We start from the raw sequence: 57,671 nt of genomic DNA, 5'->3' as shown, positions 1-57,671 counted from the left end.
GAGAAGTTTATTGAAAGGATGAACAACTTGCGCTGAAAGAACATGAGTGTTTTTTGAATCTGACCATCAATAGAATGAATATCGGAGAAAACACCTCAGTATGAAGATCTTCTAAAAGCTGATGGCAAAGGAATGAGGCGGTCCCTATTTATTCCTAAAATTGATCTATAAAATCTTCTAATCTAACAGGGCTATGTTACAGAGCTGTATGCAGGAATAGCTCATAATTATCAGACGATTTTTTCGATTGAAGGAAAAAAGAGTCAGAATGAATACCAATCACTTTGGATAAAGTAAAGATTCGTAGTCAAGATTTTATCTTCTTGAATCGTGAATTTATGCTTTCTTTACCGGATAATAGATTTATGAAGAGCGATTGATTTTTATAAATGTGACACAAATATTTTTTGTTGCATCAAAACTGTCACTTCATTGATCGATTTATGGGCAATAATAAATAGGTGAAAAAATATGGATGAAGTTTGCTTTGCAGAATTCGAAAAATGATCCCGTATCATCATTAAATTGGATGACGAATCAGAGTATTGTTCATAAGTCCAAGCTTGAAACGTGATTGTGCAATAAAACAGCTTTATCCAACCATATGGAGGACAGAGGATGACATCACTGGAAAAGAGAATGCAATTTATTGTGGAGGCAGATAAGCTTAAATCAATCCTTCGCCAATCAACGCTCATTTGCAATCGGGAACAACGAGAAAACGATGCGGAACACACGTGGCACTTAACGTTATGCGCGATCCTACTTTCAGAATATGTTTCAAGTAAAGAACCTGTGGATGTATTACGTGTGCTAAAAATGTTGATTATCCATGATATGGTGGAGATAGAAGCGGGAGATACTTATTGTTATGATGAAGTTGGCTATCAAGATAAAGAACAACGAGAAAGAGAAGCAGCTACAAATTTATTTTCAACGTTACCGAAAGAGCAGTACGATGAGTTTATGACTTTATGGGAAGAATTTGAAGAAATGGATACAGTGGAGGCCAAATATGCTTCAGCGATAGACAGATTACAACCAGTCTTACAAATATACTACTGTGACGGCAACACGTGGTTAGAAAACGGCATTGATATTGAGCGTGAATTAAAAAGAAACGAAGTAATAAAAGAAATTGTGCCGGAAGTTTGGGAATATGTTGAGACGCTTGTAGAAGATGCCACAAACAAAGGCTGGCTAAAGCGTTAGTAAAAGAATTTTTAAGTTTAATTTTAACAGCTTACTATGCGTTTAGCCATCAATCAGACAATCCATTAGGGTGAAGATTTATTTGAACAAATCTTCAAGATGGTCAGAAACGTAATCGTTACCTTTATTTTGTTTCTCGATAACAATGTTTTTGGAGAATCAAGTAACAGGTCAACTAATAGTAGATGTCATATATTAGTGAATAGAAGTGTCCAAAAAACATGATTTTCTGGACACTTTTTATAAAGATACCTATTTTGGGCTAGACTGGTTACTTCGTTTATCCAATGTTTTCTGGACTTCGGAATTACTGCGGCATGCTTAAATGAATGTATAAGGTATAAACTTGTTTATCATTTGAATAAGTTCTTCTGGTTTTTCTTTTTGACCCGTATTTATCCACTCTTGGAGGATGCCTAAAAAAGCATTACTAAAAAAGATGACTAAATAATGTTTTTCAATTTCATTCTTCAAGGTTAGATTGATATGTGGAAGAACATTTTTTGTTGCGTTCTGTTGGAGTACTTTTTTTACTTGATCTTGTATTTCCACAGATCCTTTATTTGAAATGAGTAGTCCTAGCAGTTGACCTTCATTTAAAAAAAAGTAAAGTAATTTCACCATTGTTTCTTCCATTGAAAGTTTTTCTTTTACATTTTCCTCTATCAAATGATTGACTTGTTTCATTAGCTCCAGTTGATATTTTTCTACTAAATCGTATTTATCCATATAATGAAGATAGAAACCGCTGCGACTGATTTCTGCTTTCTCACATATATCTTTGACTGTCACATGATCAAAATGTTTGCTTTTTAGCAACTCAATCATCGCGTTTAGAATCCGCTCTTTTGTTCGATAGAAACGAATATCTTTCTTTTTCATGTGTCCACCTCATAAATGATCATTTCTTATTATCTGTCTATTAACTCTGGTTTTGCTTGCTGATTTGCAAAAATAAATTATACTACAAAGAGTAAAAGATAATAAACACCATGTCTACTAAAAAGGAGAAGTTGATGATGGGCAAAGTGATTGCAACAATGTCGAGTGCAACAAAATCTTTTGATAAACAAAAGGTATTAGATAATATAAATCTTGAACTACAAGCTGGAAAAATCGTTGGAATAATAGGTCCAAGTGGAGCTGGGAAATCAACGGCGATAAAATGTTTAATGGGGATGGAGAAGTTAGATCAAGGATCTGCTGATATATTTGATACGAAGATGCCAAATCGAAAAATTTTAAAGAGAATTGGCTACATGGGCCAAAATGATGCGCTCTATGGCGATCTATCTGGAAAAGAAAATTTAGTCTTTTTTGGCAGTTTGATGGGGTTAACTGGCACTGCTCTTGATCGTGCTATTGAGAAGAATATGCAACTAGTTGATTTATTGGATTTTCTAAATAAGCCAGTGAAAACTTATTCTGGAGGTATGAAAAGACGACTTTCTTTAGCGATTACTTTACTCTCTAATCCGGATCTGCTTGTATTAGATGAGCCGACAGTAGGTATTGATCCTAGCTTACGCGTAGCTATTTGGGAGCAATTAAGAGAGCTCGCAAATAATAATAAAGGAATTATCGTGACAACCCATGTCATGGATGAAGCGGAAAAGTGTGACTATGTTGGTCTTATCATTGAAGGAAAACTATTTGCTTTCGGCTCACCAAAAGAGTTAGAAGAGCAATTTAAAGTAACAAGTATTGAAGAAGTCTTTTTGAAAGCTGAGGTGAATGCAAAATGATTCGATTTCAAGCGATAGTGATACGTGTGATCAAAGAATTGATTCGAGATAAACGTACGTTAGCATTAATGCTGATTGCACCGATCATTGTTTTAAGCTTAATGAATATTGTCTTTGATTCAAATTCTGAGACCCATGTGAAAATTGGTTTTGATCAGACGGTTCCTTCGACACTCGTTGATCAGTTCTCCTCAGATGAAGTGAAAGTTGAACATTACACTACAAATCGGAACTATAAAGAGAAAATATTGAATGAGAATTTAGATGCATTCGTAACATTGGATCAGTCTACTTTTCACATAATTTATGCAAATGATGAACCAACCAATACAGCCAAAGTAAAAAGTCTAGTTCAGAATGTGCTGACAGCAAATAAGGTCAAAGAACTCAGTATGAATGTCCAAAAATTAGCAGCAGAAACAGGGCAAAAAGTAACCATAGAAGATTTTTCAGTGAAAAATTCTTATATTTATGGTGGAGCAAACAATTCCTTTTTTGACCAAATATTTCCTATTTTGATTGGCTTTTTTGTTTTCTTTTTTGTATTTTTAGTTTCTGGTATTGCCTTGCTGAGAGAACGTACCAGTGGGACTTTGGAAAGATTGCTAGCTACACCGGTCAAGCGTAGTGAAATTGTTATGGGATACTTAGTAGGGTATGGTATTTTTGCAATCATTCAGACCTTGATTATTGTTTTTTTCTCCATTTATGTCCTAGATCTTCAGATTGTTGGCAGTTTGTGGTGGGTCATTGGAACAAATATTCTGATTGCATTGACGGCACTAGTCATTGGGATCTTTGTTTCAACATTTGCTAGTTCAGAATTTCAAATGGTCCAATTTATTCCATTAGTTGTCATTCCGCAAGTATTCTTTTCCGGGTTAATCGCCTTAGATAGTATGGCTAGCTGGGTAAGATATATATCATATATATTTCCATTGAGCTATGCGGGGAATGCATTGACTACTATCATGATCAAAGGGCAAGGCTGGAAAGAAATCTCCTTTGACTTAGGTATATTAATTCTGTTTATTCTTGTGTTTACATTTTTGAATATTATCGGATTAAAGAGGTATAGAAAAGTTTAAACAACTTGCTTGTCTCCGCAGCCCTTTATCGATTTATGCAAAAACGACTCAGTACTATTGAGTCGTTTTTGTTTGGCTATTAATTGATTAAATTCCGAAAATTTCCACAGGTCAAATTTATCTGCGTAAACTCGTTCTTCCCAAAAATACATACAGAAAAAATATGACTGCTTAGTAATATTCCTGTAATCGCTGCTTGTAAATGGTATGGCTGTTAAAATCATACCTAAAAGCAATAAGATTAAAAAAGCTAAAATAGACCGACAATCGTTCTTATACAGTTAGCGCAAAGGATAAGAATTGATTTTTTTCAATGGTAAGATAAAAATATCCGCTATAATATCCACAAAAATAAAGATAAAAAGACAATATCTTTGTTATTAAACGAAGTCGGGTTTTCTCCTATAGTTAGGGAATATAAGGTGATTTGTGATGTAAAGGGTAGTGAAACAGCAACTAGTAATTACATAAAGGGAACTAGATATAAACTTTTTACTCACTAATAAAAACCTCTCTATTCATAAAATCCTTTTTTGAAAGAATCTAATAGTGGCGGGATAGGTGTAAATAGTCAGAGTATCTCAAAAAAAATAACATACGATAATTAGTGATGCTCGATGCTAAAAGTATCTTAAAAGGGACAAAAAACTGTTAAGTTTTTGACCCTTCTTTCGTCATATTTAGGAAAACTATTCTATAGTTACTCTTTCATTGTACGCTCATCTGGTACGATATTTTCTTTGAGTAGCCATTTATGGAAGAACCATTCTGCTAAACCGATCAAAACAGCAGGAATCAGGACCATCATCCATAAGTCAGTTGTATAATTCATTGAAGTCAGATATAGCCAGAGAATAAGCGCTGACGCACCAGCATCTGCGATTGTTGCCGCAATATTGCCGATTTTTCTTAAGATAACTAAATCCCCTAGGACGTAGATCATGACTACAATTATTACTCCAACGATCGTAGAGTCCATAAAACTGACATCATAGATTCCCGTTAAAGTAATCCACAAAATAGCCCAAATAAATAGTGCTTTTACAACCAAAGCCTTTAGATGTTTCATTTCATACACTCCTTTTTTGTTTTTATTTCAATAGCAAGACTATCGTGTTAGGACAACCCTCTAATTCAAGGCTACCATTAGTAGATAGAGGCGTCAAAATTAATGCACCGACGACTTTATCTAGTAGAAGTCAAAAATGAGAGAAGCAATGAGCTGGTGTTTTAGGTGAAGTTCAGGTAAGGTTGTTTTTAGTAATGACACTCCGGGATAAACCTTTTGAGTACGGAAAAAGGTAGTCCCATTGACAGAGTCGAGAGGAAGATAATGGTGAAAAAAATTTATTTTCTATGTACTGGCAATTCTTGTCGCAGCCAAATGGCTGAAGGGTATGGACATAAATTTCTGTCTAAGTCAGATTTTGAAATTCGTAGTGCTGGGATTGAAACCCATGGATTAAATCCGAAAGCTGTACAAGTAATGGCAGAAGATGGCATTGATATCTCTAACCAGACGTCTGATTTGATTGATAAAGAATATTTTGAGAATGCAGACTTGATTATTACCCTTTGTGGAGACGCAAAAGATAAATGTCCTGCTATTCCTAAAGAAGCTGCTCATATTCACTGGGACTTGGAAGATCCTGCGCAAGTGACTGGATCGGAAGAAGAGAGAATGGCAGCATTCAGAAAAGCTAGAAACTTGATCAAAGAAAACATCTCTAAAATAAAATAATTTATCTCTTTTTGTATTGCCCGTATAAGTGCCTGGTGAGTGTCTGGAAATGACTGATTTCTGGAGGCTCTATTTGTTTTGAGAACATCCATATATATAACTGGTTTAAAATAAAACATTAGATAAAAAAGATAGATAGCAACCATCTACTTTTTTGACACAACTTGATTAACACAAGCTTACATTACAAGCCTCATAGCGGAGACATAACTTCATGTATTACTAGGAAGAGATCTTCTATTCCAGAGATATTTTTTACATCGTTTTTGTTAATTAATATGGATTTAAACGTGTCCCATTTACGGGACACTTTAGGATATTTAGGCAAAAGCATGTAACAATGAGTAAATATAGAGTGAGGTTTAATGATGGAGGGAAATATGAGTAAACATGCAGTAGTGTATTGTGTTACAGGCAAGCATATTCAACTAACAGCAGTATCAGTGACATCAGTGATCAACAACTATAAAGGAGCACATCTAGATATACTGATTATCGTGCAAGACGTTACGGAAAAAGATATGGTCACAATAAAACAAATTCCTGTTGCTTTACAAAAAGAGAATGTAATTATCCATTTTTGGAATCCCCCTGAAGAAATAAAAGAAATCAAAAATTATCAAAATAACAGATTTCCAGAAGTGACTCTTTGGCGGCTTTTCGTGCCAGCTTATTTTTCTTCATATAAGAAAATTTTGTACTTAGATAACGATACGATTGTTTATGAGGATGTTGAAAAGTTATTTCCCTTAGTTCCACAAGAAAAATCAATCGCTGCAATTAGAGATTTCTACTTTTCCGCAATTAGCGATGATCAAGATTATGGAAAACAGTTCGGCGTAGCGACAATGAAAAATTACGTTAATTCAGGCGTTATCCTTTTTAACGTTGAAACATATAACAATCTGATCACCACGAATAAAATTTTAGAAATGATCAATGAGAATAAATACCAATATTTGGACCAAACGATTCTAAATATCTTGTGTGAAGAGAATATGACATTCTTGCCTTATGAATACAATTATCAAAAGGATGATCATTGGTTATTTGATTGGGCGCAGCACAAGAATGAACGGGTCGCGAATCTGATAATAGCGGCTAGAGAAAACGTGAAAATCAGGCATTTTGTTGAATTCGAAAAACATTCAATGCCTTGGGAACATGTAACGGTTCAGGATCAATGGGAAAAAGACTTTTGGGAATACTTGTATATGGTAAAAAAATCAATGCGTCTCTAAAATAAAAATGATTAAGAATAGAAGCTACCAAGTAATTTACCTTTAAAAATTTTTTGATGTTATTGAAGTTTTGAACGAGTTAGGTAAAAAACAATCATTGTCAATGTTCGTTTTAATAAAGATAAAGCTACGAGGTAACCTAAATACAAAACCCGATCCTAATTAGATTAGAATCGAGTGCTTTGATACTTTACTAAATTTGAGAACTTAGTCGAAGAGGCGGGAATCCGTCCATGCTACTAAGTGTTATAGTTGCCAAACTTCTATCTCCTGAAAAGATAACTAAGCTAATTCTTTACAAAAATTGTCTTCCCAGAATAGCAACTAATAAAAGGGAGACAGCAAAAGTAAGATAATAGACACCTAATTTTTTCTCATTCTCATATGCTGATACATATAATTCTAAAGGAAAGAAGTAAAACTTCAATGGATTATCTGGATGCTCTTCTAGATAGTCATTCCAAAACCGTTTTCGCTCTTCCAAACTAGGTTGCGTCAAGATAAACACAGAAATTAAACCAAAAGTAAAAGATGCTAGCAAAAACACTAGGAGTGTATTTTTCGAGAGTAATGTGACAATCAGCATCGCTGTCACTCCTATGAGTGTACCGACTAAAGAAGTCATTTGAAGAGTATGCTTGAAGGTACTATTAAGGTATAACTGTTGATAGTTATATATTTTTATTTGTCGATATTTTAAATCTTTCTTTGTTAACTCTGGAAATTTTTCCTTTATTATTTTTTTTCGCTTAAAGTTCAACTTGTGTTGCACGACAGCAAATTTCATTATCATAATCAAACTAATAATCGTAATAATTAGTACAATCATAGGGAAAATATCTATCATGAACTGAATTTGATTACCTCTATATTCATATAGATGTTAAATGTAACAAATGTTAATTAAATAAACATCAGTCTATAATAAGTTCTTGTTTTGTTAGCTCTAATTATTGTTCAATTAAAAATATAATCAGTGGATTTTGAAATAGAAGAGGTCAAAAATCAAATATTTTCTTTTTTTATTCCGTTTATTTCTGCTTTCACAACTCATTTGAATGTGTTCGCTGAGATAGTAGTGGGAGACCAATGGAGTATATGCTGCTGAATATAAATGGAATTAAAAATAATTCATTCTCCCCGTTATGGATATTGATAAGATATCAAATAATCAGTGTTCTCATTAATAGAGACCTATCTAGGGCGATTAGATCAATTATCACTTGCTTTATTTTGGATAGGACGAAAGATAAATAATACATAACGACACCTCTTCTCATATTTATAAGTATGAGAGGGGTGTCGTTATTGTTATAAGCAGAAAAGCTGTTCAAATTCCGCCTAAATTTAGGGCGTTCAGAATTGTTTTTTTGATAACTGTAGTATTTCCGGAAACCATATCTTTAAAAGAAACAGCAATGCCTTGTTTTTTTATTTCTTCGCTTAGATAGTTTGAATCCATATCATTAAAAATAAGTAAATCTGCAGCAGGAATATCATTACTTGAAATATCATAACTAATAAATTGAGTCTCAATTTCTGCTGGTAAGAGTGACTTGATTTTTTCTTGAAATAATTTTGCTTGTCTAAAGTTCATTGTTGTGCTGTAACCGAATGGTGCCATACCCCGAACATTGATAGAAAAAATCCAACAGATTTTTTTCATTGTTAAAGCTCCTTTTTAAAAAGTGTATCATCTAATAAAGGGTAACTCAATAAATTTTCAAATTCATCCTTTTATTTTTAGATTTGACGAGTGAGTTTTCTTGGGTGTCTGATCTATCAAATGAGAAACGTGTTCTATTTCTTTAGCAGATAATCAATTAGTAGTAGCTATTATGTCCTTTCAAGCTATCTCAAAAGCAAAAAGGATAGCGTACTAAAAAGACGACATTATTTATATCAAAGGGATCAGAAGATGTCGTTTTCCAGCGAGTTGAGAATGGTATACTAGTTTTCGCCATCAATCGAATAATGATGGCCAAATGTTAGTAGTCTAAAAACATAATGTTTGCACAATAGAACTACCTATTCCGATACGATTTCTAAAAGAATTTCTTTCATAGAGAATCATAAAAAACAGGAACAACTTGACACTATCGAAAATCTATCATTTTTCTAGCATATTTGATAGTAAGTTGATGAGAACTATTGAAATAGAATTTATAGTTTAGATAGAGGAACAGAAGGCAAAAACTCTTATTTATACTGGTAAAAGCAATTGGATAACGAGTTATACAATGAGAAATATAGTCCATCTGTTCGTGTATACGGAAAGAATCAGGATAGCTACTTTTTTACGTAATTGTTTACGTGATCGCTAGAGTAGCTATTTTTTTATAGTAACTAGGAGTAAAATTTTTTTAGGTAGTTGATATTGCTTTAGCAAAAATTTATTAATGAAAAGTAATTTATTGAAAAAGAGTTATCTAGGAGGAAAGATAATGAAGAAAAAAGGCTTATTAAAAGGATCCAAATGGTTAGCTTTAGGCATCTTGGTTTTGGGAGCGCTGCAGATAGGGATCAATAATAGTTTTGCAGCTGAGTCTGAAGCTAAGGTTATTACAGAGCACGTCCTGCTTGATTCCTTATCGACATCAGAGCAAGAGGGTCTTATTGCTGAGGAACCAAGTGTTACGATAGTGCATGATGAAGAAACCTTTAAGTTGGTTTACAAAGAAAAAGAAGAAACAGCGACTACCGAATCAACTGCAGATTCGACAACAGATACGCATGCTAAGGAAGATAAAGTGCCACTTGCTTCAAGTTCTGAATCAACCGCTACATCAGATTCGACGTTGTTGAGCACAAATCAAGAAAATATTGCAGGAATGAAGGAGAATCAAAAACTTCCAAAAACCGGAGAAAAGAGCCAAAATAAAGGATTTATCATTTTAGGTATTGTCTTTCTTTTAGCAGGAGGAGTGCTGCTGATCTGGAAACGAAAACAAAGGAAACAACTATTGCTGTTGATTGTTATTGGTGGTGCAGGAATTTCTATCGTATCCCAAGCAGCAACTTTGGGCTTGCCAGAATCAAAAATTGAGACAGTAGCGAAAGGAAGTAACTATCAACCCAGGACGGAAGTTAATGGGTATGAATATGTTGGCTATGTTCATTCTACAGAAAATAGCGATGTTCCACCCATTCCAGAAGGAAAAGAAGGTTCAGTTATTGTCCATTATGTCGACGAAGCACAAGAAAAAGTTCATGAAGATTTGTTATTGACTGGCAAGATAGGTGATTCTTACAGCGTAGATGCAATTCAAATTCCGGGAATGTCTGTTAAAGAGGTAATAGGAAATCCATCAGGAGTTTTTGAAGAACAAAAAAAGGAAGTTACTTTCATTTACGAGAATGAAAAACAAATAGGTCATGTAACAATTGACTTCACCAATATAACTAGCCAGCTCGGAAGGTATTATTATGTGTATTCTGATGAGAATGATCTTTCTTCAGAAATTCATGTAAAGGCAGAAGGTTTCCTGTTCTTGGATACTGGATATCGTATCCCCAAGGACGGAAAACTTGAATTAACAGGGGAAGTTGGTGCACCAATTAGTGTTCCCGCAGGATTAGAATTGGACGGTACGTCTCATCCTTTGGCACTTATTTATCATGACTCAGAAGGTCAAGAGAAAACAGCTGTCATTCGGTATACGAGTGCCTATATAAATGGTGTTGCTCCGTCCAAATTTACGGCAGAGAATCAAACAATCACTTTCAATATGAGCGTTCCAAACTAAAGATAACACAACGAAACACATTGAGAAAATGCTTTCTAGTTTAAGGCTCGCAAGAAAAGGGGTTTGAAGCTTAGGGGAGATCTCTAAGCTTTTTTGTATTGTCATGAAAAAGATTATTCAAAAAAAGGCAGTCTCCTCCTATAAAGGATGAGTATCTAACTTTTGGCTGAGGATAGCGAACTGTCCGATTCACCTTCTGAAAAGAAAAATCTTTTTTGAAGAAGGTGATGTGAGCGGTGGGTATGCTTCTGTTTTCAAAAGACAGCAACAAACTGAAAAAAGTATTTGACTTTTTTTCAGTTTGCGTATAAAGTAATAAACAACTTAATGAAACAGACATCGAAAAGAAGAGTAGCAAGGTTTCTTCGTTTTAAGAGAGTCTCTGGCTGGTGAGAAGAGACAACAAGGACTTGTGAACCACATCTTGGAGTCGTTTTTCTGAATCGAGTAGGAAAGACCGGGAGTGCCCGTTATAGCAGCAGTCATTGTTTGATGACTTTCTGAGATCAGTTGTTGTGAAGCACTGATAAACAAAGGTGGAACCGCGTTGATAACGTCCTTTAGCTGTAATGGCTAAAGGACTTTTTTTATTTAATGGCGGTATCAGCAAATCCATCAACTGACTGCATGAGGTTTTTTCTGTGAAGGAAAAACAAATTGAGGTGGAACCACGTATTAAACGTCCTCTGGCATTAGGCCGGAGGACGTTTTTTGTTGGGCGCCTTTCATTTTAATGATTTTAATCAAGTGGAAACACGGCAAGATGGTGCTTAGTCATTTTAAACCAAGCAAGCTGTCATTGCCGCAAAATCAAGGAGGAAAAAAGAAATGATCGATTATTTAGTAAGTGTGATGCCACAACTGCTTTCCGGGGCAGGGATCACAATCAAATTGTTTGGATTAACGTTAATAGGATCGATTCCATTAGGGATCATCTTGGCTTTTATTCTTGCTAGTCGACTACGGATCTTGAAAGCAATCGTGCAAGTGTATGTCTGGCTGATGCGAGGAACGCCTTTACTGTTACAACTGATCTTTGTGTTTTATGGTCTGCCGATTCTGAACATAGTCTTTGATCGGTTTGAAGCAGCACTGATTGCCTTTATTATCAATTATGCCGCTTATTTTGCCGAGATTTTTCGGGGCGGGATCCAATCAATCCCTGCAGGGCAATACGAAGCAGCAAAAGTTCTGCGCCTAGCCCCTTTACAGACGATTCGCAAGATTATCATTCCGCAAGTAGTCAAGATCACGCTTCCTTCAGTAGGGAACGAAGTGATCAATTTAGTAAAAGATACGTCGCTTGTCTATATTTTAGGTTTGTCGGATGTTATGCGTATCGGTAAAATCGCAATGGAACGAGATAGCACGTTGGTACCATTACTGGGCGTTGCGCTGATTTACTTAATGATGACTGGTATTTTTACACTGATTTTGAAACAGTTAGAAACAAAACTCGATTATTACCGTTAGGAGGCGTAGGAACATGTTAGAACTGAAACAAGTATCAAAAGCATTTGGCGACAAGCAGGTCATCGATCGCTTAGACCTGACAATTGAAGAAGGTAGCATCCTAGCGGTAGTCGGACCTTCTGGCGGCGGGAAAACAACCCTGCTGCGTACCCTGGCTGGGCTGGAGACCATCGATTCAGGAATTTTTTTACTAGATGGACAACCATTTGATCCTACGGATACGAAAGAACAAGAACAAGTAGTCGGTGTCGTTTTTCAAGACTTTCAGCTATTTCCGCATTTGTCGGTATTCGATAACATCGCACTGGCACCAAAAATGGTATTGAAACAAGACAAAGCTAGCTATACCGAAAAAGCTGTTGCTCTGGCTAAACAGTTGGGATTATCTGAACTTTTAACGCAATATCCTTACCAACTTTCAGGAGGGCAACGCCAACGGGTAGCGATTGCGCGGGCGATGGCGATGGATCCGAAAGTATTGGCGTATGATGAACCTACGAGTGCATTAGATCCAGGTCTGCGCCAGCAAGTCGAAAAACTGATCTTAGATTTGAAAAAAGAGGGCGTTACTCAGATCGTGGTTACCCATGATCTGGTTTTTGCAAAAAATATTGCCGATCAATTATTAGAAGTTGAAGGGAACTAAGGAGGAAGAAAAATGAAAAAAATTAGATTAACGTTGTTAGCCGGAGCCAGCTTATTGCTTTTTGCCGCATGTGGCAACAGTAGCGAGAAAGCAGAAAGTGCTGCAGACAAAGAGGAAGTCATCGTTGGGTTGGACGATACCTTTGTACCGATGGGCTTTCAAGATGACCAAGGGGACATCGTTGGTTTCGATGTTGACCTAGCAAAAGCCGTTTTTGATTTAACAGGAACCAAAGTCAAATTCCAAGCAATCGACTGGTCGATGAAAGAAACAGAATTAGATAATGGTACCATCGATATGATTTGGAATGGCTACACAAAAACAGAAGCCCGGGAAAAGAAAGTATTATTCAGCGATACTTATATGGAAAACAAGCAGGTTCTAGTAACTGCCAAAGACAGCAACATCACTTCATTTGATGCCATGAAAGACAAAGTGCTAGGGGCGCAAGAAGGATCCTCTGGTTATGATACCTTCAACAATCAACCAGAAGTATTGAAAGACATTGTCGCCGATAATGAAGCAACTTTATATGCTAGTTTCAACGAAGCGTTTATCGATTTGGAAAATGGTCGGATCGATGGTCTTTTGATCGATCGGGTCTATGCGGAGTACTATTTGACTCAGACGAAAAAAGCGGACGACTACAATGTTATTGAAAGTCCCTTCAAAGCCGAAAACTTTGCAGTAGGAGTACGAAAAGACGATCAAGCATTGGCGGATAAAATCAATGAGGGATTAAAGAAACTGCAAGAAAATGGCACATTTGCTGAGATTTCCGAAAAATGGTTTGGAGAAGATGTTTCTCCTGAATAAATGAAAAACGATTGACGGCGACATAAGCCACAACAAAAACGATCACAGAAGCTACCTGGCATGAAGCTATGAATGAATAGGTGCAAGGTAGCTTTACTGTAGTCTTACTAAAGAGATTTTTAAGAAGCATTTCTTGTCTTTTCTCCTTTAGATCGTCTTTGTTTGATGGATTTATGGAGCGGTCTTTTTTTCATTAGTGGGATCTTTTATTTCTAGTAGTAAACTTTCTGACAGGAAAACTTTTGTTCGCCTTCTTTTTTCGTTATAATAGGTAGAGACGAAAAGAGGGATAAGAATGGCGCAAAAAAAACGCGCGAAGAAACGCAAAACAAAAAAACAACAAAAACAACAAGAGAAACTGATTCTAGTCGGCATCGGCTTGCTTTTCATCTTGTTTTCGATCTTTGGTTTTTTCCACTTAGGCTTTTTAGGAACGCTGATCGCTAACGGCTTTCGTATCATTGGAGGCAATACGTATCAAGTGCTTTGTCTCGCATTGGCCGTTTACGGAGGTTGGTTGGCAATCAAGACCACAGAAGCTCGTTTTACGAGTTTACGTCGAGTGATTGGCTGTGTGCTGATCTATTTGGGGATCTTGGTGATCCTGCATGCGCATTTATTCAACAATGTCATGAATGAATCGCCGAATGTCTTGCAGACGACTTGGTCGACATTGCTGGATGATATTCGCCGCAGTCAAGTTTCACAAAATGTGGGAGGAGGCATGGTCGGCGCATTCTTCTATCGCGGAACCTATTTCCTTGTATCCCAGATCGGCAGTTACATTCTAGCTGTCTTAATGATCATGATCGGTGGCTTTTTGTTCAGTAAGATGAGCAGTCACGAGTTGTTGGAGCATCTGCAGCATGCTGGTGAAAAGGTTCAGCAATGGTTGGAAGGATCACCTGAAAAACAAGCAGCTCGCGAAGAACGAAAAGCGCAAAAAGCTGCTGAAAAAGCAGCGAAAAAAGAGGCAGAGCGTTCTGCTGTTTTGGCTGAGATCAAAGAAAAGAATCAAGTCCGTCCCTTCACGGAAGAAGAGCGAGCAGCCCAAACAGAACCAGATTTGTCGGAAATCGAACCAGAGCAGTTAAGTTTTGTGCCAATCGATCATTTTCAAGAATTGCCAAAAACACCGCCAGCTGCATCATCCTCTCCGGCTTCGGCACAGGAGAAAAAAGAAAGTGTTGAAGAAATGGAAGATGATGGCGAAGTATTGGAATTTGAAATTTCCGAAGAAGCAGAAAATCGCGACTATGAGTTGCCGTCCGCTGAATTGTTGGACTCGATCCCTGCAACCGATCAAAGCAGCGAGTACAAAAAAATCGAACAAAACATTGGTGTTTTAGAAAAGACTTTCCAAAGCTTTGGCGTCGATGCCAAGGTGGTAAAAGCTAGTTTAGGACCAGCAGTAACTAAATTTGAAGTACAGCCAGCAGTCGGAGTCAAAGTCAGCAAAATCGTTGGCTTAACAGATGACATCGCACTGGCGCTAGCTGCTAAAGATGTACGGATGGAAGCACCGATTCCTGGGAAATCACTGATTGGGATCGAGGTGCCTAACAGTGCTGTCAGCATGGTTTCCTTCCGAGAGGTGATTGAAGCACAGCCGGATCATCCCGATAAGTTGTTAGAAGTCCCTTTGGGTAGAGATATTTCTGGCCGTGTCCAAACGGCCGATCTAACGAAAATGCCTCATTTACTGATTGCAGGATCTACTGGTAGTGGGAAATCCGTTGCAATCAACGGTATCATCACAAGTATTTTGATGCGGGCAAAACCCCACGAAGTCAAATTGATGATGATCGATCCGAAAATGGTTGAATTGAATGTCTATAATGGCATTCCTCATCTATTGACTCCGGTAGTGACGAACCCCCGGAAAGCAGCGCAAGCGTTGCAAAAAGTGGTTAAAGAGATGGAAGAACGGTATGAGAAGTTCGCTGCGACAGGTGTTAGAAATATCACAGGGTACAATGAACTAGTGATCAATAAAAATTTAGAAGATGGTGAAAACCGGCCAATCTTGCCATTCATCGTCGTCATTGTTGATGAATTGGCTGACTTGATGATGGTCGCAAGTAATGAAGTAGAAGATGCGATCATTCGTCTAGCTCAAATGGCGCGGGCTGCAGGGATCCATATGATCCTAGCGACACAACGTCCTAGTGTGGATGTCATCACAGGGATCATCAAAGCCAACGTACCTTCAAGAATGGCGTTCGCCGTTTCCAGTGGGGTCGATTCCCGGACTATCATTGACAGCAACGGTGCGGAAAAGCTTCTTGGACGAGGCGATATGTTGTATTTGCCTATGGGTGAGAATAAACCAATCCGGGTGCAAGGAGCCTTTATCTCAGACCACGAAGTAGAACGGGTCGTGTCGTTTGTTACCGAGCAGCAGGGAGCGAATTACGAAGAGAAAATGATGGTTACCGAAGAAGATACGGTAAGTACCAGTAGTGGCCAACCACAGGATGAACTATTTGATGATGCCAAAGCATTGGTGATCGAAATGCAGACGGCAAGTGTCTCTTTATTACAACGCCGCTTTCGGATTGGCTACAATCGGGCAGCCCGTCTTGTTGACGAATTGGAAGACCAAGGTGTCGTGGGTCCTTCAGAAGGCAGTAAGCCTCGGAAGGTGCTGATCGAAGCAGCAGCCGAAGAAGTGCCGGGTTTTGACGAGTAACGTGCAAGTCCTCTTTTTGAGAGAGAATCAATGACTGGAAAGGCGAGGAAAGAAATGAAGCGTAAACATATTTTATATCGTGATGTGGCAGATAAAATCAAAGAAGACATCATGTCCGGACACTATCCTGTTGGTTCTTTTCTACCGACAGAAACCGAATTAGAAGCAGCCTTCAATGTGAGTAAAATCACGGTACGCAAAGCAATCGAGCTATTAGCAGCAGATGAATATGTCGAAAAGCGCAGTGGACGCGGGACCACGGTTTTAAGTAATCGACCTTATAACAAGTTGTCTAAAGGGACAACTTTCAGCCAGTTATTAGAAAAAACCGGCAAAGAATATACCAAGAAAAATCTTGATTTTAACCTAGTTGAGCTCGCAGAAGATCATCCAGCTTCTGCTTTGATGGGCAGAGAAGTCATGCGTTTGCGGCGCATGTACTACTTTGACCATCAACCATTTATTTATTATGAATATCATTTGCCCAAATTGTTAAAAGGCCTTGCCATGGAAGAATTGGAAGAAAAATCACTGTACCGTATTTTAGATGAACATCGGATGGTGATCGATACCTTTGAAGATTCGTTTGCAGGACTGACGTTGAATGAAGAACAACAAAAATTTCTGATCACACCAGAGATTTCCGCTTTAAAGCGCGTCCGTCGCTCTTATGATCTGCATGGAGAAGTGGTAGAATATACAGAGGGCATCTATAATACAGCATTGCATCCTTATGTGATCGAGTTTGAAGCCTAATCCCTTGATTAGGCTTTTTTTACAAGAAACAGCGAACATAGGATCATACATGTTAGAAGGAGTGAGTGTTATGAAAACCATCGCCTTTATCGGGGCCGGAAATATGGCGAAAGCAATTATCAAAAGATTGATCCAATCGGAACTATATCAACCAAAGGAAATTTTAGTCTACAATCATCGGTATGAACCGACACTTAAACAGTTGGAACAAGACTTAGGAATCACCCCTACATTAGAACTTTCTGAAGCCGCGGCGGCTTCAATTTTGATTTTAGCTGTCAAACCGTTTGTGTTTCCTAAATTATTGAAGGATCTAAAAGAGCAATTAAATGAACAACAGTTAGTTGTATCGATCGCAGCAGGCGTTACGATTGCGCAGATGGAAGAAGTCTTGGGTCAGCGCAAGATCGTACGGGTGATGACGAATACTCCAGCATTAGTCGGGGAAGGAATGACGTCGATCAGTAACAATCCGCATGTGACCGTAGAGGAAGCTGGAGAAATCCAACAATTATTTGAAAGCATGGGAAAAGCAGCCCAAGTGCCTGAATCCATGATCGATGCTGTGATTGGGGTCAGCGGTTCTTCCCCAGCATATACCTATCTATTCATTGAAGCATTGGCCGATGGCGCAGTCGCCGAAGGAATGCCCCGCCAAATGGCCTATGAATTTGCTGCTCAGGCAGTTTTAGGCGCTGCGAAGATGGTGCTGGAGACCAAAGAACATCCTGGTGTATTGAAAGACAATGTCAGTTCTCCTGGTGGTACGACCATTCAAGCCGTAAAAACACTGGAAGAAAATGGCTTTCGTGCTGCGGTGATGAAGGCTGTTCATGCTGCTGCCGAAAAGAATCGTCAAATGTCTTGATTAAAATACTTATATTGAAACTGCTTGAGTATGAAGGAGAGAAGGAGTAAAGAGTCTATGAAAGAATTATTGATTTTTGATTTGGACGGATTGCTACTGGATACGGAAAGAGTTTATCATGAAGGCTGGTTGGCACTTTTTGAAAAGTACCATCTACCAATCACATCGGCAGATATCGTTTCTTGGCGTGGGCAAAGCTGGCAACAGACAGCAACCTTACTAGCGAAAAAAGTTGGTGGTCTTCAACGTGTGGAGGAACTTCGGCAAGAACGAGAAGGGTACATTGAAGACCAATTGCTCAATGGAAACTTGCAGCCAAAACCATTTGCTCATGAGACATTGGCACTGGCACGAGAAAAAGGGTTGAAGACAGCATTAGCCACTTCTTCGATGGCCTTTCGAGGTGAAAAATTACTGGATTATTTTGAATTGCAGAATGCATTTGATTTCAAGACGTTTGGTGACGATGTCCCAGCACACAAACCAGATCCGGCTCCCTATTTGCTGACATTGAAAAAAGCAGCACGTACCTCTGAATCAGCTTTAGTAATGGAAGACTCATTGCCAGGAGCTACCGCAGCAACTCGGGCAGGAATTCAAGTGGTGTTGATACCGGATCAAAGTTTCAATCATCATTTTTCAGCTGATGAAAAAGCCGGTTTGAACCTTTATGCCGAAACGACTTCTCTTGAGTACGTTTATCAACTATTGGCCACTGAGCAGTTGACAAACTAGAACAGGCACCATCGATCGTATCAAGTATAACGGTCAATGGTGCTTTTTTATGATTGCTTTTAGCAAACAAATTGTTCGTCTGCTAAAAGCAGTCGTGTTAAAGTTAAAGAAAAGATTAACAATAAGGGAAACTACGCGAAAAGTAAAGGGGTTTCATTTTGACAAATGGTACATTTTGTCAAAAGGCTGATATCAAGGGGATCATTCCCATTGGCGGCGTACAAAAAACGTGGTAAATTATCCTTCGACGAAGAAAAGTGGGGGAAAGAAAATGAACAAAATCAAAAACGTGTTTTATTTATACAAATTAGACTGGAAACGAATTTTTAGTAATCCGATTTCCGCTTTTTTGATCATTGCTTTGATGATTTTGCCCTCGCTTTATGCGTGGTTCAATATCAAAGCATTATGGGATCCATATGGGAACACTAGTGAACTGCCCATTGCTGTTTACAGCGCGGATAAAGGCGCAGAATTCCAAGGGAAAGAGCTATCGATTGGGAATGAAGTGATCGACTCTTTACATGAAAATAAACAGTTAGGTTGGCATTTTCTAGATTCTAAAAAAGAATTAGTGGAAGGGGTCAAATCAGGTAAATATTACGCGGGAATTTATTTGCCTGCTGATTTTTCAAAAGATCTGGTCAGTTTTACCAGCGGTACGATCGTTAAACCGAAAATTGAATACTACAGTAACCAAAAAATCAATGCTATCGCCCCTAAGATCACTGACAAGGGAGCGAGCAGTCTCCAAGAACAGATCTCAAAGAACTTTATTGAAACTGCTAGTTCTACATTAGTCAAAGTGTTCAACGAAATCGGGTATGATATTGATTCAAATCTAGTTAGTATCAATAAAGTCAAAAATATGATTTTAGAGACCGATGGCAATCTTGACACCATTGATAGTTACACGAAGCAAATTGTTGAATTGCATGACAAGTTCCCGGAAATCAAAGACAAAATCGCCAAAGCCGAAGAATTTACGGATTATATTCCTCAGGTCGATGAAATGGGGAATAAACTGATCGCATTGAATGAGAAGCTGCCAGAATTAAAAAAACAAGCTAGTGTCATTCTGACATTGCAGAAAAAGATCCCTGAGATTCAAAATGCCGGCAAGCAATTAAAAATGATCGATGATGATTTTGATTCTATTGCTAGTACAATGACAGATGGTATTGACACAGCCAAACAAGGACTGCAAATCATTGATCAAGTACAAACCGCATTGCCAGAAATCCAACAATTAGGGGACCAAGCAACAGACTTTGCCTCAGCGACGAAAGAAGGCGCCCAACAGTTACAAGATGCGCTACCAAGTATTTCTAATAGTGTTCAAGTAACGATTGATTCCATCAGTCAAGTCGCTACCACGACAGTTAGCTTAACGAATACAATCAAACAAGCAATTGCTGACAATCAATTGACCGACCAAGAACGGGAAAACATCCAAAAGGTCATCAGTGATTTCCAACAAAATATTCAACGACAACAAGCAGCGTTGGATGGCCTGATCACTTTCTTAACTAATCTTCAAAACTCAGGCAACACATCCGATTTATCAGGGATCATTAATCAATTGAGGGATGCAAAAAGTCTCTTAGGGGATCTTTCTTCGCGGCTAAATCATTTAAGCGAATTGGTTAAAAATGGGAATACAGATGCCATTACCAACTATTTAACTGAAGTCAACACTGCTGCACAAAATGTTATGGATCTTTTAAAAGGCATTAATGTGACGAATATTACCGATACCATCGACAATGTTTTATCTAAATTGATCACCACCATCACCACAGCACAAGATGTATTGAAAAAAGCGCAAGCCATTGACTTCAAGTCTTTATTGGCATCAACTAAAAATGTGGTCAGCAATGCTATCAGTATCTTAGAAAAGTATCAAAAAGAATTACCTGCTATTAAGCAAGAATTGCATGATGCCAATACGATGCTCAATGGTCACATGGATGAGATCGTCGCAGCCATCAACAAAGGGGCCGATCTTTACAACAATGAACTGCCAATCGTTGAAGATAAGTTAGGGATTGCGGCTGGTTTCTTGCAAAATGACTGGCCAACCATCAAAGCTGAAATCACTTCGACCATGAACATGGTTGATGAGAAACTGCCAGATGTAGAAAAAGCATTGAATGCGGCAGTTGATTTGATCAATAATGATTGGTCAAATATCAAAACAGGCATTCATAAGGCAGCCAATGCGATTCGCAAAGGTGAAAGTGAAGTTGATCTAGGCGAGATCATCAAGTTGTTGAAGCTTGATGCAACTAAAGAAGCGGATTTCTTCAAACAACCAGTTGAATTGCAAACAAATGACATCTATCCGATTGCCAACAATGGTTCTGCCAGCACTCCATTCTATACAGCATTGTGTTTATGGGTCGGGGCGTTATTGTTGTCAAGTGTGGCTACAACAGAGTATCATTTAGAGAAGAAAGATAAAAAACGCTTTACGCAACGAGAAACATTCGTTGCTCGAATGCTGACTTTCCTAACTATGGCCATTGCGCAAAGCTTGATCGTTACACTAGGAAATATGTTCTTATTAGGAGTAGATGTTCATAATCCGGTATACAGCGTCTTGTTCGCATTACTCGTTGGACTGGCATTTATGATGATCGTCTACGTCTTAGCCGGACTGTTTGGCAATGTCGGGAAAGGGATCGCGATCATTATCCTTGTTCTATCCATTTCTGGTGGGGGCGGAAATTATCCGATCCAAGTCTCTGGTAAATTTTTCCAATTTATCAATCCACTGTTACCATTCACCCATGCAGTCAATCTGTTACGGGAATCAGCCGGCGGGATCTATTGGCCAAACGCCATTCCTCAGTTGATTATTTTGTCACTGTTGTTTATCGTATTTGGCATCATAGGAACATGGGCTTATCCTTATCTAACAGATGTAACCAAGAAACTAAATAATGTCTCGAAAAAGAGTCATTTTTTCCATTAAACAATCAAGAGCAGATAGGGCACGATGTTCTATCTGCTTTTCTTGAATCTTCTTGCGAATTCTGATAAAAAGAAGAGGGAGTTTGTTCAAATTTTTCATGCCATTTTCATTGACTTTTGTCGGTTTCAGGAGTAGCATACAGTCTTGTTAATTCAGTAATTATCAAAGAAATTTTGTATGTGCAATTATGATCTTTTTCATGAAAAAAGGAGTGTAAAAAAGTGGAATATTTGAAACGTTTGTTGGTCGGACGTCCATTGAAATCCGCGGAGAATGATGAACAAAAATTGACAAGGAAAGCCGCGTTGGCTTTGTTATCTTCGGATGCATTGTCATCAATTGCTTATGGGACCGAACAAATCGTTGTTGTCTTAGTTGCTTTGTCAGCTGCTGCTATCTGGTATTCACTACCGATCGCCGCATTCGTTATTATCTTGTTGATTTCATTGACCTTATCCTATCGTCAAATCATTCATGCGTATCCTCATGGTGGTGGGGCGTATGTCGTTAGTAGTGAGAATTTAGGCAAGAATGCAGGATTGATCGCTGGTGGCTCTTTATTGATCGACTACATGCTGACTGTTGCCGTTTCGGTATCGGCTGGGGCAGAAGCGATTACTTCTGCAGTACCCGCTCTATATGGGCATCAGGTGGGTATCTCGATCACTATCGTTTTACTGATTATGATGATGAACTTACGGGGATTACGAGAATCTGCGAGTTTCTTGATGGTTCCTGTATACACCTTTATCGCTGTGATCACGATCTTGATTCTTGTAGGATTATTTAATATTATCACTGGGGTACAGCCGTTAAATGCCACAGCCTTACCAGGTGCTGTTGTGCCAGGGGTTTCTGTCGCATTGATCTTACGCGCTTTTTCTTCTGGTTCTTCTTCATTGACAGGGGTAGAAGCAATCAGTAATGCTGTGCCGTTTTTCAAAAAGCCGCGAGCAAAAAATGCAGCTGCAACATTGACGATCATGGCTGCGATCCTAGGTTTCTTCTTTGTGGGGATCACATTCATCAACTATTGGTATGGAATCGTTCCAGAAGCAGAAGTAACGGTCCTTTCGCAAATCGGAGCTGCGATCTTCGGTCACGGATTCATGTATTACGTTCTGCAGTTCGCAACAGCTTTGATTTTAGCAGTTGCGGCGAATACTGGATTCTCCGCATTCCCAGTGTTAGCTTATAACTTAGCGAAAGATAAATACATGCCTCATATGTACCAAGATCGGGGAGACCGCTTGGGTTATTCTAATGGGATCATTACGCTGGCAGCAGGTTCGATCGTTCTATTGTTCATTTTCCAAGGATCGACGGAACGGTTGATTCCACTTTATTCGATTGGCGTATTCATTCCATTTGCGCTCTCACAAACAGGAATGGTGGTTCGATGGAAGAAAGCTGGTAAAGGATGGTTCTTGAAATCATTGGCCAACATCGTCGGAGCGTTGATTTCTTTTGCGATCATTGCGATCTTGTTTGTTTATCGTCTAGGTGACATCTGGCCATTCTTTATCATCATGCCAATCCTACTGTTTGTCTTTTATAAGATCCATGATCATTATAAGAAAGTCGCTGAGCAGCTACGTTTGGAAAAAGAAGTGGCACTCCACAAATATGATGGCAATACCGTTATCGTATTAGTGGGAAATGTGACCCGTGTAAATATCGGGGCTTTGAATTATGCACAATCCATCGGAGATTATGTAGTTGCAATGCACGTATCTTTAGATGAAGATGTCAAGAAGGAAAAAGAAATTGAGCAAGAGTTCAAACAAAATTTCCCAGATGTCCGTTTTTCTGTAGTGCATTCTTCTTATCGTTCGATTGAAAATCCAATCATTCGTTATGTGGATTTAGTCAGCAAAAACGCAACGAAACACAATTATACGACGACAGTTATCATTCCACAGTTCGTGCCACGTCGTCGCTGGCAAAATATTTTACACAACCAAACAAGTCTACGTCTAAGATTCCGTTTATCATGGCGTGAAAACATTGTTGTAGGAACTTACAGTTATCATTTGAAGAAATAGATTAAGTTCTATAATCAAAAAAAGACTATCTAACTCTAATACCGAGTGAGATGGTCTTTTTTGTCTTATTTTCAGCGAAGGAATCTTTTATCGCACATCAAAAATGATGAGAGAGTGTGCCTGTGATTCCTAAAAATGTTTAGCTGTAAAACATTTTGATTTTAATATCTTGATCATAATTACCAAACCCTTTGCCAAACAATGTACATCCCCCGATGTTTTTAGCATCTTCTTTTACCTCAACTCTTAAATGCCAAGTATCTTCATAAGCAGGAATGTCCTTGATTGTGACTTTTGACAGTGGCTCACCTTCCATATACGTTCCATGATCCATGATTCGAATTGTTTTCAATAGACCGTATTGATTCAAGTTATCCGGATACCAATCTGGCGTAAACTTACCGCGAATATCCGCAAAGTCTCCGGGACTTGTCCAGCTTCCCAATTCGATTCCATTCAATGTAAAGGTAATGTCAGATGGCCAGTTGTTATTAGAAAAAGGAAATTCAGAAGAGATTTCCATAGAAATCTCAAGCATTTCTAGTTTCTCGTCTGAAGACAGGAAGTTTGGAGACTGATATTCAACAAACCCTTTTGTGAACCAAAGAATCCGAGCATCCATTCGAGTCGGATCCATAAAAAATTTAGGTTCGTCTACTGAACCAATAAAGCCGTTGAGTGTTGCTAATCCGCAAGTTGGTTCGACAGAATAATTTGTATAATGCCCAATTGGGATTGATGTTTCTCTAGTATCAAAGGCATTAAAGATTTTTTCTGGAAAATTGATATCAATGTGGTCAACGCGCAGACTGGAAATCTTTCGCTGCCCAACACGTTCTGTCTTAATGATTTTTGCTTGCTCTAGTTTTTTGATATGCATTGTGACAATAGCACTACTTAGCCCTAATTCTTGTGCGATTTCTTTCACATTCATTTTGTTTTTGGCAAGTAGTTGAATGATTTTGATGCGTACATTACTCGCCAGTGCTTCATAGACTGGCAATGCTTCTTGATTGATTTCTAATTGCATCATTTCACCCCCGTTATAGTTATAAATGATTTACTTGAATGTTAACATATTTGTTAATTTGTGTAAATAAGTTTATTTACAACGATAATTATTAATATAAACATTAATTAATATCGATATTACTTGGATATATTTAATCAAAATATTGTTGACAGCGATTACAAATAACGCTATTATTTAGTTGTAAATTGAAAGTGTTTGCAAACGCTGAATATAAATAATGAAATTATACATGATTGTTTAATTAGTGTTGACGAGGAGGATAGGGCTATTGGCTTCAAAGATTACAATTCAATTTCAATGAAAGAGGGTAAATCATGAAAAAGAAACTTATTATTATTGGCGCATTGGTTGCAGTAGTTGCAGTTGCTCTCGTTGGGTTTAACAGGTACCGCGCTTCAGAAAAAGAAAAATATACAATCAATTTTTGGTCCCCACTCACTGGTGATGATGGTGCCTATATGGATAAGATTGTAGATGAATTTAATGAACAATCTGATTCAGATTACAAAATAAATCATGTGATTACTTCGGATATGTATACAAAATTAAGTACAGTTGTTAGCTCTAAAAATGGTATCCCTGATTTGACACTAATGCATTCTTATAAAGTTGAGGAGTTTGTTAATTCAGGCATTCTTGATACAGTTGAGCCTTTGATTTCGTATCAACCAGAGTTAGAAGAGAGCAATTATTTAGATACTGCTTGGAATGCAGGAAAAATCGGCGATACTCAATATACGATCCCATTAGATATCCATGCCAGTGCAATGTATTACAATCAAGATCTTTTAGAAAAATACAATGTCACTTCTTGGTTAGACGACAACATCGTGACGTTTGATGAAATGATGTCTTTAGCAGGAAAAATGGATGAAGGCGATTATGTTGTGAATAACGCTTTGCTTTCTTGGGTTATCTTGGCACAGATCCGTAACTTAGGCGGCGCGATTTCTGACGATGCTGGGAACCCGACGGTGAATACGCCGGAAATGAAAGAAGCATTGGAAAAAATAAAAGCGTTAACAGATGCAGGTTTAATGACTCCTTATGGAGAAGATGGCTATTTGATGTTCCAAGGCGGAAACGTACTCTTATCAACAGATGGTACTTGGACTTCCACCGCTCACGATGCCGTTGAAGGGCTAAATTGGGGTGTAACAAATATTTATTCGACTTCAGATGACATCGCAACCAACCGAGCAGCTTCTCATATGTTTGGCATGCTGAAGAGTGAGTCTAGAACAGAAGAAAAAAAGGAAGTTATCGCAAAATTCTTGGAGTTTGTTCGTACTAACTCGATTGAATGGGCTAAAGCTGGGCAAATCGTTGCCAGTAAAGATGTTTTAGAAAGCGATGATTATAAAAAATATCCACAATCTTTCTTTACATCAACACCAGAAGAAGAAGACACACTATATATCTTTGACTATGTTTATTTCTCTTATGTTTTAGAAGCACTAGATGTCTATTGTACAGATATTGCTTATGGTGAACTAGATTTAGATGAAGGTTTAGCTACGATGCAGCAGTATGTAGAAGATAAAATTGCGGAAGTGGCGAAATAAATTAAAGGGGATAAAACTATCCCCTTTCGGATTTTTTGAAGGGAATGAAAGGAATGAAAAAAAAGAACATTAATTGGGCTTCAATTGCATTTATTGGACCGCATATGGTTCTCTTTATTATTTTTGTATGTATTCCAACGCTCTATGGTGTTTATGCTTCATTTACTCAGTGGAACTTGATTTCGGATCCTGTTTGGATAGGTCTAAACAACTATAAGACATTATTATTTGATAGTTCTTCTACGTTTTACACTCAATTTTGGAATGGTTTGAAAAATACTTTTATTTTCGTTTTGATCATGGTTCCCTTACAGATCATTATTCCTTTGATGATTGCAGCGGCTCTACAACATAAAAAAGTGAAAATGAAAGGTCTTTTTCAAGCAATTCTATATATTCCAGGTCTTATTTCAGTATCAGCGGGATCTCTGATTTGGTCACTAATTTTTCACTCGAGATTGGGAGCTGTAAATAACATTTTTGGATATGATTTTTCATGGGCTTCTAAACAGCCATATGCTTGGATCTTGATATTTGTTGTCAGTATATGGGGAGCGATTGGTGGGAATATGATCATTTATCGCTCGGCTCTGGCAGGAGTAAACGAAGATTTATATGAGGCTGCTGAAATCGATGGTGCCGGACCAGTTCAAAAATTCTTTAATGTAACATTGCCATCTATTCGTTTTCCTCTTCTATATACAATTGTTATGACAACTGCCGGTGCATTCAATGTTTTTGCGCAACCGCTGATGATGACTGGCGGTGGACCCAATCGAAGTACTACTGTATTAATGATGTACATTCGTTCATTAGCATTTAGTCAAGGGGAATCAATTGCAGGGATGGCTTCAGCAATGGCTGTCATATTAGGACTAATTATTATGTGTGTATCTGTATTTCAATATTTTCTATTAGATAAAAGCAATACTTAAGGGGGCAAAAAGATGAATACACAAAAGAAACATATACCTAGTATGCTAGTCGCATATTTATTTTTAATCACTTTATGTATTATCTGGGTAATTCCATTGATTTTTAGTTTTGCAACTTCTTTTCGTTCTCAAACTGAAATCGTTTCTACCGGGTTTCGACTATTGCCAGTTAACTGGATTTTAGATAATTATGTAGCAATCTTGACTAATACTTCTACTGCACCAATCATGCAATGGCTGTGGAATTCTCTTTTTATTGCCGTTACTCATACTATCTTAGTGGTAATTGTTGTTTCTGTAACAGCTTATGGCTATGGCAGAATGCGTTTCAAATACCGAGACCGTATCTTTTATATTCTAATGGGGATTTCTATGTTCCCTGGAGTAGTTAATTTGATTCCTTCCTACAAAATTATCGAAACATTTGGTTGGGTCAATTCATCACTTGCTATGATCATTCCGGGATTAGCAGGGATGGGGAATATCTTTCTTGTGCGACAGTTTATGAAAGGCATCCCGCTTGAATTTGACGAGTCGGCAAGAATGGATGGTGCAGATGAGTTTACGATTTTTTCCGAGATCATCGTTCCGTTGATCAAACCTGTTCTGATTGTTGCTGGACTCTTTTCTTTCACTGGGTCTTGGAATGATTTCTTATGGCCGGTGATCGTGTATACGGATGTCAGCAAAATGCCGATCACAGCCGGTTTGCTATTACTACAAGACATTTATGGCAATTATCGAATGATTGGACAGTTAATGGGATCAGCATTGATTGCCATTATTCCAACAGTACTGCTGTTTTTATTTGCCCAAAAATATTTCATTGAATCTATGAACTTAAATGCGGGAATAAAAGGATAGTGAAACTTATGAACAGAAAAATAGAAAGAAATTTATTACGGGTCAGTGCTGTCTGGGATGTGTTGATCGGGTTAGTTACAATGTTTGGCTATTATCCTTGGTTTGAAGAACAAGGAATCGCTGCTTTTCAAAATAAAAATCAATATGAATATTTGCAATCAAGCCTTGTAGGTATGATCTCAAAAGTAGTCATGATCGTTGCTTTAGCGACTATCTTAATGGGTGTGATCAGTTGGATCAACGCTAAAAATATGAGAGATAAACAAATCAATAAAGGAACTATGAGATGGATGATTGCCTGTGTCATCATTCATTTAGTCATCTATGATGTCATCGGTATTGTATTCTATTTACTTGCAACTATTTTGTATATATCAAAAAATAAAGCATTGAGAACGTTAAAAACTGAAGATGGATATTTTTAAGAAGGTGTAGAATTTATGGCAGAAAATTATTTGGAACCAATTGTATTAGAACGAGCAGATCCATGGATATACAAGCATACCGATGGATATTATTATTTCACTGGATCAAAACCAGGATATCAGGAAATCGAATTAAGACGTGCGAAAACCTTAAAAGGACTGGCTGACGGTGAAGTAAAAGTTATCTGGACGGCTCATGCCGAAGGCCCCATGAGTGAGCTGATTTGGGCGCCAGAGATCCATTTTATTCAGGGAAAATGGTACATCTATTTTGCTGCTGCAGATCATGGAGAAGTCAGAAATGATCAGCATCATCATCGGATGTTTGCGATCGAAAATGCGAATGAAGATCCCTTTGAAGGCGAGTGGGTAGAAAAAGGGCAGATCAAGACGCAATTTGAAAGTTTCAGCTTAGATGCTACGGTATTTGAACACAGGAACCGATTGTATTATATCTGGGCACAAGCGGATCCAAATATTCCAGGCAATTCTAATCTTTACTTATCAGAGATGGAAAATCCTTGGACTTTGAAAGGAAAGCAGATTCTTCTGAGTATTCCTTATTATGAATGGGAAAAAATCGGCTTCAAAGTAAACGAAGCACCTGCTGCTTTGATTAGGAATGGAAAAGTGATCATTACTTATTCAGCAAGTGCGACGGATGAAAACTATGTGATGGGACTGTTGTGGGCAGATGAGGATAGTGATCTATTGAATGGATATTCTTGGCATAAGTTGAAGGAACCGGTTTTTTCGAGTTCGGAACAAAATTCCCTCTACGGACCAGGACATAACTCCTTTACAGTCGATGAGGAAGGGAAACAAGAGATCTTAGTGTATCATGCAAGACCAGAAATAAATGATTATAGTAATCCTTTAGAAAATCCCAATCGACATGCGTATGTCCAACCGTTTACTTGGGATAAAAATGGACTACCAGATTTTGGTGAACCCGGTGCAGTCAAAGGATAAAAGAGAGGGAAAAAATGAATACAAAAAGAAAAATGCTCTGTTTAACCATGTCCGTTTTTTTTACTAGTTTTTTTCTTGCTGGCTGTCAAACAGGAGACGCCGCTGAGCAACTTTCACAAAAGGAGTGGGAAACAACGACAAAAAATCGAGTGTCGATTCATGACCCATCGATTACTTCTATTCATGTTGGTGACCAAGAGCTGTTTTACGTATTTGGTTCGCATCTCGCCCAGGCGAAAACCGCAGATTTACAAACTTGGGAAGTACCTTTCACTCACGAATATGAATCAATGGAAGACAATATGATCTATGGTAACACAAAAGAAAATCTAGCTGAAACTTTTGAATGGGCAGGCTACGATGATGCCGATTCACAAGGTGGTTACAGCCTTTGGGCACCAGATGTCATTTGGAATGCTGATTATGAATGGTCAAATGGTGATAAAGGGGCCTATATGTTGTACTATTCCGCAAGTTCTACTTGGCGCCGTTCAGCGATTGGATTAGCTGTAGCTAAAACGATTGAAGGTCCATATAGTTATGCGGATACTGTGATCTATTCTGGCTTTACAGAAAAAGATTCGACAGATGGTAGTGAGCGCAATACAAACTATCAAAATACCCATTTGGCGAAATTGATCAAAGAGGGAAAAATCAGCGGTTTCAGCGAAAACTGGGCGATCGAAGATGGTCTGACATATAACACCGATTATGCGCCAAACGCCATTGATCCAGCTTTGTTTTATGATGAAGAGGGAAAACTATGGATGACCTATGGTTCTTGGTCTGGCGGTATCTTCTTATTAGAAGTTGATCCAGCAACTGGAAAACCAATGTATCCTGGGGAAGATAGCACGACGGAAGACGGACGTATCATTGATCGTTATTTCGGGATCAAGCTTTTTGGCGGCTATCACCAATCAGGAGAAGGTCCCTATATTGTTTATGATAAAGAAACCGGTTATTATTACTTATTCGTCACTTACGGTGGTTTAGCAGCAAAAGGTGGGTACAATATGCGACTCTTTCGCGCGGAAAAACCTGAAGGACCTTACCTCGATGCTCAAGGAAATAGTCCAATTTTGGAACAAGGAGAGCAAAATTCAAACTATGGTATTAAATTGATTGGTAATTACCAATTCTCGTTTCAACAAATGGGGTACCGAGCAGCGGGACACAATTCGGCGATCATCGATGAGAATGGTCAGTGGTCCTTGGTGTATCATACGCGCTTTAACAATGGAACCGAAGCCCATGAAGTGCGGGTCAACAGAATGTATATGAATGAGGAGGGCTGGCCAGTTCCAGCACCCTATGAGTATCGAGGCAATGAACAAGTAGCAGATGCTTTGACAGCAGATGAAATTATCGGACGCTATGAAATCATTAACCATGGCACCGATAATGGAACGACCATGCTAAAAACGCAGATGATCGAGCTTCAAAAAGATGGAAACATCACTGGAGAGTTGACCGGGACTTGGACATACGATGCCGGACACATCACAATGACCTTCACAGATACTACCTTCAAAGGAACCATATTAACTCAGGATATAACAGAATTCGAACAGCAAAAATTAACGTTCTCAACGATTGGCGATAATAATGAGTCCATTTGGGGAATCAAAGAATAGGAGTATAACAATGACAATTAACATTCAAAACACAAAATCAGGAACACCCATCAGTAAATATATCTACGGGCACTTTTCAGAACACCTTGGCCGTTGTATTTATGAAGGCTTATATGTAGGAGAAGATTCGCCTATTCCAAACAAGAATGGGATGCGTACAGATGTTGTGGAAGCTTTGAAAAATATCAAAATTCCTGTCTTACGCTGGCCTGGCGGTTGTTTCGCTGATGAATACCATTGGAAAGATGGGATTGGACCAAAAGAAAATCGAAAAACGATGGTCAACACGCACTGGGGTGGGGTGACTGAGAACAATCATTTCGGGACCCATGAATTTTTTGAATTGATCAAGCAGCTGGAATGTGATGCGTATGTCAATGGAAATGTTGGTAGCGGAACGGTGCAAGAAATGTCAGAATGGGTGGAATACATCACGATGGATGGCATTTCCCCGATGGCCGATCTTCGCAGAGAAAACGGTCATGAAGAAGCGTGGGAAATGAAATTCTTTGGCGTAGGAAACGAAAACTGGGGTTGCGGCGGCAACATGCGACCAGAGTACTATGCGGATCTGTATCGTCGTTATCAAACCTATGTCCGCCAATACGGTGACAAAAAAATCTATAAAGTTGCTGGTGGAGCAAATGTAGATGATTATCATTGGACAGAAACATTGATGAAGAATGCCCATTGGCTGATGGACGGCCTAAGCTTGCACTACTACGTTCATCCCAAAGGTTGGGAAGAAAAAGGCAGTGCGCTGGAATTTGATGAGACAGAGTGGCAAGTGACTTGTGAAAAAGCAGCCTACATGGATGAATTATTGACCCGTCACAGTGCTATCATGGATCAATATGATCCAGAACAGCGCGTCGGGATCATTGTTGATGAGTGGGGAACCTGGTTTACTGCGGAACCCGGAACAAATCCAGGATTTTTATATCAGCAAAACACGATCCGTGATGCGATGGTCGCAGCCATCACCTTGAATATTTTCCATAAACATGCCAAACGCGTGCATATGGCAAATATTGCCCAGACAGTCAACGTCTTGCAAGCGATGATTTTGACAGATGGCGAACAAATGGTGAAAACCCCAAGCTATCATGTTTTTGATTTGTACAAAGTCCATCAAGATGCTGAAACCATTGATAGCCATGGAACTAGCAGCGATACCATTACCTATACGATTTCGAAAAAGGAGGATACGATCCATCTATCTGTTTGTAATTTTGCTACCAAAGGTACGGAAGAATTATTCTTCTCCTTTGAAACAGCGATCAATGAAGTCAAAGAAGCGCGCTATATTGTCGGGGACAAAATGAACGCACACAATGATTTTGATCATCCAGAAGATGTAGTGATCCAAGATTTCGATGACTATTCAATCAACGATAATCAATTAACGGTTAATGTTCCAGCGATGAGTGTATTGACACTGTCTTTAGTGGGGTGATTCTATGACGTGTAAAGGTTGCGATATTAAAGAAACAGCTGTAGCAACTGATGTAGAAGCATTGATTGCAGAACAACTTGCAATTGAGAGCAATCTTGCTGTCCTTGAAGTCGTTAAGCACCGTATTACCATTTGTGAGGCTTGTACATTTCGTTCCCAGCACACCTGTACCAAATGTGGTTGCTTTTATAAATTTCGAGCAAATCTAGCTAAGAAAAATTGTCCTGCTGGAATGTGGGCACAAACAGGGCAGATCATTCAATAACCGTCCTGTTTGTAGTTCGAAGACTTAGCAGAACTGAATTTCATAAGGTATTGATAGAACGAAACTAAAGAAAGTCTATGGTCTCATTTCCGTAGGCTTTTTTGTTTTTTCAGCTAAAACATTGTCCTTGCCTCTGTGTTAAGATAGAGAAAATGATTTTTGTACCAATTTTTCGATAATAAGAGGAACTCTCACTTCGGGAGCTCTTTAGGAGTTGAATTTGTGGAAAATACGAACAATTCTATTGGCTCTGTAATTAAGGAGATACGTAGAGAAAAGCAGTTGACTCAAAATAATATTACAGAAGGATTTTTTTCGACAAGGCATTTGATCAATATCGAAAATGGCTCTGTAAGTCCTAGTACGGAAATATTACTGCATATTTGTCAAAAATTAGGAATCTCCATGGAAGAATTATTTCATCGAGTCTATGCGAAGGATCAAGCAGCGCTTGATGAGATAAAAGTGACGTTTACTTCTCTTTATGAAAATGGAGCATTTGATCAGATCAATGAAGCTCTTACGGAAAAGTTGGCGCAAATCAGTCATAAATATATCCGTGGCACAATTACGTATAAGTTTCTAAGTATTATGACAGCGTATTATGGTGAAAATAATGAGCAGACGTTATTTCACTTAGAACAACTTCTTGAAAATAACCCAATCATTTTAGAGCAACCATTTAAGGATTTACATACAAATATTCTGATTCAATATATCCAAGTCAGTTCGTATTCAAAAAAGTCATTGGTACTTGCGCAATCCATTGATTTCATAAAAGATAGTGCATTGACCTATGTTATCAATACGGGATTGCTAATCGATCAAGAGTGGGGAAAAGTCATAACCAATTGTCGGTTATCTATAAAAGAAGTCCAGAATAAATCGCTGTTTATTTTGCCGGGGTTATATCTTCAGTTAGGGATTTCTTTACACAAGATGAATGATGCAAAGGGACTTTTATATATGAAGAAAGCATTTGTACTGGCACAACTCAATGGTCAGGCCTATTATTTAAAGGGGTTTACGGAAATGTTGGCTTATTTTGAGGTCCATCTCCCAAAAGATCTTTTGGAGGAAAGCCAAGACTTATTCTCTGGACAGTAGGGTATCCTTCCGTGCTGTCTCACATTTATTTTGCTTAAATTCCAGAAAAGGAACAAGTGAATTATCCTTCACTTGTTCCTTGTTTCTTTCTATTCTATAGTGTTGCTAACAACAAAAGTTCTTAGGATAGGAGGAGGTTAAGTGAATTTGATTTTTGAATATACGTCAAAAAGAAGAATGCTTTTTTGTCTTTTATTGATGATTTTGACGTCGGCTACAAATGCGTTTACGAGCGTCTTTTGTCGGAAAGTGACTGTAATATTCCATCGGGAGAGGCGCTTAACTTTGTGTCGAATGATTTGAAACTGTTAGAACAAAATTATTTAGGTAGTTTTTTTCAAATTGTAAAATTATTAGCCACTTTTGTTCTCTCGTTGATAACTGCTGTTTTCTACGATCTGCAGATGGCCATGGTTTTTATTGCCTTTTCACTCATTCCGTTGTTTATACCTCATCTTTTTGAAACAAAAATCAAGCGCGCTTCTAAAGAGTGGTCGGCTGCAAATGCGATTTTTATTTCAACTTTTAAAGAAATGGTTGCTGGTCTTACTGTCATCAGGATGTTCCAAAGTCAAAACTATTTTTTTGAAAAAAATGCTGCGGGAATTGATACCATGGAGCAAAAATTACAGCAGATGAATTTCTTAACCAAAATCAGTTCTGCACTGATTCATACCGTTGGAACGATCTGTTTCTTTTTTCCTATTATGATTGGTGGAATCCTTGTGGCGAAAAATCAGTTAGCACTGGCTAATCTGATGGGTCTGGTGCAAATTTCCAATACTATCGTTAATCCATTGATTTCAGGCATTGCTTTGATGGGTACCTTTCATTCTGTGCAACCAATTATCGAAAAATTACCAAAGTCCTGTTCTTCTACACCTTCTTTTGCGAAGAAACAACGGTCTTCTGTTACTGGAAGGATTTGTTTTCGTGATCTAACTATTTACAGAAGCGAACGGCCGCTCTTTCAGCCGATAAATGACACGATTGAGGCAGGAGAAAAAGTGCTGATCAGAGGACGCTCGGGGATTGGAAAATCGACATTCTTGCAATTGCTTTTACATGAAGAAATTCATTACCAAGGAAGTCTTGAAGTTGAGAAGAAAAAGAGTTTGACAGAGAAACCAGCAGATCTGCTGTTGGTTCCTCAAGAGCCCTTCATAATGAATGCCTCGCTAAAAGAAAATATCTGTTTTGATGAAACTTTCTCTACTAAGGAATATCAAGAAATTCTTGAGAAAACAGACTTGACATTACTCGCACAAGAATGGGGAAACAAGCTTCTTGGAGAGAATGGTCAGTATTTGTCTGGTGGTCAAAAGCAGCGAGTCGTGTTAGCTCGAACGCTGATTCGACAGCCCAAAATCGTACTTTTAGACGAATGCACTTCCGCACTCGATCATGAGGCGACCAAAAAGTTACAGAGGATCATTCACTCGTTACCTCAAACGGTCTTAGAAGTTGCCCATAAAGTAACGGTCGAGGAGGAGCAGTGCTACGATAACGTCATCGAATTAAGGGATTAAACAGAAAAAACCACCGTATGTGGACTTGGTCCTAAATACGGTGGGAATATCGGTTATTTCGACGAACGACTGGCTGGGTCCAAACGTCGTTCAATAAAGCCTAATCCTAAATCGGTGATGATTGCCATCAATGCAGTGGGTAAAGCTCCGGCAAGAATGATTGAAGCGCCATTGGTTGCATTTGTCCCACGGATGATGATATCACCTAGGCCACCAGCACCTACGAAGGCGCCAATGGCAGTGATTCCAATTGCAACGACTAATGCATTACGAATACCTGCCATGATCACGGAGACGGATAAAGGCAATTCGATCATATACAGTCGTTGCCAACTTGTCATGCCCATTCCTTTACCAACATCTAGTGTATTACGGTCTACCTGGCGCATGCCGGTATAGGTGTTTTTGATGATCGGTAAGAGCGAGTAGAGAAAAATCGTCAGAATAACGACATTGACGCCTAATCCCATTCCAATCATCAAAATCGAGATCATTGCTAGCGAAGGGATTGTTTGGATGATATTGGCGATGCGGATCACCCAATCGGCCATACGCATCTTTTTAGAAATCCAGATTCCTAGTGGAATACCAACGATTGCAGCGAATAAAACGCCATAGATAGAGATCAGGAAGTGACGAACAAACTGTGCAAAGACATAACCGCCATTTTCCTGAAAGTAGGCAATAAATTGTTGAAATAGATTCATGTCATTCATTTCGTCACTCTCCTTCAAAATAATTATTTTCTTGTAAGAAACGTTCTGCGACCACTGTCGGTTCCAACAGGTCATTATCAACTTGATAATTTAGTTGCTGCATTTTTTCAGTGGAGATGGTATCAGCAAGCTTGTTCAAGGCGTCCGCTACTTCTGGTGTGTCTTTGATTAATTTGTCATCGACTACTGGAGCTGCATCATAAGGTGGGAAGAAATTCAAATCATCTTCCAGCATTACGAGGTCATAACTAGCGATCCGTCCATCCGTTGAATACCCGAGTACGATATCCATTTTTCCGTTGTCAACAGCATCGTAAACGAGACCGATCTGCATAGGCAAAATGTTTTTGAAAGAAAAGCCATATGCTTCTTGGAAGCCATCATACCCGTCACCTTCACGGGTGATCCAAGCTGTATCGACACCAGCAACCAACTGATCGGCAACGCCTTTTAAATCACTGACTTTTTTCAGATTATATTTTTCTGCAGTGTCTTTTCTGACTAGAAAAACATATGTGTTATCAAAGCCGTAGGAAGGGAACCATGTCTGATGGTAACGTTTCTCAAATTCTTTTTTTACGGTATTGAAGGCAGCAGTTGGATCAGATTCTGGCTCTAAGCCAAGTGTTGTTGTCAAATCTGTTCCGGTATAACGAGCGGCAGAGATAGACGCATCGCCGTTCATCATTGCTTGATGATTGATCGTCGTTGTTGCTAAGTTATTAATGACAGTGGTATTTTTGTCCGTATAATGTTCTACCATTCCTGCTACAATAGCGCCAAGAATCTGAGCTTCAGAAGTGATTCCTCCTGTGATAGCTACGGTGTCTTCATTAGATGTAGAAGCAAGTCCTGGAAAGGAGCAGCCTGAGAGTAAAATAATGATCATGGATAACAAAAGACCAAATTTCGCTTTGATTTTCATTTAGGCATCCCCCTTTAATGCAGCTGGTGTTAGTTTATTCTCAAGTAATCCGAGTAACCAGTCTGCTAAAAGTGCAAAAATCGTCACTGGGATCGTGCCGGCAAAAATCAATGCCGGTTGATAGTTATTCAATCCACTAAAGATCAAGTCTCCAAGACCTCCTGCACCAATGTACGAAGCCAAGGTTGCCCAGGCTAAGACATAGACTGCTGACAAGCGGATACCCGCCATGATCGTTGGGATCGCTAACGGCAGTTCCACACTAATGATCGATTGGAAGTTAGTCATTCCCATTCCTTTAGCGACATCTCGATAATTCCAATCGACTTTCTTCATGCCAATATAGGTGTTCCGCAAAATAGGCAGCAAAGAATAGATAAAGAGTGCAACAATAGCTGGGACTTTACCGACCCCTAAAATCGGGATCATCAATGCCAATAGTGCCAATGAGGGAACAGTTTGCAAGGCACTAGTCACACCGATCACGATAGAAGCGGCTTTGGGAAAGCGTGTCAATAGAACGCCCAAAGGGACTGCAACGACAATGCCTAGAAATAATGCGGCAAAGGAGATGTATAAATGCTCAATGCTTTTCGTGACCAATTGGCCGCCATATTCATTAAAGAAGCTTTGCATGGCTAGACCTCCTCTGGTTTTGCGGATTCGATCGCTTCAAGAAGGGAGGATTCCTCGCCCCAAATAACGTCATAAACAATGTCGACTAATGAAGCACGCGTCAAAATTCCTACCAAATGATTTTCAGCATCCACGACTGGCACATATTTCAAACCACGTTTAAGGATTCGTTGCAACGTATCTCGCAGTAAGGCTGTTTCTTTTACATAGAAAACATCTTTATTAAGAATATCCCCGACACTGGTTACTTTGCCTCGATTGCGGTCGATCGATTCTACATCGATATACCCTTTTAAGACATTGCTATTATCCGTCACTAACAATGTATCTACTCGTTTTTCTCTCATCAGGCGAATCGCTTCTTGTAAAGATTTTTCAGGAGTGATGGCGATTGGTGTTTTGAGCATGACTTCTTTAACTGGTGTGGTGTCTGGTTTTGCTTGCAGAAGGCGGTCTTCACCGATCAATTCTTCAACAAAGGTAGTAGCAGGATTTCGCAGAATGTTTTGCGGTGTATCAAATTGGATGACGCGTCCTTCGCTCATGATCACGATGCGGCTAGCTAACTTTAATGCTTCATCCATATCATGGGTAACGAAGACGACGGTTTTACCTAAACGTTCCTGCAAATCTTTGATCAAATCTTGCAGTGAATCGCGAGTGATGGGGTCCAATGCACCGAAAGGTTCATCCATCAAAATGATATCTTGGTCGGCTGCCAGAGCCCGAACAACACCGATCCGCTGTTGTTGTCCACCAGACAATTCGTGAGGGTAACGATCCAGCATTTCACGAGGAAGTTCCACAAGATCGATCATTTTCTCTGCTGTCTTATTTCTTTCTTCTTGACTGACCTTCAAAAGTTTTTGTACTAATGTAATATTTTCTCGAATCGTCATATGAGGCATCAAGCCGATGCTTTGGATCACGTAACCGATTTGGCGTCGTAATTCTACTGGATTGATATCGGTCACACTTTTGCCATCAATCAGAATTTTTCCTTTGGAGGGGTCTGTCATACGGTTGATCATTCGCATACAAGTAGTTTTACCACTCCCACTGGTACCAATGAAACAAATAAATTCTCCCTTTTCAAAGGATAGATTGACATCTTCGACAGCCACTTTGCCGCCTTTATAGATTTTGGATACATGTTGAAATTCAATCATGATTTCACCTCTAGTTTTATTTAGGCAACAAATGTTATGCCTAGGTTCTGTAAATAGTATGCCTAAAAGTAGGCTGTTATTCAAATATTCTGCCTTTTTTATTCATATTCGCATATTTTAGTGGAAAAGAGTGAGGAATCTCCAATCGGAAATAGTTGATGATAGAAATTTAATCATTGGTAATTTTTCTATCCGTTATTTTAAATTCATTGTGTTTTGGGCAGAAAAGCGTATTTTACGAATGCTATGTTGGGCGTTCCTAGAGAAAGCAGCAGTTTTTTTCCCCTGACTATAAAAACGTGATAGAATAGACGGGCATATGAAAGAAAGAGAGTGACGACATGCTTACAACAGAAGATTTTGACTTTGAGTTACCGGAAGAATTGATCGCTCAAACGCCGCTTAGCGATCGCTCCAGTTCCCGCCTATTGGTCGTGGACCGAGAAAGCGGTGCAATGGAAGACAAACATTTTTATGACATTATTGATGAATTAGCTCCTGGCGATGCCCTTGTGATGAATGATACTCGCGTTTTGCCTGCTCGTATCTATGGCGAGAAAATCGAGACCGGCGCCCATCTAGAGATTTTATTGTTAAACAATATCGAAGGGGACAGTTGGGAAACATTAATCAAACCTGCCAAGCGGGCAAAAGTCGGTACGAAGATCACCTTTGGCGACGGTCGCTTAGAAGCGGTCGTTGAAAAAGAACTCGAACATGGTGGCCGAATCATTCGATTCAGCTATGATGGGATTTTCCTAGAGATTTTAGAATCTTTGGGTGAAATGCCATTGCCGCCATACATCAAGGAACGATTGGAAGATCCAGATCGTTACCAAACTGTTTATGCCAAAGAGAATGGATCTGCAGCGGCACCAACGGCCGGTTTGCACTTTACGCCAGAATTATTGGAGAAAATCGCTGATAAAGGGGTCAAATTAGTTTATTTGACCTTGCACGTGGGTCTAGGAACTTTCCGCCCAGTCAGCGTCGATAATATTGCAGATCACGAAATGCACAGTGAATTTTATCGGTTGACGGAAGAAGCGGCTGCCCAATTAAACGATGTGCGGGCAAATGGTGGGAAAATCGTTGCGGTCGGAACGACTTCGATCCGTACACTAGAGACGATTGGTACCAAATTTGATGGCGAGATCAAAGCCGACAGCGGCTGGACGAGTATTTTCATTACCCCCGGCTATCAGTTCAAAGTTGTCCAAGCCTTCTCAACGAATTTCCATTTACCGAAATCGACATTGGTAATGTTGGTCAGTGCCTTTGCCGGACGCGATCTAACATTAGAAGCTTATCAGCATGCCATCGATGAACGTTATCGCTTCTTTAGTTTTGGCGATGCCATGTTCTTAAAATAAAAAACTGAACGACAAGAGCGGCTCGTTAAGTTGAGATATTTCTCAACTTTTTGAACTGCTTTTTTGTCGTCCAGCTTATAACTAAGGGAAGGTATAAGTGGTGGTCGCTGATGGTTGGTTCATGCAAAGCAATTGTTTCTCAAAATTTGTTTTCTTTTACAAACTTACACATGTTTCGTGTGTTCTGATACAACGTAATAGACGTATCCTTTTTTCGAAAAGATTCTCGATTTTGTGTTACGCTTTTCTGTTACTTTACACGCTTGATACTAGGTGAAACTTGTACGTTCAACAACTTTTAGTAGATTGAGTTTGCGATATTTACAAGACCACCAACAGAGTTGCTACCTTCCTTACATCTATACTATAGCATATTTAGGAAGCGTTTGCAAATAGGTAGGGTATACAAAGTATACCGATCAATTCACAATTTAAAATCTAAAAAGCTGACTTACTAAAACATCGTTTATTTAATAATTAGCAAATCAGCAACCACTCGTTGACGTTCCTAGAGAGTTCACCAATTGTTAGGATCGTTGGTAAACTTTATAAGGGCGTCCGATTTTGGTATAGATAATCTGACTGGTGACATAGTTATTTTTTTCTAAGTAAAGCATGTATTTACGGACTGAGACATGAGAAAATCCGCTGATCTCTACCAAATCCGGGATCGTAAAAGTGTCTGGAAATGTTTGGATAGCCGCTTTGATGCGATCCATGGTATCAGGAGAGAGTCCTTTATCCAGTTCTGTAAGGGATGGCTCGGGACTCTTCTTTGCAACCATTATTTGATCAATGGCTTCTTGGGCAAGACTGCCTTGTTCCAAAGCTTCTTGCCGTTTTAGAAACAGTTCGATACTTTGCCGGAAACGTTCATAGGTAAATGGCTTGACGAGATAGTCCAGAACACCTAAATGTAGTCCATGCTGAATAGTTTGTGTCTCATTGGCTGCTGTGATTAAGATCACTTCGATGGCTTGCTGAGAGTTCCGGATCTCTTGGAGCAAGTCTAAGCCGTTGCCGTTTTTCAAATGGACATCTAGCAGCACTAAATCAACTTGTTTGTTTTGTAGTAAGTGTTCAGCGTCTGTCACAGCAGCTGCCGAATAGATTTCTTGAAATCTGCCGATTTTTTCTAAATAATTTCGATGGATAAATTCCACCATTGGGTCATCTTCGACAATTAATCCATGTAATGGTTTCATTTTATCACCCCATGATAATGCGTTTGTAATTGGAGAACGACAAAGTTAGGTTGTTCTTCTATCAAAAACTCTGCCTGGTAATCTTTTAACATTTGTTGGAAATAGTTGCTGTGAAAACTATCCTGCAATTGCTGCTGATCCGTTGTGGTCAGCTGAATGGTATAGGTCGTTGTCAGCAGGCCTGCTTCATGATGGATCTCGATCCGCAAATCTTCTATGGTGGTCAGTTGCAACAAAACATGATGAATATACCGGTAAAGATCGATCAACGATTTTGTTTCAGCTTCTTGCGAATTGGCGGGAATTTCTGGTGAAATCTCGATCATCAAGTGGATTTTACGCTCAAAGAACTTTTGACGTTCGCCAATCAAAAATCCAGCAACTTGCGGATTCTGAACTAAAAAAGACAAGCGATGAGAGAACTCTTTTTCTGGAGTCAAAATATCATCCAGATAAATTTTCAATTCATCATAGGCTTTTAAATCAGCGAGTCCATAGATCACATGCAGTTTATTCATAAACTCATGGGACTGAGACTGCAGCGCACTGGCATAAGCGGTAGTATTGGCTAACTGATCCATGACGAATAACGATTCTGTCGCATTGCGCAAAAACACGATCCAACCGATTCGTTTCTGATCCACATTGATCGGTGCAGAGGAAAAAAGAAAATCCTGTCCATTTTGCCGATAGAGCTGTTCAACATTTCGCTCCAAGTCTACAGCATTGGTCTGCAAGATCAAATCCTGCAAATGTTTGCCGACCAAGGAGTCATTTTGTCCACTGTTCTTTTGGTAAAGCTCGTTGGCGGCGATATTTGCCAAATTGATTTGCTGGTTCAAATCCAATACAATGACCGCATCTTTGGTTTCTTCCAACATGGCATTGCGTTCTTCAAAGAGACGTGAGATTTCTTTTGGTTCTAAATTATGAAGTTGTCGTTTCAAATAATAGGCAAGTCCAGTTGCTACAAAGGCGGCGATTGTGATACTTAATGCTAAGGCAAGTAGATACCCTTCCCGAGAACTCTTTACTAAAGCACTCAAGGACTGCATACGGATCCCTAAAGCTACTACACCGATTTGTTTTTGCGATTCAGTGAGGGAATAAACGGGAACGAATCCCCGCAACGAGCGACCCAATGTTCCTTCGCTGACAGAAACGTGTTCTTTTCCTTCCAATGCGGTGACTTCATCGCCGCCTTCGAAGTGTTTGCCAATTTGGGTCTCATCTGGATGAGTCAAACGAATGGCTTGCATATCCATAACTACCACGAAATCCAACCCGTGTATTTGTGTCACTTCATTTGTGTAAGCTTCCAATTGATCGTTGGAACGTCCTTCTTCCAAAGCGGTAGTCACTTGTGGATCGATCGCCAGCTGTTTACCGACGGACAAGAGCAGGTGTTCTTCGTTGGAGCGAATAAATGTGGAATTTTGAATAAGGACTAAACCATAAAGAATGGAAGTGACAATGAGTAAGACGATCGTAAAGACTAAAGTCAATACCCCCCATAACCGTAACCCTTTTTTCACTAAATTTCCCCCTTTATTCGTAAATTATAACATAGCGGCGGAATCCCTAAAGGCGCTTTAATTAATTTAAATACTTAAAATAATTAAATAAACTACGAAAAAGAAAACGCTTGCTTTAATCTGTGTGTAACGAGGTACTCGTAGAACTAGTAGATCAATTTAGGAGGAAAGCAAAATGGAAAAGCATATCGAACCCCATGTGGTGAGAGAACAGGTTGAATCGAAAGCAAAAGAAGAGAAGCTAATTGATCGGTGGATGAAAATCAAAATTGGATCAGTTCCGCTGCCAGTATACATTGTTTTATCAACAGTCATCGTAGTCACGGGTCTGTTACAACAATTACCCGTAAATATGCTAGGTGGTTTTGCAGTCATTTTGACTTTAGGGTGGTTATTAGGAACGATTGGTGCCAATATTCCTCTTATCAAGAATTTCGGTGGTCCGGCAATTTTATCTTTATTGGTTCCATCTATTTTGGTTTTCTTCAACTTAGTCAATCCGAATATTCTTGAGTCTGCCGATATTTTGATGAAGCAAGCCAACTTCTTATATTTTTATATTGCTTGTTTAGTTTGTGGCAGTATTTTAGGGATGAATCGCAAAATCTTAGTCCAAGGTTTGATGCGGATGATTATTCCCATGATGATCGGGATGATCTGCGCCATGGGTGTTGGCACGCTAGTTGGGGTATTATTAGGTTTAGAATGGCAACATACATTGTTTTTCATCGTTACGCCAGTGTTAGCTGGCGGGATCGGTGAAGGAATCTTGCCTTTATCACTAGGCTACAGTGCCATTACTGGTATGGGGAGTGAACAGCTGGTCGCACAACTGATTCCAGCAACGATCATTGGTAATTTCTTCGCGATCATGTGTACCGCATTGCTCTCTCGCTGGGGAGAAAAACGACCAGATCTTTCTGGAGGTGGACAATTGGTCAAAATGAAAAATGATGATGACATGGCAGATGCGTTAAAAGATGATTCCGGCGCTTTTGATATCAAGAAAATGGGCGCTGGTGTGCTGACCGCGTGTACACTGTTCATTGCTGGTAGTTTACTGCAGCATTTGACTGGGTTTCCTGGTCCTGTATTGATGATTGTCTTAGCCGCTTTTTTGAAATACTTGAATGTGGTGCCGGCAGAAACACAACATGGCTCCAAACAATTGTATAAATTTATTTCCGGCAACTTTACTTTCCCATTGATGGCTGGTTTAGGATTGTTGTATATTCCATTGAAAGACGTTGTGGGAACACTGAGTGTCCCTTATTTCTTAGTCGTCATCAGTGTGGTATTCACGGTAATTGCCACCGGGTTCGTCGTATCACGGTTCATGAACATGTATCCCATCGAAGCCGCGATTATTTCTGCTTGTCAAAGCGGTATGGGAGGCACAGGAGACGTAGCGATCTTAAGTACCGCTGACCGTATGAACTTGATGCCTTTTGCCCAAGTAGCTACCCGTTTAGGCGGCGCCATCACAGTGATTGCCATGACCGCAATCTTACGAATGATTTTTTAATAAAAAATAGAAAAAACGATCAACTATTGGAGGAACGAATCATGTCAGAAGATGTAAAAGAAATTGCTTTGCGACAAGCCAAAGAACATGGCGGGAAATTGGAAGTAGTATCAAAAGTGGCGATTGAGAATCGAAGAGACTTAAGCATTGCCTACACTCCGGGTGTCGCTGCCGTATCTTCCGCAATCGCAGAAGACAAACAGCTGGCCTATTCATTGACAACAAAGAAAAACACAGTCGCTGTTGTAAGCGATGGTTCTGCTGTGCTAGGTCTTGGTAATATTGGAGCAGAAGCAGCAATGCCGGTCATGGAAGGGAAAGCCGCTTTGTTCAAGCGATTTGCAGATGTTGATGCTATTCCTATCGTCTTAGACACTCAAGAAACAGAAGAGATCATTGCGATCGTCAAAGCAATCGCACCGACCTTTGGTGGAATCAACTTAGAAGATATCAGTGCACCGCGTTGCTTCGAAATCGAACAGCGGCTGATCGAAGAGTGTGCGATCCCGATTTTCCACGATGACCAGCATGGGACGGCAATAGTTGTTTTAGCGGCTGCTTTCAACAGTCTGAAATTGATTGGCAAATCACTAGAAGAAGCCAAAATCGTTGTCAATGGCGGTGGTTCTGCTGGGCTTTCTATTACCCGTAAGTTTTTGGCAGCTGGTGCAAAAAATGTCATTGTCGTAGACAAGGTGGGGATCTTGAATGAAGAAAATGATCAGTTACCACCTCATCATGCAGAGATTGCTAAAGTGACAAACCGTGACCATCTTTCTGGTGATTTGCAGACAGCATTGAAAGGTGCCGATATCTTCATTGGTGTTTCTGCTCCAGGAGCACTAAAGAAGGAATGGATCGCTGAGATGGGAGATAAGCCTGTGATTTTTGCTATGGCTAATCCAGTACCGGAAATCTTCCCAGACGAAGCCTTAGCAGGAGGTGCCTATATCGTTGGTACTGGACGCAGTGATTTTCCTAACCAAATCAACAATGTGTTGGCTTTTCCTGGTATTTTCCGTGGGGCTTTAGATGCTCAAGCCCGCAAAATCACGGTTGAGATGCAGATTGCCGCAGCCAAAGGAATTGCTAGCTTGATCCCAGACGAGGAGCTGTCACCAACAAACATTATTCCGGATGCTTTCCAAGAAGGAGTAGCCAAGATCGTTGCGAATTCAGTCAAAGATGCTGTGGGAGCAAAACGTGTCAATTAACGGAAGAAACATTGCGTTGAGAACAATTTTTCATTCAATCAAAAAAGACCTTACTTTGATATGTCAAAGTAAGGTCCTTTTTTTAAGCTAATGTCTGTTTTGGCAAGTTTTCATAAAAGGCTGCTTTGGTAGCACTGATATAAGGTGTCAACCAAAGATACCCGATACCAGCTGTGATAATGGCCAGAATATGCCAGCCAATAAAACTCAAATCAAGTAAGAACAGTTTTCCTTTATACCCTTTCATCAATCGGCGACTAGCCGTGATGCAAGCAAGAAAATCTGGCCGTGTACCTGTTTGCTCATAGGTATCATAGTAGATGAAGTATGCTTGTGAGTAAGAATAGGATTTGATGATTCCTGGAATCACAAATAATAATGCCCATAAACTAACGAAAATCGTTGATAAAATATAGATGACAATGATACCAAGTGCGAATACACCGCTAAATCCACGAAAGACATCAGAAAATGGACGAATCTCTTGCTTATTGCCGCGTAACAAATCAAGGAATGTCCAAGAAATCCCGGCACCAAACAACGCTGAGAATAATCCGCTGATCAAGCCACCGCCACTACCGCCAGTTGAGTTCGACGCTTCATTGATGGATTGACTATCAAAGGCACCATTTTGGCTTAATGCCATCAAAGGCAACACAACAATCACTACGATCACAACAGCAAAAGCAATAGAGATCAACGTAGGGACCAAACACATCAATACGCTATCTTTCCAGCGTCCATTCAGAACGGATTTGGCTTCACTTTTTAGTTGTCCTCTAGTTTTCATAAAAAAACCTCCTTTCTATCTGCTTAACATGATAGCAAATGAGCATGGATTGTACAAAAAATAAAGCAAAGAAAGGAAAGTTTTTTTGAAAAAGAGGAAGAGAAGCTGAAACCTTCTTGCAAATTCCTAACGCAACCCTTATCATTAATAGCGTTGCACAGTTAATCGAGTCTATAAAGAAAGTAGGGAAATGAATGTCGCAACCTGCCATTCGTTATCGTCTGATCAAGAAAGAGAAACATACAGGTGCCCGTTTAGGTGAATTGATCACACCGCATGGCACTTTTCCAACACCAATGTTTATGCCTGTAGGAACTTTAGCTACTGTTAAGACCCTTGCACCGGAAGAACTGAAAGCCATGGGCGCTGGTGTCATTTTAAGTAATACATATCACTTATGGCTGCGACCAGGAGAAGATCTAGTGGCCGAAGCAGGTGGGCTGCACAAGTTTATGAATTGGGATCAGCCGATTCTAACCGATTCTGGTGGCTTCCAAGTCTTCTCACTAGCAGATATGCGAAATATCGTTGAAGAAGGTGTCCATTTCAAGAACCATCTAAACGGTTCAAAAATGTTCCTTTCACCAGAAAAAGCTATCGATATCCAAAACAAACTAGGTTCGGATATCATGATGAGTTTTGATGAATGTCCGCCATTCGATGAAAGCTATGATTATGTCAAAAAATCAGTAGAGCGGACTTCTCGCTGGGCAGAACGCGGATTGAAAGCTCATGCCAATCCAGATTCTCAAGGCCTGTTCGGGATCATTCAAGGGGCCGGTTTTGAAGATTTACGGAAACAAAGTGCGCAAGATTTGATCAGCATGGACTTTCCTGGTTATTCGATTGGCGGTTTGTCAGTAGGCGAGCCAAAAGCTGAAATGAATCGCGTCTTGGAATTTACCACACCATGGATCCCTGATCACAAACCTCGCTATCTGATGGGGGTAGGAGCCGCAGATTCTCTGATCGACGGCGTTATTCGGGGGGTCGATATGTTTGACTGCGTATTGCCGACTCGAATCGCCCGTAACGGAACATGTATGACGTCTAAAGGTCGTTTAGTCGTGAAGAATGCCCAATTTGCCCGAGATTTCCGACCAATTGATGAAAACTGTGATTGTTATACTTGTAAGAATTATTCACGGGCGTATATTCGTCATTTGATCAAATGTGATGAAACATTTGGGATCCGATTAACTTCTTATCACAATGTTTATTTCTTGTTGAATTTGATGAAACAAGTCCGTCAAGCGATCATGGATGACAACTTGCTGGAATTCCGGCAACATTTCTTCGAAGAATATGGCTTCAATAAAGAAAATGCCAAAAATTTCTAATTTATTCTGGTAAAACGGTAGGAATACACGTCAGATTCTGATAAAGTATCTATAGAAAAGTAAAAAAATCGAGGTGAAAAAAATGGCACAATCTTTACCAATGCTCTTTATGCTTGTTGCTTTGGTGGCAATGTGGTTCTTCATGAGCCGTTCACAAAAGAAACAACAACAAGAACGAAAAAACTTATTGGAAAATATGAAGGCTGGAGATCGCGTAGTAACAATTGGCGGACTTCATGGCGTTCTTTCTGAAGTAAATACAGACAAGAGTACAGTTGTCATCGACTGTGAAGGTATTTTCTTAGAGTTCGATCGGGCAGCGATTCGTACCGTGACACCTGGTACTGGTGCATCTGTTGCAACTGAAATCGAACCAGCTGATGTTGTTGATGAAACAAAAGCAGACGATACAAAAGAATAATTTTTTTTCGATCCGTCTGACAAAGACAGCTATGACTAGAGCGTGGAACAAAAGTGTTTTTTACTTTTGTCCCACGCTCTAAACACGTCTAGATGGTGGGAGCAGAAGCAACTCCTTCGGAAACAAGTCGAAATACCCCCAAATTTGAGAAGCAATTTCCGCGTATTCCTTCTTATTTCTAGGAGTTTAGCACCTCTGTCCCAGCCTCTTTTTTTATAGAGAGGCGCTTGTCCAGATTTTCGCTTGTTCTTTAGCGAGAGCAAAAAAATCAGCAAGCAAAGCATGGAGAATAGGTCTTTTTCTACATTAATAGCCCCCTTAACAAGCATTTCTGTTAAGGGGGCTGTTTGTTTGGTAAAAGTGATGCTGCTACTCGATCGGAATAGTTTTCTTAGGTTCTTTGCCGTGATCATCTTTTGGCAAAGTCAATTTAAGAATACCTTCAGAATAAGAAGCTTTGATGTCGTCTTCTTTGACATTTTCTAGCAAATATTGGCGACGGACACTTGTTAAACTACGCTCGCTGCGTACTAGTTTTCCTTTTTTATCTTCAGTCGTAGTATCCGATTGATGTTGACCAGCAATCGTCAAAATACCATTCTCATAAGTGACTTGAATATTTTCTTTAGGAATACCAGGCAGCTCTGCTTCAACGAGATATTCCGAATCATTTTCGTGAATATCTGTTTTGATCATGTTCGCTTTAAATCCATCAAAAAAACTGCGACCAAAATCTTCGAAGAAATTAAAAGGTGTCATACTATAGGCATCTGAGCGACGAGGTTCAATCTCATGTGACATAATAATCAATCCTTTCTTTAATTTTCTTTCCAATTATTATTTTAGTCAAATTTAGTCAGTTTTCAAGTATTTTACTCTCCTTTTTCTAGCACACATGTCAGGATAAATTTTATCCCTCGATCCTGAGAAAGACTATGGGTCAGCAAAGTCGATTTCTTTAAAGAAAATAAGTTTCTTGATGACAGTATATACTTAATGATATATACTATGATTGAAGCGGAAGGAGATGCCTATGCCAAAAAGAATAAAACGATTCGCTGTTGCACTCATTTATGCACTGTTATCATCCATCGCATTGAATATGTTCTGGCTGCCAGGAAATATATTTGCCAGTGGAATTACTGGACTGTCACAATTATTGTCGCAGCTCTTGGAAGTATACTTTGGTATCGAGTGGTCAATCCCTGTGTTGGTCTTATTTTTTAACGCGCCTTTGTTAGCGATTGCATGGTGCAAAATCGATCGTGATTTCACGCTTATGACGGTTTGTACTGTCTTCCTCTCATCTGTTATGATGAAGGTGGTCCCAGTTGTCACATTGACTACAGATCCAGTCATCTGTGCTGTTTTTGGCGGGGTGCTCCATGGGTTTTCCGTTGGTCTGACTTTAAACGATGATTTTTCCACAGGAGGATTAGATATTTTAGGGATCTTAGTGAAGAGAATGACCGGCAAAAGTATCGGCAGTTTCTTTATCTTTTTCAATGTCAGTCTTCAACTCGTTGCCGGAATGATTTTTGGCTGGCCGTACGCTTTTTATAGTGCCATCTCTTTCTTTATCAGTGGTCGAATGGTAGACTACGTGAACCTCAAGCAAAGGCGTGTGCAATTACTAGTAGTAACCGAAAAAGCGGAAGGTGTCATTGCAACATTACAATGTGCACTTCAGCGAGGGATCACAGTGATCAATGATGTTGAGGGGGGCTTTGATCATCAACAGAAGAAATTGTTACTTTTAGTCATCTCCCAAAAAGAATTAAAGACAGTTGAAGGGATGATTCAATCCGTCGACAACCAGGCCTTTGTTAGTGTGGCTTCTGGTGTGAGTGCGAATCGTCCATTTTATGAATGGTAGAGTAGAAAGTAGGGAATCAAGTGAAAAAACAAGCCGTTTTTCAGGAAGTAGCAGATAAAATCGCCCAACGTGTCAATGATGGCACTTATGTAACGAGTCAGAAGCTGCCTTCTGATTATGATTTAGCGGAAGAATTTCAATGCAGTCGGCTAACTGTCCGCAAAGCAATCGATCTTCTGATCACCCAAAATATCCTAGTCAAAGAAAAAGGCAAAGGAACGTATGTGATGAAGCAGCCAAAGATCCAGAGTGGATCTGGCGGATTGCAAAGTTTTACCGAAACGGCCAAAGCCCAAGGGAAAAAGACCCGAACCGAAGTATTACAAGTAGAGACAGTGAAAGAATTACCGACGAAGATCCGTCAGATGTTCGGCAACTATGGGAAAGAACCCATGGTGTATCTGACTCGCTTGCGTTACTTTGATGATGAACCGATGACGGTGGAGAATCTCTACGTATTGAAGCGTTATTTAGAAAAAGAGTCCGGCGAAATCACCCAAGATCAGTTAGAGTCTTCTTTATATGAAGTAATCGAAGCCAACATTGAGATTGGTTATTCCCATCAAGAAGTGGAAGCAGTCAAAAGTCCGCCGGACATTGCCAAGCTATTGCATGTATCCGAAGAGGAACCAATGCTTCTCGTCCATTCGATGACGTATTCTCCTTCTGCGAAACCGATCTTGTTCGATACGTCTTTTTATCGTGCAGATAAATATACCTTTAAAAATACATTGGTACGTCAAAAATAAGGGGTGGCAAAAATGGATCAAATCAGCACAGCCATTGAGGAAAACTGGCTGGATTTTCTAAACTTACTCAAACAAGTCATGCAAGTTCCTAGTGTCAAATCTGAACCCGCGCCACATGCTCCCTATGGTAAGGAAACGCGGCGAGTTTTGTCTTTGGTAATGGAAAAAAGTGCCGCTTTTGGATTTGAAACAAAGGTGATCGATGATGCGATCGGCTATGCACAGTGGGGAAACGAAGGAGCGGACTACATCGGTGTCCTGGGACATCTCGATGTGGTGCCTGCTGGTTCAGGCTGGGATTTTCCGCCGTTTGATTTAAGTGAAAAAGATGGCCACCTTTATGGTCGAGGAATTCTAGACAACAAAGGACCAATCATTAGTTGCCTTTATGGGATGAAATTATTGAAAGAATTAGGACACCAACCGAAAAAAAATCTGCGGATTATCTTTGGTACAGATGAAGAAAGTGGTATGTCGGATGTTCCTCATTATTTGGCCGCAGAGCAACCACCTGTTTTCGGATTTACGCCAGATTGTAAGTATCCGGTAGTCTATGGCGAGCGAGGCGTCGTCATTGTAGCGCTCCATTTTCCACTGCCAGACGATGAACTACAGCAACTCACTTCGTTTCAGGGCGATCAATTCCGAGACCATGTTCCTGACGACTTGAGTGTAAGCATTGCCGGTCAGAAGTTTGAAGTCACAGGGAAACGTTCTCCAAGCAATGCTCCTGAATTGGGAGAAAATGCAATTACGATCCTGGCAGCCCAACTGGCTGAGAAACAAACTATTCCTCCAACCATACAATCTTATTTTCGTTGGATCTGCCAAAGCTTTCATCAGCAGCATTTTGGAGAAGGGATTGACTTGGCGCTGGCTGATGAAGATTCTGGTAAATTGATTTTGACGCCTGTCGTGATGCAAAAGTCTCTCACAGGATTAGTGTTAGAAGTTGCCTTTCGCTACCCAGTGACTGTTACAGAAACAGACGTGTTGTCCCGTTTGAAAAGGCAACTGCCTATCGGTGTCGAACTAGAAGTCATTCGCAGTATTCCCGGGTTTTGCCGAGACAAAGAATCAACCGAAATAGCTAAACTGTCGACGATTTATCACACAGTCACAGGCAATGACCCTAAACCAGTAACCACAACAGGGGCAACCTATGCACGCAAAATGCCGAATATTTTGGCATTTGGTCCGTCTTTTCCTGGTCAAAAAGGGATTGCACACAATAAGAATGAGTACATGGACAGTGCTGACTTACGGATGAATTTAGAAATCTACATGCGCAGCATCAAAGCATTAACAGAATAAGAATGCCCTGGGTGAACCCTCAACAATAAAAAATTAATCCGAAACGAGTTTCTTATAAATCAATGAGAGTTGAAAGAAACTCGTTTTTTAGTATAGACATACTAGTATATACCATATAGAATATACTTGTAAGCGCTACAAATGATGGAGGGAAAGATATGTGGGGAATGATAGCAACTTGGCGAATGGCACATGATGGTGTACTGGCAGCCAAAGAACTTTTAGAAGCACAAGCGTCATGCAAAGATGCAGTAGAAACTGCCATCAAAGCAGTGGAAGATTATCCATTTTATAAATCAGTTGGTTATGGCGGATTGCCAAATGAACGCGGAATCGTCGAAATGGATGCCGCTTTTATGGATGGTGAAACATTTAAGATTGGTGCCGTTGCAGGGATTACCGATGTTGCCAATCCCATCTCAGTTGCACGCCAATTGAGTGATGAGAAATTCAACAGCTTTCGAGTAGGGCAAGGAGCCACTGAATACGCGATGTTGGCTGGATTTGAACGTAAGAATATGTTGACCGATCGGGCAAAAAAAATCTGGGAAAAACGATTAGCAGAAATCGCTGCTTCCAACCTCGATCCCTACGATGGCCATGACACGGTTGGCGTTGTCGCTCTCGATACGCAACAGCAAATGGCAGTCGGAACCTCTAGCTCTGGTTTGTTCATGAAAAAACAGGGACGAGTGGGAGATTCACCATTATCCGGCTCAGGATTTTATGTAGACAGTACGATTGGCGGAGCTGCCGCTACAGGTTTGGGTGAAGATTTAATGAAAGGCTGTCTTTCTTATGAAATCGTCCGCTTGATGGGAGAAGGCCTTTCGCCGCAAGATGCTTGTGATCAGGCTGTTTATGGGTTTGAAGAACGATTACGCAAACGTTATGGCAAAGCAGGTGCGTTCTCGTTGATTGCATTAGATAAAAATGGGGCATGGGGGGTGGCAACAAATGTAGAATTTACATTTAGCGTTGCGACAGCTGACCAAGAACCGGCTATTTATATGGCCAATCCTGGTCCAGATCAAACCACGGTGATCACACCGATCACGCAAGAGTGGCTTGATGCATATGAAGCACGCATCAAAGCACCGGTATGATTTCAAAAAAAGAGGATTGCAAAGAGCAAGATCTCGAAAGGAAGAGTGGAATGTTCGATAAATTAGAAAATGTGTTGATGCCGCTTGCGGTAAAGTTAGGGCAGAACAAAATTTTGATCGCAGTGCGGGATGGCTTTTTGATCACGACACCATTAGTGATTGTAGGATCGATTTTCTTACTGTTCGCAAATTTTCCAATACCAGGGTGGTCAGAGTTTTGGGCAGGAATGTTTGGTACAGGTTGGGAGTCGTGGGTCACTCGGGTTTCTGGTTCTGTCTTTAATACAGTTGGCTTCTTTTCATGTCTAGGAACGGCGTATGCTTATGGGCGGGAAAAGAAAACCGATCCTATCCAAGCGGCAGCGGTAGCCGTGATTGCGTTTTTGATTTTAACACCAAATAAGCTGATCGTTGAAGGAGTGGCTGATCCAGTTAGCGGACTTTCTTTTGATCACTTAGGAACAAATGGGATTTTTGTCGGTTTGCTAGTCGCACTTATTTCTGTAGAAATTTATGCTTATACAACAAAACGAGGCTGGACCATCAAGATGCCTGATGGGGTTCCACCTGCAGTAACGAAATCCTTTGCTGCGCTGATTCCAAGCGCACTAGTCATGCTCTTATTTTTTGTCATCAATATATTATTTGGTATGACCCCTTTTGGTACCGTCCATGATTTTATCTTTAATGTCTTGCAAATGCCATTAAAAGGAGCCGGTAATACATTAACCGCACAGATCGTCTATAGTTTAGCCTGTACGATTTTTTGGTTCTTTGGGATCAATGGTCCAGCGGTAGCCAATTCTGTATTTGCGCCGATCCTAAGAATTCTAACCATGGAAAACCTAGATGCCTTTCAAGCTGGTAAAGATTTGCCAAACATCTTCACGGATCCATTTTCGAACTTCTTTACTAACTTTGGCGGCGGTGGTTCTACACTTTCCCTCGTAATCATCATGGTCCTGTTCTGTAAATCAAAACGGATCAAAGAACTAGGGAAACTTTCACTCGTTCCTGGAATTTTCGGGATCAATGAGCCAATCATCTTTGGTTTGCCAGTCGTATTGAATCCAATCATTATTATTCCTTTTATTGCTGTTCCAATGGTTAATCTGCTTTTATCAACATTGGTAACCAACCTAGGAATCATTCCTTATACAACCGGCGTTTCATTGCCATGGACGACCCCGATCGGCTTCTCAGGGTATTTGAGTACCGGCAGTCTGGTTGCCTCCGTCTGGCAATTGATTCTATTAGCCATTGGTTGTTTGATCTACTATCCATTCATTATGGCATTAGACAAGCAATACCTGAAGGATGAACGGGAAGCAGAACAAGCCAAAAGTGAAGAACTGGAATTGTCGTTCGATGATATTTCCATCGATCACTTGTTATAGAAGGGGGATCACAATGAAAATAATCTTTTTGCTGGATCAAATTCAAGCCGGACTTGGTGGGAAAGAACATGGGGATCAGCCATTAGGGGGGCAAAAGACAGCGATTGGGTCTGTCAAAATGTTCGAAAAGTTATTAAAGGAAAAGAACATGGAGGTTCTTGCCACGATTTATTGTGGTGATGACTATTATCGAAAGCAAGCAAAGGAATCTTCTTTGAAGATTGCCGCGATGGTACAGAAATTAGGCGCAGATGTGTTGCTTTGCGGTCCATGTTTTAATTATGAAACATACGGGGAAATGGCTGCTGAAGTTGCGAAAGTTGTCGAAGAGAAGGTTCAGATCCCGGCTGTTGCGGCGATGTCCATTGAATGCCAAGAGGCAATCACAAGATTTAAAGATCAAGTAGATATTGTAAAAATGCCAAAAAAGGGTGGTACTGGATTAACAGAAGCAATGAACGAAATGTTGACTCTTTGTCAGTTGAAAGCAGAGAAACGAGATACGACGGATTATGTCAAGAAACATTGTTACTAAGGAGTGGTAAAGCAGATGGGACAAATGGATCAGCTGGAAAAAGTGGTCAAAACTCCCGGAATTTCCGGAAGAGAAAAAACAATCTCTAAATTATTGAAAGAGTACTATGCACCTTACTGCGATGAAATCATCTATGACAACCTAGGTTCGATCTATGGGGTCATCAAATCTGAAAAAGAGAATCCAACCACTGTTTTAGTGACTGCCCATATGGATGAACTTGGGTTTATTGTCAAAAAAATCGAAGAAACCGGCTTGATTCGCGGACTGATAATGGGGAAAATCGAGCCGAATAGCTTATTAGGACAGGAAGTCCACCTGTACAATCGACAAGGGAAAGCCTACCCAGGCGTCATTTTAGGACGAAACAAAGCAAACCAGGTTCAGGGAAAAGAGGACGTTTTATTAGATTTTGGTTTTTCTTCAAAAGAGGAAGCATTGTCAGAAGAAGTTTCTTTGGGAGATATGGTGACATTTGCGCCCAAATTTACTGTCAGCAAAAATGGAAAAGAATGGATCGCTCCAAATTGGAATGGACGGATTTCTGTCAGCCAAACGATTGATCTGTTACGTCAAATTTATGAAAATCAACTCAGCTTCCCTTTTGATTTATATGTTGGATGTACAGTTCAGGAGCAAGTCGGTGCCAGAGGTGCTCAAACAGCAGCGAATCTGGTTGCACCAGACCTAACGATCATCCTAGATACAAATCGAGCCTGGGATTATCAGGAAGATGCTGGCGATGTACAAGGAGAACTCTCAAAAGGGCTTCTATTGACATATTATGATCCTTCCGTTTTGCCAAATCGGTTGCCGATGGAAGAATTAAGAAAAATCTGTGAAGAGGCAGCATTGCCTTATCAATATTATTTCTCATTAGAAGACTCAGACGGTGCTTGGTTCAACAAATTACGGACGGGATGTCCAGTCTTATTTATGAACATGCCTGTAAGAAATATGAACACAGCAGCTCAAGTTGTTTCGCAAGAAGATTATGAAACAGTCAGTCAAGCCCTCTATCTTTTTCTGAAAGACTTAGACGAAGCAGCGATTGTTTCATTCAAAGAAGAAAACCGCTAGGAGACGATCCCTATGAGAGCTGTAGACTTAGAAATCCTAAAAGAATTAAGTGAAGCCGATGGTATCGGCGGCCGGGAAAAAGAAATATCCAGAATCGTGAAGAAATATGCAGAAGGAGCAGTTGACTCCTGTTTTTATGACAACCTTGGTTCATTGATCTTAGTAAAAAAGAGTTCTAAAGCGAATGCGCCCAAAGTGATGTTGTCAGCCCACATGGACGAAGTCGGTTTCGTAGTTCGAAAAATCACCAAGGAAGGTTATTTGAAACTCTTACCGGTAGGCGGCTGGTGGGGACACGTCATGCCTGCACAAGAAATGCGTGTTACAACGATGGAAGGCAAGAAATACACAGGGGTTATTGGAAGCCGAGCGCCCCACGGGATGCCGCCGGAAGAAAAGAATAAAGTGATCCCAGCAAATGAGTTTTATTTAGATATGGGGGTCCCGTCAGCTGAATACATTCGCCAGTTAGGAATAAAAATTGGCGACATGGTGACACCTAAGACCGCCTTTCGTGAGATGAATGATCCAAATTACTTGCTAGGAAAAGCGTGGGATGACCGAGTTTGTGTGGGGGTCTGCATTGAGATCATGAAAGCTTTAGTCAAAGAAGAGCTAGCTATTGATGTCTACTTTGCGGCAACGACTCAAGAAGAAGTCGGTATACGTGGTGCCCGCACAGCTGCCCACAGCATTAAGCCCGATTTGGCGATTGCGTTAGATGTTACTACCGCTGTAGACACACCTTTTGATCAAGGGGGATTAGAGCTAGGAAAAGGTCCTGTACTCTCTGTTTTGGATTCGCTAACGATCGGTAATAGTGAACTGCTTGCAAAAATGGAAGAGATTGCAGCAAGACAAAAACTACCTTATCGGCATGACTTCATGACTGTTGGAGGGACAGATGCTTGCAACATCCATAAAGCAATGACAGGAGTTGTTGCAATGACAGTATCGATTCCAACAAGGTATATGCATTCCTCAAGATTAATCATCCACAAAGAAGATTATTTGCAAACAATCCTTCTATTGAGTGAATTTTTGAAAAAAATCACCTCTGAAGAAATACGCTCCTTCAAAATAGGACAATAGAGTGTTATTGTTCATCTGTTTGAATGCAAAACCAAAATCAGTATCCATCATACTAAGAACCGATATATTTGAGAATCAATCAAATATATCGGTTCTTTTTCTTT

51 protein-coding genes and 1 other annotated feature are annotated in these 57,671 nt (G+C 39.8%); of the genes, 38 read left to right on the top strand and 13 right to left on the bottom strand.

Annotated features, from left to right (window positions below; genetic code table 11):
- Positions 1-618: 618 nt before the first annotated feature.
- Positions 619-1,212 (top strand): HD domain-containing protein, encoded by a 594-nt coding sequence (locus EG2_RS01415; RefSeq protein ID WP_060813190.1) that lies wholly within the window; start codon positions 619-621, stop codon positions 1,210-1,212.
- Between the two features lie 321 nt (positions 1,213-1,533).
- Here EG2_RS01415 and EG2_RS01410 read toward each other — a convergent pair whose 3' ends face one another.
- Positions 1,534-2,094, bottom strand: a complete 561-nt coding sequence (locus tag EG2_RS01410; RefSeq protein WP_060813189.1) for a TetR/AcrR family transcriptional regulator — start codon at positions 2,092-2,094, stop codon at positions 1,534-1,536.
- A gap of 137 nt (positions 2,095-2,231) precedes the next feature.
- Here EG2_RS01410 and EG2_RS01405 point away from each other — a divergent pair, with 137 nt between their 5' ends.
- Positions 2,232-2,957 (top strand): ABC transporter ATP-binding protein, encoded by a 726-nt coding sequence (locus EG2_RS01405; protein ID WP_060813188.1) that lies wholly within the window; start codon positions 2,232-2,234, stop codon positions 2,955-2,957.
- Positions 2,954-4,045 (top strand): ABC transporter permease, encoded by a 1,092-nt coding sequence (locus EG2_RS01400; RefSeq protein WP_060813187.1) that lies wholly within the window; start codon positions 2,954-2,956, stop codon positions 4,043-4,045. Before EG2_RS01405 ends, EG2_RS01400 begins: the two co-directional genes overlap by 4 nt.
- 700 nt (positions 4,046-4,745) lie before the next feature.
- Here the strand turns inward: EG2_RS01400 and EG2_RS01395 are convergent.
- Positions 4,746-5,114 (bottom strand): DUF2512 family protein, encoded by a 369-nt coding sequence (locus EG2_RS01395; RefSeq protein WP_060813186.1) that lies wholly within the window; start codon positions 5,112-5,114, stop codon positions 4,746-4,748.
- A gap of 267 nt (positions 5,115-5,381) precedes the next feature.
- On the opposite strand from EG2_RS01395, the gene arsC reads away from it, so the two are divergent.
- Together arsC and EG2_RS01385 are read left to right on the top strand one after the other, a co-directional pair.
- The gene (gene arsC, locus EG2_RS01390; RefSeq protein WP_060813185.1) at positions 5,382-5,786 is read left to right on the top strand and encodes an arsenate reductase (thioredoxin); all 405 of its coding nucleotides are present in this window, start codon (positions 5,382-5,384) and stop codon (positions 5,784-5,786) included.
- A 380-nt stretch (positions 5,787-6,166) separates the two neighbouring features.
- Complete coding sequence (locus EG2_RS01385; RefSeq protein WP_060813184.1) at positions 6,167-7,027, top strand: glycosyltransferase family 8 protein; 861 nt, start codon at positions 6,167-6,169, stop codon at positions 7,025-7,027.
- A gap of 295 nt (positions 7,028-7,322) precedes the next feature.
- Here EG2_RS01385 and EG2_RS01380 read toward each other — a convergent pair whose 3' ends face one another.
- The gene (locus EG2_RS01380) at positions 7,323-7,613 is read right to left on the bottom strand and encodes a hypothetical protein (protein WP_060813183.1); all 291 of its coding nucleotides are present in this window, start codon (positions 7,611-7,613) and stop codon (positions 7,323-7,325) included.
- A 744-nt stretch (positions 7,614-8,357) separates the two neighbouring features.
- On the bottom strand, positions 8,358-8,693 hold the full coding sequence (locus tag EG2_RS01375; protein ID WP_060813182.1) for a hypothetical protein: 336 nt from the start codon (positions 8,691-8,693) through the stop codon (positions 8,358-8,360).
- A gap of 778 nt (positions 8,694-9,471) precedes the next feature.
- On the opposite strand from EG2_RS01375, the gene EG2_RS01370 reads away from it, so the two are divergent.
- The 10 genes from EG2_RS01370 (at position 9,472) to EG2_RS01325 (ending at position 23,781) form a co-directional block, all read left to right on the top strand.
- Entirely contained in the window at positions 9,472-10,773 is a 1,302-nt protein-coding gene (locus tag EG2_RS01370) for a MucBP domain-containing protein (protein WP_060813181.1), read from the top strand.
- 330 nt (positions 10,774-11,103) lie between these two features.
- Positions 11,104-11,337 (top strand) — a binding site (T-box leader).
- Between the two features lie 264 nt (positions 11,338-11,601).
- Positions 11,602-12,246 (top strand): amino acid ABC transporter permease, encoded by a 645-nt coding sequence (locus EG2_RS01365; RefSeq protein ID WP_060813180.1) that lies wholly within the window; start codon positions 11,602-11,604, stop codon positions 12,244-12,246.
- Between the two features lie 13 nt (positions 12,247-12,259).
- Positions 12,260-12,892 (top strand): amino acid ABC transporter ATP-binding protein, encoded by a 633-nt coding sequence (locus EG2_RS01360; protein WP_060813179.1) that lies wholly within the window; start codon positions 12,260-12,262, stop codon positions 12,890-12,892.
- A 12-nt stretch (positions 12,893-12,904) separates the two neighbouring features.
- Positions 12,905-13,708: an amino acid ABC transporter substrate-binding protein gene (locus EG2_RS01355; RefSeq protein ID WP_060813178.1), complete on the top strand. Its 804-nt coding sequence runs from the start codon at positions 12,905-12,907 to the stop codon at positions 13,706-13,708.
- Between the two features lie 295 nt (positions 13,709-14,003).
- Positions 14,004-16,400 (top strand): DNA translocase FtsK, encoded by a 2,397-nt coding sequence (locus EG2_RS01350; protein ID WP_060813177.1) that lies wholly within the window; start codon positions 14,004-14,006, stop codon positions 16,398-16,400.
- Positions 16,401-16,454: 54 nt separating this feature from the next.
- Entirely contained in the window at positions 16,455-17,156 is a 702-nt protein-coding gene (locus EG2_RS01345; RefSeq protein WP_003128220.1) for a GntR family transcriptional regulator, read from the top strand.
- 70 nt (positions 17,157-17,226) lie between these two features.
- Entirely contained in the window at positions 17,227-18,024 is a 798-nt protein-coding gene (gene proC / locus EG2_RS01340) for a pyrroline-5-carboxylate reductase (protein ID WP_060813176.1), read from the top strand.
- A 57-nt stretch (positions 18,025-18,081) separates the two neighbouring features.
- Positions 18,082-18,759 (top strand): HAD family hydrolase, encoded by a 678-nt coding sequence (locus EG2_RS01335; protein WP_060813175.1) that lies wholly within the window; start codon positions 18,082-18,084, stop codon positions 18,757-18,759.
- Between the two features lie 271 nt (positions 18,760-19,030).
- Entirely contained in the window at positions 19,031-21,736 is a 2,706-nt protein-coding gene (locus EG2_RS01330) for a YhgE/Pip domain-containing protein (RefSeq protein WP_060813174.1), read from the top strand.
- A 221-nt stretch (positions 21,737-21,957) separates the two neighbouring features.
- A complete protein-coding gene (locus EG2_RS01325; protein ID WP_060813173.1) occupies positions 21,958-23,781 on the top strand; it encodes an APC family permease in 1,824 nt (607 codons plus the stop codon).
- A gap of 139 nt (positions 23,782-23,920) precedes the next feature.
- Here EG2_RS01325 and EG2_RS01320 read toward each other — a convergent pair whose 3' ends face one another.
- Positions 23,921-24,811 carry an ArsR/SmtB family transcription factor gene (locus EG2_RS01320; RefSeq protein WP_060813172.1) on the bottom strand — a complete coding sequence of 297 codons (891 nt, stop codon included), beginning with the start codon at positions 24,809-24,811 and terminating at the stop codon, positions 23,921-23,923.
- Between the two features lie 317 nt (positions 24,812-25,128).
- Between EG2_RS01320 and EG2_RS01315 the strand changes: the two genes are divergently transcribed.
- The 10 genes from EG2_RS01315 to EG2_RS01270 all read left to right on the top strand — a co-directional run bounded on the left by EG2_RS01315 (position 25,129) and on the right by EG2_RS01270 (position 35,569).
- On the top strand, positions 25,129-26,379 hold the full coding sequence (locus tag EG2_RS01315) for an extracellular solute-binding protein (protein ID WP_060813171.1): 1,251 nt from the start codon (positions 25,129-25,131) through the stop codon (positions 26,377-26,379).
- Between the two features lie 44 nt (positions 26,380-26,423).
- Positions 26,424-27,314: a carbohydrate ABC transporter permease gene (locus EG2_RS01310; protein WP_172461430.1), complete on the top strand. Its 891-nt coding sequence runs from the start codon at positions 26,424-26,426 to the stop codon at positions 27,312-27,314.
- Positions 27,315-27,326: 12 nt separating this feature from the next.
- Positions 27,327-28,178: a carbohydrate ABC transporter permease gene (locus EG2_RS01305; RefSeq protein ID WP_060813170.1), complete on the top strand. Its 852-nt coding sequence runs from the start codon at positions 27,327-27,329 to the stop codon at positions 28,176-28,178.
- A gap of 8 nt (positions 28,179-28,186) precedes the next feature.
- Positions 28,187-28,603 carry a hypothetical protein gene (locus EG2_RS01300; protein ID WP_021150529.1) on the top strand — a complete coding sequence of 139 codons (417 nt, stop codon included), beginning with the start codon at positions 28,187-28,189 and terminating at the stop codon, positions 28,601-28,603.
- Positions 28,604-28,618: 15 nt separating this feature from the next.
- Positions 28,619-29,575 carry a glycoside hydrolase family 43 protein gene (locus tag EG2_RS01295; protein ID WP_060813169.1) on the top strand — a complete coding sequence of 319 codons (957 nt, stop codon included), beginning with the start codon at positions 28,619-28,621 and terminating at the stop codon, positions 29,573-29,575.
- A 14-nt stretch (positions 29,576-29,589) separates the two neighbouring features.
- Positions 29,590-31,212, top strand: coding sequence for a glycoside hydrolase family 43 protein (locus tag EG2_RS01290; RefSeq protein ID WP_060813168.1), 1,623 nt, complete (start codon positions 29,590-29,592; stop codon positions 31,210-31,212).
- A 10-nt stretch (positions 31,213-31,222) separates the two neighbouring features.
- On the top strand, positions 31,223-32,668 hold the full coding sequence (locus EG2_RS01285; protein WP_060813167.1) for an alpha-N-arabinofuranosidase: 1,446 nt from the start codon (positions 31,223-31,225) through the stop codon (positions 32,666-32,668).
- A gap of 4 nt (positions 32,669-32,672) precedes the next feature.
- Positions 32,673-32,933 carry a DUF6171 family protein gene (locus EG2_RS01280; protein WP_060813166.1) on the top strand — a complete coding sequence of 87 codons (261 nt, stop codon included), beginning with the start codon at positions 32,673-32,675 and terminating at the stop codon, positions 32,931-32,933.
- A gap of 222 nt (positions 32,934-33,155) precedes the next feature.
- On the top strand, positions 33,156-34,040 hold the full coding sequence (locus EG2_RS01275) for a helix-turn-helix domain-containing protein (RefSeq protein ID WP_060813165.1): 885 nt from the start codon (positions 33,156-33,158) through the stop codon (positions 34,038-34,040).
- Positions 34,041-34,225: 185 nt separating this feature from the next.
- Positions 34,226-35,569, top strand: coding sequence for an ATP-binding cassette domain-containing protein (locus EG2_RS01270; protein WP_060813164.1), 1,344 nt, complete (start codon positions 34,226-34,228; stop codon positions 35,567-35,569).
- A gap of 53 nt (positions 35,570-35,622) precedes the next feature.
- Here the strand turns inward: EG2_RS01270 and EG2_RS01265 are convergent, their stop codons facing one another.
- Genes EG2_RS01265 through EG2_RS01250 form a run of 4 tightly spaced genes read right to left on the bottom strand, consistent with a single transcriptional unit; the run spans position 35,623 to position 39,015 of the window.
- Entirely contained in the window at positions 35,623-36,285 is a 663-nt protein-coding gene (locus EG2_RS01265) for an ABC transporter permease (RefSeq protein WP_003128239.1), read from the bottom strand.
- A 4-nt stretch (positions 36,286-36,289) separates the two neighbouring features.
- The gene (locus tag EG2_RS01260) at positions 36,290-37,210 is read right to left on the bottom strand and encodes an osmoprotectant ABC transporter substrate-binding protein (RefSeq protein WP_003128240.1); all 921 of its coding nucleotides are present in this window, start codon (positions 37,208-37,210) and stop codon (positions 36,290-36,292) included.
- Complete coding sequence (locus EG2_RS01255; RefSeq protein ID WP_003128241.1) at positions 37,211-37,846, bottom strand: ABC transporter permease; 636 nt, start codon at positions 37,844-37,846, stop codon at positions 37,211-37,213.
- 2 nt (positions 37,847-37,848) lie between these two features.
- A complete protein-coding gene (locus EG2_RS01250) occupies positions 37,849-39,015 on the bottom strand; it encodes a betaine/proline/choline family ABC transporter ATP-binding protein (RefSeq protein ID WP_005470181.1) in 1,167 nt (388 codons plus the stop codon).
- A 341-nt stretch (positions 39,016-39,356) separates the two neighbouring features.
- On the opposite strand from EG2_RS01250, the gene queA reads away from it, so the two are divergent.
- Positions 39,357-40,388, top strand: a complete 1,032-nt coding sequence (queA, locus tag EG2_RS01245) for a tRNA preQ1(34) S-adenosylmethionine ribosyltransferase-isomerase QueA (RefSeq protein WP_060813163.1) — start codon at positions 39,357-39,359, stop codon at positions 40,386-40,388.
- A gap of 527 nt (positions 40,389-40,915) precedes the next feature.
- Here queA and EG2_RS01240 read toward each other — a convergent pair.
- Positions 40,916-41,593 carry a response regulator gene (locus tag EG2_RS01240; RefSeq protein ID WP_060813162.1) on the bottom strand — a complete coding sequence of 226 codons (678 nt, stop codon included), beginning with the start codon at positions 41,591-41,593 and terminating at the stop codon, positions 40,916-40,918.
- On the bottom strand, positions 41,590-43,128 hold the full coding sequence (locus EG2_RS01235; protein WP_060813161.1) for a Spo0B domain-containing protein: 1,539 nt from the start codon (positions 43,126-43,128) through the stop codon (positions 41,590-41,592). Before EG2_RS01235 ends, EG2_RS01240 begins: the two co-directional genes overlap by 4 nt.
- A 256-nt stretch (positions 43,129-43,384) precedes the next feature.
- On the opposite strand from EG2_RS01235, the gene EG2_RS01230 reads away from it, so the two are divergent.
- Positions 43,385-44,653 carry a 2-hydroxycarboxylate transporter family protein gene (locus tag EG2_RS01230; protein WP_228159341.1) on the top strand — a complete coding sequence of 423 codons (1,269 nt, stop codon included), beginning with the start codon at positions 43,385-43,387 and terminating at the stop codon, positions 44,651-44,653.
- 38 nt (positions 44,654-44,691) lie between these two features.
- Entirely contained in the window at positions 44,692-45,867 is a 1,176-nt protein-coding gene (locus EG2_RS01225; protein WP_115241671.1) for an NAD(P)-dependent malic enzyme, read from the top strand.
- 82 nt (positions 45,868-45,949) lie between these two features.
- On the opposite strand, the gene EG2_RS01220 is transcribed toward EG2_RS01225, so the two are convergent.
- A complete protein-coding gene (locus EG2_RS01220) occupies positions 45,950-46,657 on the bottom strand; it encodes a DUF975 family protein (RefSeq protein ID WP_003128265.1) in 708 nt (235 codons plus the stop codon).
- 194 nt (positions 46,658-46,851) lie between these two features.
- On the opposite strand from EG2_RS01220, the gene tgt reads away from it, so the two are divergent.
- Together tgt and yajC are read left to right on the top strand one after the other, a co-directional pair.
- On the top strand, positions 46,852-47,997 hold the full coding sequence (gene tgt / locus EG2_RS01215) for a tRNA guanosine(34) transglycosylase Tgt (RefSeq protein WP_060813158.1): 1,146 nt from the start codon (positions 46,852-46,854) through the stop codon (positions 47,995-47,997).
- A gap of 82 nt (positions 47,998-48,079) precedes the next feature.
- On the top strand, positions 48,080-48,418 hold the full coding sequence (gene yajC, locus EG2_RS01210; protein ID WP_005470213.1) for a preprotein translocase subunit YajC: 339 nt from the start codon (positions 48,080-48,082) through the stop codon (positions 48,416-48,418).
- 369 nt (positions 48,419-48,787) lie between these two features.
- On the opposite strand, the gene EG2_RS01205 is transcribed toward yajC, so the two are convergent.
- Complete coding sequence (locus EG2_RS01205) at positions 48,788-49,219, bottom strand: Hsp20/alpha crystallin family protein (RefSeq protein WP_003128269.1); 432 nt, start codon at positions 49,217-49,219, stop codon at positions 48,788-48,790.
- 232 nt (positions 49,220-49,451) lie between these two features.
- Between EG2_RS01205 and EG2_RS01200 the strand changes: the two genes are divergently transcribed.
- The 8 genes from EG2_RS01200 to EG2_RS01165 all read left to right on the top strand — a co-directional run bounded on the left by EG2_RS01200 (position 49,452) and on the right by EG2_RS01165 (position 57,567).
- Positions 49,452-50,294 carry a YitT family protein gene (locus tag EG2_RS01200; protein WP_060813157.1) on the top strand — a complete coding sequence of 281 codons (843 nt, stop codon included), beginning with the start codon at positions 49,452-49,454 and terminating at the stop codon, positions 50,292-50,294.
- A gap of 20 nt (positions 50,295-50,314) precedes the next feature.
- Positions 50,315-51,043 carry a GntR family transcriptional regulator, LSA1692 subfamily gene (locus tag EG2_RS01195; RefSeq protein WP_060813156.1) on the top strand — a complete coding sequence of 243 codons (729 nt, stop codon included), beginning with the start codon at positions 50,315-50,317 and terminating at the stop codon, positions 51,041-51,043.
- A gap of 12 nt (positions 51,044-51,055) precedes the next feature.
- Positions 51,056-52,357 carry a Sapep family Mn(2+)-dependent dipeptidase gene (locus tag EG2_RS01190; RefSeq protein ID WP_060813155.1) on the top strand — a complete coding sequence of 434 codons (1,302 nt, stop codon included), beginning with the start codon at positions 51,056-51,058 and terminating at the stop codon, positions 52,355-52,357.
- 158 nt (positions 52,358-52,515) lie between these two features.
- Complete coding sequence (locus tag EG2_RS01185; protein WP_060813154.1) at positions 52,516-53,463, top strand: N(4)-(beta-N-acetylglucosaminyl)-L-asparaginase; 948 nt, start codon at positions 52,516-52,518, stop codon at positions 53,461-53,463.
- A 50-nt stretch (positions 53,464-53,513) separates the two neighbouring features.
- Complete coding sequence (locus EG2_RS01180; protein ID WP_060813153.1) at positions 53,514-54,860, top strand: PTS sugar transporter subunit IIC; 1,347 nt, start codon at positions 53,514-53,516, stop codon at positions 54,858-54,860.
- A 13-nt stretch (positions 54,861-54,873) separates the two neighbouring features.
- The gene (locus tag EG2_RS01175; RefSeq protein WP_060813152.1) at positions 54,874-55,395 is read left to right on the top strand and encodes a GrdB-related putative oxidoreductase; all 522 of its coding nucleotides are present in this window, start codon (positions 54,874-54,876) and stop codon (positions 55,393-55,395) included.
- A gap of 15 nt (positions 55,396-55,410) precedes the next feature.
- A complete protein-coding gene (locus EG2_RS01170) occupies positions 55,411-56,475 on the top strand; it encodes a M42 family metallopeptidase (RefSeq protein ID WP_060813151.1) in 1,065 nt (354 codons plus the stop codon).
- Between the two features lie 12 nt (positions 56,476-56,487).
- Positions 56,488-57,567 (top strand): M42 family metallopeptidase, encoded by a 1,080-nt coding sequence (locus EG2_RS01165; protein ID WP_060813150.1) that lies wholly within the window; start codon positions 56,488-56,490, stop codon positions 57,565-57,567.
- Positions 57,568-57,671: the final 104 nt, after the last annotated feature.

This window comes from Enterococcus gallinarum NBRC 100675, assembly GCF_001544275.1.
Classification (GTDB): domain Bacteria; phylum Bacillota; class Bacilli; order Lactobacillales; family Enterococcaceae; genus Enterococcus_D; species Enterococcus_D gallinarum.
This window is presented reverse-complemented; position numbering and strand designations above follow the sequence as displayed.

Bases quoted from the DNA above. Each gene is read 5' to 3' on its own strand.
- EG2_RS01415 (WP_060813190.1), top strand. From the start codon at position 619: ATGACATCACTGGAAAAGAGAATGCAATTTATTGTGGAGGCAGATAAG.
- EG2_RS01410 (WP_060813189.1), bottom strand. From the start codon at position 2,094: ATGAAAAAGAAAGATATTCGTTTCTATCGAACAAAAGAGCGGATTCTA.
- EG2_RS01405 (WP_060813188.1), top strand. From the start codon at position 2,232: ATGGGCAAAGTGATTGCAACAATGTCGAGTGCAACAAAATCTTTTGAT.
- EG2_RS01400 (WP_060813187.1), top strand. From the start codon at position 2,954: ATGATTCGATTTCAAGCGATAGTGATACGTGTGATCAAAGAATTGATT.
- EG2_RS01395 (WP_060813186.1), bottom strand. From the start codon at position 5,114: ATGAAACATCTAAAGGCTTTGGTTGTAAAAGCACTATTTATTTGGGCT.
- EG2_RS01385 (WP_060813184.1), top strand. From the start codon at position 6,167: ATGAGTAAACATGCAGTAGTGTATTGTGTTACAGGCAAGCATATTCAA.
- EG2_RS01380 (WP_060813183.1), bottom strand. From the start codon at position 7,613: ATGCTGATTGTCACATTACTCTCGAAAAATACACTCCTAGTGTTTTTG.
- EG2_RS01375 (WP_060813182.1), bottom strand. From the start codon at position 8,693: ATGAAAAAAATCTGTTGGATTTTTTCTATCAATGTTCGGGGTATGGCA.
- EG2_RS01370 (WP_060813181.1), top strand. From the start codon at position 9,472: ATGAAGAAAAAAGGCTTATTAAAAGGATCCAAATGGTTAGCTTTAGGC.
- EG2_RS01365 (WP_060813180.1), top strand. From the start codon at position 11,602: ATGATCGATTATTTAGTAAGTGTGATGCCACAACTGCTTTCCGGGGCA.
- EG2_RS01360 (WP_060813179.1), top strand. From the start codon at position 12,260: ATGTTAGAACTGAAACAAGTATCAAAAGCATTTGGCGACAAGCAGGTC.
- EG2_RS01355 (WP_060813178.1), top strand. From the start codon at position 12,905: ATGAAAAAAATTAGATTAACGTTGTTAGCCGGAGCCAGCTTATTGCTT.
- EG2_RS01350 (WP_060813177.1), top strand. From the start codon at position 14,004: ATGGCGCAAAAAAAACGCGCGAAGAAACGCAAAACAAAAAAACAACAA.
- EG2_RS01345 (WP_003128220.1), top strand. From the start codon at position 16,455: ATGAAGCGTAAACATATTTTATATCGTGATGTGGCAGATAAAATCAAA.
- proC (WP_060813176.1), top strand. From the start codon at position 17,227: ATGAAAACCATCGCCTTTATCGGGGCCGGAAATATGGCGAAAGCAATT.
- EG2_RS01335 (WP_060813175.1), top strand. From the start codon at position 18,082: ATGAAAGAATTATTGATTTTTGATTTGGACGGATTGCTACTGGATACG.
- EG2_RS01330 (WP_060813174.1), top strand. From the start codon at position 19,031: ATGAACAAAATCAAAAACGTGTTTTATTTATACAAATTAGACTGGAAA.
- EG2_RS01320 (WP_060813172.1), bottom strand. From the start codon at position 24,811: ATGCAATTAGAAATCAATCAAGAAGCATTGCCAGTCTATGAAGCACTG.
- EG2_RS01315 (WP_060813171.1), top strand. From the start codon at position 25,129: ATGAAAAAGAAACTTATTATTATTGGCGCATTGGTTGCAGTAGTTGCA.
- EG2_RS01310 (WP_172461430.1), top strand. From the start codon at position 26,424: ATGAAAGGAATGAAAAAAAAGAACATTAATTGGGCTTCAATTGCATTT.
- EG2_RS01305 (WP_060813170.1), top strand. From the start codon at position 27,327: ATGAATACACAAAAGAAACATATACCTAGTATGCTAGTCGCATATTTA.
- EG2_RS01300 (WP_021150529.1), top strand. From the start codon at position 28,187: ATGAACAGAAAAATAGAAAGAAATTTATTACGGGTCAGTGCTGTCTGG.
- EG2_RS01295 (WP_060813169.1), top strand. From the start codon at position 28,619: ATGGCAGAAAATTATTTGGAACCAATTGTATTAGAACGAGCAGATCCA.
- EG2_RS01290 (WP_060813168.1), top strand. From the start codon at position 29,590: ATGAATACAAAAAGAAAAATGCTCTGTTTAACCATGTCCGTTTTTTTT.
- EG2_RS01285 (WP_060813167.1), top strand. From the start codon at position 31,223: ATGACAATTAACATTCAAAACACAAAATCAGGAACACCCATCAGTAAA.
- EG2_RS01280 (WP_060813166.1), top strand. From the start codon at position 32,673: ATGACGTGTAAAGGTTGCGATATTAAAGAAACAGCTGTAGCAACTGAT.
- EG2_RS01265 (WP_003128239.1), bottom strand. From the start codon at position 36,285: ATGAATGACATGAATCTATTTCAACAATTTATTGCCTACTTTCAGGAA.
- EG2_RS01260 (WP_003128240.1), bottom strand. From the start codon at position 37,210: ATGAAAATCAAAGCGAAATTTGGTCTTTTGTTATCCATGATCATTATT.
- EG2_RS01255 (WP_003128241.1), bottom strand. From the start codon at position 37,846: ATGCAAAGCTTCTTTAATGAATATGGCGGCCAATTGGTCACGAAAAGC.
- EG2_RS01250 (WP_005470181.1), bottom strand. From the start codon at position 39,015: ATGATTGAATTTCAACATGTATCCAAAATCTATAAAGGCGGCAAAGTG.
- queA (WP_060813163.1), top strand. From the start codon at position 39,357: ATGCTTACAACAGAAGATTTTGACTTTGAGTTACCGGAAGAATTGATC.
- EG2_RS01240 (WP_060813162.1), bottom strand. From the start codon at position 41,593: ATGAAACCATTACATGGATTAATTGTCGAAGATGACCCAATGGTGGAA.
- EG2_RS01230 (WP_228159341.1), top strand. From the start codon at position 43,385: ATGAAAATCAAAATTGGATCAGTTCCGCTGCCAGTATACATTGTTTTA.
- EG2_RS01220 (WP_003128265.1), bottom strand. From the start codon at position 46,657: ATGAAAACTAGAGGACAACTAAAAAGTGAAGCCAAATCCGTTCTGAAT.
- tgt (WP_060813158.1), top strand. From the start codon at position 46,852: ATGTCGCAACCTGCCATTCGTTATCGTCTGATCAAGAAAGAGAAACAT.
- yajC (WP_005470213.1), top strand. From the start codon at position 48,080: ATGGCACAATCTTTACCAATGCTCTTTATGCTTGTTGCTTTGGTGGCA.
- EG2_RS01205 (WP_003128269.1), bottom strand. From the start codon at position 49,219: ATGTCACATGAGATTGAACCTCGTCGCTCAGATGCCTATAGTATGACA.
- EG2_RS01200 (WP_060813157.1), top strand. From the start codon at position 49,452: ATGCCAAAAAGAATAAAACGATTCGCTGTTGCACTCATTTATGCACTG.
- EG2_RS01190 (WP_060813155.1), top strand. From the start codon at position 51,056: ATGGATCAAATCAGCACAGCCATTGAGGAAAACTGGCTGGATTTTCTA.
- EG2_RS01185 (WP_060813154.1), top strand. From the start codon at position 52,516: ATGTGGGGAATGATAGCAACTTGGCGAATGGCACATGATGGTGTACTG.
- EG2_RS01180 (WP_060813153.1), top strand. From the start codon at position 53,514: ATGTTCGATAAATTAGAAAATGTGTTGATGCCGCTTGCGGTAAAGTTA.
- EG2_RS01175 (WP_060813152.1), top strand. From the start codon at position 54,874: ATGAAAATAATCTTTTTGCTGGATCAAATTCAAGCCGGACTTGGTGGG.
- EG2_RS01170 (WP_060813151.1), top strand. From the start codon at position 55,411: ATGGGACAAATGGATCAGCTGGAAAAAGTGGTCAAAACTCCCGGAATT.
- EG2_RS01165 (WP_060813150.1), top strand. From the start codon at position 56,488: ATGAGAGCTGTAGACTTAGAAATCCTAAAAGAATTAAGTGAAGCCGAT.